At 36.6% G+C, this 57,671-nt stretch carries 62 protein-coding genes (1 of these 62 running past the window's edge); 49 read left to right on the top strand and 13 right to left on the bottom strand.

What is annotated here, in order from left to right; translation table 11 throughout:
* The 8 genes from guaB to IKS50_RS08365 all read left to right on the top strand — a co-directional run.
* Positions 1–590 carry the end of an IMP dehydrogenase gene (gene guaB / locus IKS50_RS08400; RefSeq protein WP_292848325.1) on the top strand. Its footprint begins 895 nt before the window's first position, so 590 of the gene's 1,485 nt are visible here — the last part of the coding sequence; its start codon lies off the left edge, out of view; the stop codon is at positions 588–590.
* A gap of 221 nt (positions 591–811) precedes the next feature.
* On the top strand, positions 812–1,081 hold the full coding sequence (gene rpl37A, locus IKS50_RS08395) for a 50S ribosomal protein L37Ae (RefSeq protein ID WP_292811270.1): 270 nt from the start codon (positions 812–814) through the stop codon (positions 1,079–1,081).
* A 2-nt stretch (positions 1,082–1,083) separates the two neighbouring features.
* Positions 1,084–1,215, top strand: coding sequence for a DNA-directed RNA polymerase subunit P (locus tag IKS50_RS08390; protein WP_082706360.1), 132 nt, complete (start codon positions 1,084–1,086; stop codon positions 1,213–1,215).
* A 41-nt stretch (positions 1,216–1,256) separates the two neighbouring features.
* Positions 1,257–1,742 (top strand): Brix domain-containing protein, encoded by a 486-nt coding sequence (locus IKS50_RS08385; RefSeq protein WP_292848322.1) that lies wholly within the window; start codon positions 1,257–1,259, stop codon positions 1,740–1,742.
* Positions 1,735–2,001 (top strand): KEOPS complex subunit Pcc1, encoded by a 267-nt coding sequence (locus IKS50_RS08380; protein ID WP_292848319.1) that lies wholly within the window; start codon positions 1,735–1,737, stop codon positions 1,999–2,001. Before IKS50_RS08385 ends, IKS50_RS08380 begins: the two co-directional genes overlap by 8 nt.
* Before the next feature lie 27 nt (positions 2,002–2,028).
* Complete coding sequence (locus tag IKS50_RS08375; RefSeq protein WP_292848316.1) at positions 2,029–2,376, top strand: prefoldin subunit beta; 348 nt, start codon at positions 2,029–2,031, stop codon at positions 2,374–2,376.
* Between the two features lie 34 nt (positions 2,377–2,410).
* Positions 2,411–2,695, top strand: coding sequence for a DUF3194 domain-containing protein (locus tag IKS50_RS08370; RefSeq protein WP_292848313.1), 285 nt, complete (start codon positions 2,411–2,413; stop codon positions 2,693–2,695).
* Between the two features lie 577 nt (positions 2,696–3,272).
* The gene (locus IKS50_RS08365) at positions 3,273–3,962 is read left to right on the top strand and encodes a HisA/HisF family protein (RefSeq protein ID WP_292848310.1); all 690 of its coding nucleotides are present in this window, start codon (positions 3,273–3,275) and stop codon (positions 3,960–3,962) included.
* On the opposite strand, the gene IKS50_RS08360 is transcribed toward IKS50_RS08365, so the two are convergent.
* Positions 3,954–4,133, bottom strand: coding sequence for a hypothetical protein (locus tag IKS50_RS08360; RefSeq protein ID WP_292848307.1), 180 nt, complete (start codon positions 4,131–4,133; stop codon positions 3,954–3,956). The genes IKS50_RS08365 and IKS50_RS08360 overlap by 9 nt on opposite strands.
* 110 nt (positions 4,134–4,243) lie before the next feature.
* Between IKS50_RS08360 and IKS50_RS08355 the strand changes: the two genes are divergently transcribed.
* The 5 genes from IKS50_RS08355 (at position 4,244) to IKS50_RS08335 (ending at position 15,457) form a co-directional block, all read left to right on the top strand.
* Complete coding sequence (locus IKS50_RS08355) at positions 4,244–5,092, top strand: cation diffusion facilitator family transporter (RefSeq protein ID WP_292848304.1); 849 nt, start codon at positions 4,244–4,246, stop codon at positions 5,090–5,092.
* A gap of 34 nt (positions 5,093–5,126) precedes the next feature.
* The gene (locus IKS50_RS08350; RefSeq protein WP_292848301.1) at positions 5,127–5,948 is read left to right on the top strand and encodes a PfkB family carbohydrate kinase; all 822 of its coding nucleotides are present in this window, start codon (positions 5,127–5,129) and stop codon (positions 5,946–5,948) included.
* Between the two features lie 159 nt (positions 5,949–6,107).
* Positions 6,108–13,052, top strand: a complete 6,945-nt coding sequence (locus IKS50_RS08345; protein WP_292848298.1) for a DUF3320 domain-containing protein — start codon at positions 6,108–6,110, stop codon at positions 13,050–13,052.
* A gap of 8 nt (positions 13,053–13,060) precedes the next feature.
* Positions 13,061–14,812, top strand: coding sequence for an excinuclease ABC subunit UvrC (uvrC, locus tag IKS50_RS08340; protein WP_292848295.1), 1,752 nt, complete (start codon positions 13,061–13,063; stop codon positions 14,810–14,812).
* A gap of 300 nt (positions 14,813–15,112) precedes the next feature.
* Positions 15,113–15,457: a hypothetical protein gene (locus IKS50_RS08335; RefSeq protein WP_292848293.1), complete on the top strand. Its 345-nt coding sequence runs from the start codon at positions 15,113–15,115 to the stop codon at positions 15,455–15,457.
* On the opposite strand, the gene IKS50_RS08330 is transcribed toward IKS50_RS08335, so the two are convergent.
* Positions 15,451–15,750, bottom strand: coding sequence for a hypothetical protein (locus IKS50_RS08330; protein ID WP_292848290.1), 300 nt, complete (start codon positions 15,748–15,750; stop codon positions 15,451–15,453). The two genes, IKS50_RS08335 and IKS50_RS08330, sit on opposite strands and share 7 nt — an antisense overlap.
* An 84-nt stretch (positions 15,751–15,834) precedes the next feature.
* Here IKS50_RS08330 and IKS50_RS08325 point away from each other — a divergent pair, with 84 nt between their 5' ends.
* From IKS50_RS08325 to IKS50_RS08270, 12 genes are all read left to right on the top strand, one after another.
* Positions 15,835–17,538 (top strand): ATP-binding cassette domain-containing protein, encoded by a 1,704-nt coding sequence (locus tag IKS50_RS08325; RefSeq protein ID WP_292848287.1) that lies wholly within the window; start codon positions 15,835–15,837, stop codon positions 17,536–17,538.
* A 3-nt stretch (positions 17,539–17,541) separates the two neighbouring features.
* Positions 17,542–17,967, top strand: coding sequence for a universal stress protein (locus tag IKS50_RS08320; RefSeq protein ID WP_292848284.1), 426 nt, complete (start codon positions 17,542–17,544; stop codon positions 17,965–17,967).
* A 123-nt stretch (positions 17,968–18,090) separates the two neighbouring features.
* The gene (locus IKS50_RS08315; RefSeq protein WP_292848280.1) at positions 18,091–18,261 is read left to right on the top strand and encodes a 4Fe-4S binding protein; all 171 of its coding nucleotides are present in this window, start codon (positions 18,091–18,093) and stop codon (positions 18,259–18,261) included.
* A gap of 1 nt (position 18,262) precedes the next feature.
* Complete coding sequence (locus tag IKS50_RS08310) at positions 18,263–19,441, top strand: NAD(P)/FAD-dependent oxidoreductase (protein ID WP_292848277.1); 1,179 nt, start codon at positions 18,263–18,265, stop codon at positions 19,439–19,441.
* Between the two features lie 9 nt (positions 19,442–19,450).
* Positions 19,451–20,419, top strand: a complete 969-nt coding sequence (galE, locus tag IKS50_RS08305; protein ID WP_292848274.1) for a UDP-glucose 4-epimerase GalE — start codon at positions 19,451–19,453, stop codon at positions 20,417–20,419.
* A gap of 9 nt (positions 20,420–20,428) precedes the next feature.
* Entirely contained in the window at positions 20,429–21,322 is an 894-nt protein-coding gene (locus tag IKS50_RS08300; RefSeq protein ID WP_292848271.1) for a hypothetical protein, read from the top strand.
* Positions 21,323–21,384: 62 nt separating this feature from the next.
* Positions 21,385–22,806: an amidophosphoribosyltransferase gene (gene purF / locus IKS50_RS08295; RefSeq protein ID WP_292848268.1), complete on the top strand. Its 1,422-nt coding sequence runs from the start codon at positions 21,385–21,387 to the stop codon at positions 22,804–22,806.
* A 6-nt stretch (positions 22,807–22,812) separates the two neighbouring features.
* Positions 22,813–24,060, top strand: a complete 1,248-nt coding sequence (locus IKS50_RS08290) for a peptidase U32 family protein (protein ID WP_292848265.1) — start codon at positions 22,813–22,815, stop codon at positions 24,058–24,060.
* Positions 24,053–24,850, top strand: a complete 798-nt coding sequence (gene cfbC, locus IKS50_RS08285) for a Ni-sirohydrochlorin a,c-diamide reductive cyclase ATP-dependent reductase subunit (protein ID WP_292848262.1) — start codon at positions 24,053–24,055, stop codon at positions 24,848–24,850. The genes IKS50_RS08290 and cfbC overlap by 8 nt, the downstream gene beginning before the upstream one ends.
* 1 nt (position 24,851) lies before the next feature.
* Positions 24,852–25,343 (top strand): methylated-DNA--[protein]-cysteine S-methyltransferase, encoded by a 492-nt coding sequence (locus tag IKS50_RS08280; RefSeq protein WP_366664958.1) that lies wholly within the window; start codon positions 24,852–24,854, stop codon positions 25,341–25,343.
* Positions 25,336–25,692, top strand: a complete 357-nt coding sequence (locus tag IKS50_RS08275) for a hypothetical protein (protein WP_292848256.1) — start codon at positions 25,336–25,338, stop codon at positions 25,690–25,692. The genes IKS50_RS08280 and IKS50_RS08275 overlap by 8 nt, the downstream gene beginning before the upstream one ends.
* 32 nt (positions 25,693–25,724) lie before the next feature.
* On the top strand, positions 25,725–26,243 hold the full coding sequence (locus tag IKS50_RS08270) for a YgjV family protein (RefSeq protein ID WP_292848253.1): 519 nt from the start codon (positions 25,725–25,727) through the stop codon (positions 26,241–26,243).
* On the opposite strand, the gene IKS50_RS08265 is transcribed toward IKS50_RS08270, so the two are convergent.
* Positions 26,244–26,531 (bottom strand): hypothetical protein, encoded by a 288-nt coding sequence (locus IKS50_RS08265; RefSeq protein WP_292848250.1) that lies wholly within the window; start codon positions 26,529–26,531, stop codon positions 26,244–26,246.
* 60 nt (positions 26,532–26,591) lie between these two features.
* On the opposite strand from IKS50_RS08265, the gene IKS50_RS08260 reads away from it, so the two are divergent.
* From IKS50_RS08260 to IKS50_RS08230, 7 genes are all read left to right on the top strand, one after another.
* Complete coding sequence (locus tag IKS50_RS08260) at positions 26,592–27,236, top strand: HAD family hydrolase (protein ID WP_292848247.1); 645 nt, start codon at positions 26,592–26,594, stop codon at positions 27,234–27,236.
* 21 nt (positions 27,237–27,257) lie between these two features.
* Positions 27,258–27,608, top strand: coding sequence for an arsenate reductase family protein (locus IKS50_RS08255; protein WP_292848244.1), 351 nt, complete (start codon positions 27,258–27,260; stop codon positions 27,606–27,608).
* A gap of 400 nt (positions 27,609–28,008) precedes the next feature.
* The gene (locus IKS50_RS08250) at positions 28,009–28,380 is read left to right on the top strand and encodes a helix-turn-helix domain-containing protein (protein WP_292848241.1); all 372 of its coding nucleotides are present in this window, start codon (positions 28,009–28,011) and stop codon (positions 28,378–28,380) included.
* 114 nt (positions 28,381–28,494) lie between these two features.
* On the top strand, positions 28,495–29,772 hold the full coding sequence (serS, locus tag IKS50_RS08245) for a serine--tRNA ligase (RefSeq protein WP_292848238.1): 1,278 nt from the start codon (positions 28,495–28,497) through the stop codon (positions 29,770–29,772).
* Positions 29,773–29,793: 21 nt separating this feature from the next.
* Positions 29,794–30,426 carry a flavodoxin family protein gene (locus IKS50_RS08240; protein WP_292848235.1) on the top strand — a complete coding sequence of 211 codons (633 nt, stop codon included), beginning with the start codon at positions 29,794–29,796 and terminating at the stop codon, positions 30,424–30,426.
* On the top strand, positions 30,423–31,028 hold the full coding sequence (locus tag IKS50_RS08235) for a flavodoxin family protein (RefSeq protein WP_292848232.1): 606 nt from the start codon (positions 30,423–30,425) through the stop codon (positions 31,026–31,028). The genes IKS50_RS08240 and IKS50_RS08235 overlap by 4 nt, the downstream gene beginning before the upstream one ends.
* 129 nt (positions 31,029–31,157) lie before the next feature.
* Positions 31,158–31,937 carry a hypothetical protein gene (locus IKS50_RS08230; RefSeq protein WP_292848229.1) on the top strand — a complete coding sequence of 260 codons (780 nt, stop codon included), beginning with the start codon at positions 31,158–31,160 and terminating at the stop codon, positions 31,935–31,937.
* A gap of 87 nt (positions 31,938–32,024) precedes the next feature.
* Here IKS50_RS08230 and IKS50_RS08225 read toward each other — a convergent pair whose 3' ends face one another.
* Complete coding sequence (locus IKS50_RS08225) at positions 32,025–32,513, bottom strand: DUF308 domain-containing protein (RefSeq protein ID WP_292848226.1); 489 nt, start codon at positions 32,511–32,513, stop codon at positions 32,025–32,027.
* 34 nt (positions 32,514–32,547) lie between these two features.
* Between IKS50_RS08225 and IKS50_RS08220 the strand changes: the two genes are divergently transcribed.
* On the top strand, positions 32,548–33,711 hold the full coding sequence (locus IKS50_RS08220; RefSeq protein WP_292848223.1) for a MalY/PatB family protein: 1,164 nt from the start codon (positions 32,548–32,550) through the stop codon (positions 33,709–33,711).
* Here the strand turns inward: IKS50_RS08220 and nudC are convergent.
* Entirely contained in the window at positions 33,708–34,505 is a 798-nt protein-coding gene (gene nudC / locus IKS50_RS08215) for an NAD(+) diphosphatase (protein WP_292848220.1), read from the bottom strand. The two genes, IKS50_RS08220 and nudC, sit on opposite strands and share 4 nt — an antisense overlap.
* 83 nt (positions 34,506–34,588) lie before the next feature.
* On the opposite strand from nudC, the gene IKS50_RS08210 reads away from it, so the two are divergent.
* Positions 34,589–35,089 carry a ferritin gene (locus tag IKS50_RS08210; RefSeq protein ID WP_292848217.1) on the top strand — a complete coding sequence of 167 codons (501 nt, stop codon included), beginning with the start codon at positions 34,589–34,591 and terminating at the stop codon, positions 35,087–35,089.
* A 39-nt stretch (positions 35,090–35,128) separates the two neighbouring features.
* Entirely contained in the window at positions 35,129–35,776 is a 648-nt protein-coding gene (locus IKS50_RS08205) for an adhesin (RefSeq protein ID WP_292848214.1), read from the top strand.
* Between the two features lie 13 nt (positions 35,777–35,789).
* On the opposite strand, the gene IKS50_RS08200 is transcribed toward IKS50_RS08205, so the two are convergent.
* The gene (locus tag IKS50_RS08200) at positions 35,790–36,215 is read right to left on the bottom strand and encodes a hypothetical protein (protein ID WP_292848211.1); all 426 of its coding nucleotides are present in this window, start codon (positions 36,213–36,215) and stop codon (positions 35,790–35,792) included.
* A 1,101-nt stretch (positions 36,216–37,316) separates the two neighbouring features.
* Between IKS50_RS08200 and IKS50_RS08195 the strand changes: the two genes are divergently transcribed.
* Entirely contained in the window at positions 37,317–38,300 is a 984-nt protein-coding gene (locus IKS50_RS08195; protein WP_292848208.1) for a beta-ribofuranosylaminobenzene 5'-phosphate synthase, read from the top strand.
* A 175-nt stretch (positions 38,301–38,475) separates the two neighbouring features.
* Here IKS50_RS08195 and IKS50_RS08190 read toward each other — a convergent pair whose 3' ends face one another.
* Positions 38,476–39,219 (bottom strand): SDR family NAD(P)-dependent oxidoreductase, encoded by a 744-nt coding sequence (locus IKS50_RS08190; protein ID WP_292848205.1) that lies wholly within the window; start codon positions 39,217–39,219, stop codon positions 38,476–38,478.
* Positions 39,220–39,435: 216 nt separating this feature from the next.
* On the opposite strand from IKS50_RS08190, the gene IKS50_RS08185 reads away from it, so the two are divergent.
* Entirely contained in the window at positions 39,436–39,615 is a 180-nt protein-coding gene (locus tag IKS50_RS08185; RefSeq protein ID WP_292848202.1) for a MarR family transcriptional regulator, read from the top strand.
* A gap of 61 nt (positions 39,616–39,676) precedes the next feature.
* Here IKS50_RS08185 and IKS50_RS08180 read toward each other — a convergent pair whose 3' ends face one another.
* On the bottom strand, positions 39,677–40,108 hold the full coding sequence (locus IKS50_RS08180) for an acetolactate synthase (RefSeq protein WP_292848199.1): 432 nt from the start codon (positions 40,106–40,108) through the stop codon (positions 39,677–39,679).
* Positions 40,109–40,116: 8 nt separating this feature from the next.
* Positions 40,117–41,418 (bottom strand): phenylacetate--CoA ligase family protein, encoded by a 1,302-nt coding sequence (locus IKS50_RS08175; protein ID WP_292848196.1) that lies wholly within the window; start codon positions 41,416–41,418, stop codon positions 40,117–40,119.
* A gap of 218 nt (positions 41,419–41,636) precedes the next feature.
* Here IKS50_RS08175 and IKS50_RS08170 point away from each other — a divergent pair, with 218 nt between their 5' ends.
* From IKS50_RS08170 to IKS50_RS08140, 7 genes are all read left to right on the top strand, one after another.
* Complete coding sequence (locus tag IKS50_RS08170; protein ID WP_292848193.1) at positions 41,637–42,347, top strand: DUF2162 domain-containing protein; 711 nt, start codon at positions 41,637–41,639, stop codon at positions 42,345–42,347.
* Positions 42,348–42,358: 11 nt separating this feature from the next.
* Entirely contained in the window at positions 42,359–43,003 is a 645-nt protein-coding gene (locus IKS50_RS08165; RefSeq protein ID WP_292848190.1) for a MotA/TolQ/ExbB proton channel family protein, read from the top strand.
* An 8-nt stretch (positions 43,004–43,011) separates the two neighbouring features.
* Positions 43,012–43,332, top strand: coding sequence for a DUF2149 domain-containing protein (locus IKS50_RS08160; RefSeq protein WP_292848188.1), 321 nt, complete (start codon positions 43,012–43,014; stop codon positions 43,330–43,332).
* A 105-nt stretch (positions 43,333–43,437) separates the two neighbouring features.
* Entirely contained in the window at positions 43,438–43,755 is a 318-nt protein-coding gene (locus IKS50_RS08155; protein ID WP_292848186.1) for a transcription factor S, read from the top strand.
* A 356-nt stretch (positions 43,756–44,111) separates the two neighbouring features.
* Positions 44,112–47,213, top strand: coding sequence for a right-handed parallel beta-helix repeat-containing protein (locus IKS50_RS08150; protein ID WP_292848183.1), 3,102 nt, complete (start codon positions 44,112–44,114; stop codon positions 47,211–47,213).
* A 291-nt stretch (positions 47,214–47,504) separates the two neighbouring features.
* Positions 47,505–48,134 (top strand): hypothetical protein, encoded by a 630-nt coding sequence (locus tag IKS50_RS08145; protein ID WP_292848180.1) that lies wholly within the window; start codon positions 47,505–47,507, stop codon positions 48,132–48,134.
* Between the two features lie 37 nt (positions 48,135–48,171).
* Complete coding sequence (locus tag IKS50_RS08140) at positions 48,172–49,989, top strand: Ig-like domain repeat protein (protein WP_292848177.1); 1,818 nt, start codon at positions 48,172–48,174, stop codon at positions 49,987–49,989.
* Between the two features lie 45 nt (positions 49,990–50,034).
* On the opposite strand, the gene IKS50_RS08135 is transcribed toward IKS50_RS08140, so the two are convergent.
* The 4 genes from IKS50_RS08135 to IKS50_RS08120 all read right to left on the bottom strand — a co-directional run bounded on the left by IKS50_RS08135 (position 50,035) and on the right by IKS50_RS08120 (position 53,932).
* Complete coding sequence (locus IKS50_RS08135; protein WP_292848174.1) at positions 50,035–50,883, bottom strand: toll/interleukin-1 receptor domain-containing protein; 849 nt, start codon at positions 50,881–50,883, stop codon at positions 50,035–50,037.
* A 9-nt stretch (positions 50,884–50,892) separates the two neighbouring features.
* Complete coding sequence (locus IKS50_RS08130; protein WP_292848171.1) at positions 50,893–51,702, bottom strand: toll/interleukin-1 receptor domain-containing protein; 810 nt, start codon at positions 51,700–51,702, stop codon at positions 50,893–50,895.
* Positions 51,699–52,184, bottom strand: a complete 486-nt coding sequence (locus IKS50_RS08125; protein WP_292848168.1) for a hypothetical protein — start codon at positions 52,182–52,184, stop codon at positions 51,699–51,701. Before IKS50_RS08125 ends, IKS50_RS08130 begins: the two co-directional genes overlap by 4 nt.
* Before the next feature lie 335 nt (positions 52,185–52,519).
* A complete protein-coding gene (locus IKS50_RS08120; protein ID WP_292848165.1) occupies positions 52,520–53,932 on the bottom strand; it encodes a sodium:alanine symporter family protein in 1,413 nt (470 codons plus the stop codon).
* Positions 53,933–54,112: 180 nt separating this feature from the next.
* On the opposite strand from IKS50_RS08120, the gene IKS50_RS08115 reads away from it, so the two are divergent.
* The 5 genes from IKS50_RS08115 (at position 54,113) to IKS50_RS08095 (ending at position 57,669) form a co-directional block, all read left to right on the top strand.
* Entirely contained in the window at positions 54,113–54,703 is a 591-nt protein-coding gene (locus IKS50_RS08115; RefSeq protein WP_292848161.1) for an Ig-like domain-containing protein, read from the top strand.
* A 24-nt stretch (positions 54,704–54,727) separates the two neighbouring features.
* Entirely contained in the window at positions 54,728–55,156 is a 429-nt protein-coding gene (locus tag IKS50_RS08110) for a hypothetical protein (RefSeq protein WP_292848158.1), read from the top strand.
* A gap of 328 nt (positions 55,157–55,484) precedes the next feature.
* Positions 55,485–55,895, top strand: a complete 411-nt coding sequence (locus IKS50_RS08105) for a hypothetical protein (RefSeq protein ID WP_292848155.1) — start codon at positions 55,485–55,487, stop codon at positions 55,893–55,895.
* Positions 55,892–56,281, top strand: coding sequence for a hypothetical protein (locus IKS50_RS08100; protein WP_292848152.1), 390 nt, complete (start codon positions 55,892–55,894; stop codon positions 56,279–56,281). The genes IKS50_RS08105 and IKS50_RS08100 overlap by 4 nt, the downstream gene beginning before the upstream one ends.
* Before the next feature lie 131 nt (positions 56,282–56,412).
* A complete protein-coding gene (locus IKS50_RS08095; RefSeq protein WP_292848149.1) occupies positions 56,413–57,669 on the top strand; it encodes an NADAR family protein in 1,257 nt (418 codons plus the stop codon).
* The last annotated feature ends 2 nt before the right edge of the window (positions 57,670–57,671 follow it).

The raw sequence follows: 57,671 nt of genomic DNA, 5'->3' as shown, positions 1-57,671 counted from the left end.
TCGGTCCGGGTTCAATGTGTACCACCCGTATTGTAGCTGGTGTCGGTGTACCGCAATTGACTGCAATTTCTGATGTTGCTGATGCAGCAGCCGATTATGACATCCCTGTTATTGCTGATGGGGGTATTAGATATTCAGGAGATGTTGCAAAGGCTATTGGTGCAGGAGCTGATGCAGTAATGCTCGGTAACTTGCTTGCGGCATCCCTGGAAGCGCCTGGTGAAATTGTTATCATGCATGGTAAACAATACAAAAAATACCGTGGAATGGGATCAATGGGTGCAATGACCAGCGAATATGATGGAGGAGCAGACAGATACTTCCAAGGCCAAAAAAGTAAAATGAACCACACAAAATATGTTCCAGAAGGAATTGAAGGTGCAGTACCATATAAAGGAACAATTGCTGAAATCCTATTCCAGCTGGTCGGTGGTTTAAAATCCTCTATGGGTTATTGTGGTGCTAAAGATATTAAAACAATGCAAGAAAAAGCAAACTTTGTTAGAATTACAAGTAGTGGAATTAAAGAATCTCACCCTCATGACTTGTTAATCACTAATGAAAGTCCTAATTATCCAACACTTGATTAGTTGGATATCATTTTAAATTTTTTTGATGAGAAGTTTGAAATTGACAAAAATGATTTATAGGCAAAAATTTTTCTCATCAAAAAGTCATTTTTTGCTTAAAATACTATTTTTAAGCAAACCTTTAAATATTAGTTAGTCTAATATTATCATATTAGATTATTTTATGATTATTTTAGATAATCAATTTATTTTAAATTTTAATTATTACGGAGAGAATATAAATGGCAAGAACTAAAAAAGTGGGTATTACAGGAAGGTTCGGTGCAAGATACGGAAGAAAAGCAAAAAGATCTGTTAAAATCATTGAAGAAAACATGAAAAAAAATCATGTTTGCCCTAAATGTGATAGACCTTACGTAAAAAGACAAGCTGCTGGAATTTGGAAATGCAGAAAATGCGGTGCAGTTTTCACTGGAGGAGCATACATACCTCAAACTCCTATGGCAAAATCTGCAGCACGCAGTATCAGAGACATTAAAGTGGAGGAATAGCCTTGTACAGGTGTCCACGTTGTGGAGCAGAAGTAGACCATAAAAGCTACATGGAAAATAAATGTCCTAAATGCAGATATAGGATTTTATTTAAAAATGTTCCAGAAACCACTAGAATTATAAAAGCAAGATAATACCTTTGCTTTTACTAAATTTTTTACTATTTTTGATTTAAATGTTAATCTCAACTTCTAGAAAACCTTCTCAAAAAACTAGAAAGTTCTGTAAAAATTTGGCTCGCGTAACAGGTTCAACCTCAGTCAATAGGGGCAAAATGAATATGCGCGAGTTGCTGCTGAAGGCATTAGAAGTTGATGAATATAATTTAGCTATTGTTAATGAAATCAAAGGAAATCCTAGTAGAATTTCTTTCTTTTCAAATAAAGGGGAATTATTGCTCACAATACTTATAGGAGTAACTCTTGATAATGAGAAAACCAATATTGCCCCTTCACAATTGAAAATAGTGTCTGAAGTAAAGCAACTTGACGTGTTAAGTGATATTTTAGACTTGGATTTAGTATATGAAGCTGAGGAAAACTATATTCTAGTTTCTGAAAGTGAAGATTCAGTGGCTAGAATCCATTTCATTAATAAATTTGGAGATAAGTTGAATTTCCAGATTAATGTTAAAAAGGTTTTAGAGGTCTCAAATGATTGATGAAAGTCCTCTGGAACGAGTTAAAAGCAATATAACTGTTGAATTTGAAAGTAGTGGTCAGGCTAAAATTGTCTATGATGCAATAATTTTAGAATTTGAAACTGCTCCTGATTTTAGGTCATCCATGACTATCAGGTTAGATGGGCCTAATATCATTATTGATATTGATGCGGAAGATTCTACATCATTTAGAGCTTCTGTCAATTCTGCAATAAAGTGGATTAAATTAGCATTAGAAATAAATAATTTAACAAATTAAACTTATATAATAATTAAAGGTGATAATATGGAGATTCCTGAAAACATTCAAGAACAATTAAATCAGTTTCAACAATTACAACAACAAGCTCAAGCTGTAAGCATGCAAGTTCAAAATGTTGAAGTACAAATTCAAGAAACTGAAAAAGCGTTAGAAGAACTCAAGAAAACCGATGAAAATACTGAAGTATTTAAACAAGCAGGTACTTTACTTATTAAAGTGGACTACAATGATGCTTTAGCTGATATGGAAGATAAATTAGAAACTCTCGAGTTAAGAAAACAGACCATGGCTCGTCAAGAAGAAAGGGTTATGAAAAAACTCGAAGAAATGCAAGCTACTATCCAGGCAGCTATGCAAGGTATGGGCCAATAGGCTTAAACCTTCATTTTTCTTTTTTTAGATTTTTATGTCAAAACTGAAAGTATTAACCCAAGATGATCTTGCAACCATTTCCGATGATTTCGGCGAAATCTTAGAAAGCGAAGTTTCAAAAGCTTTGCCAGCTAAGGAAATTGAGGATTTGGATTTGGACATTCTTTTAAACTACGAAAACAATCAATTAGATGTTGATGTTGATGTTGGAGTTAGTTTTGATGAGCTATCTGAAATTACTCAAGAACAAATTGCCCAAGCTATTGATGAAGCCTATATAAAATTTGATTCCTATATTGACGAGAATTTCAGAGTTTAATTATTTTTTTTCAAAACTCTATTATTACTTTTTTTATCTTTTTTATTATAATAAGTATTACTTTTTTACAAAAAAGTATTTATACTATAAAGTATAATTTTTATATAGAGTTTGGAGTAATCTCAATAGCTTAGCAAATTAAGGACAAACACGTAATACTATCTTTCAAATTCCCTCTTTCAATTACTTCAAACTTCATTCACTCTTACTTTTTTCAAATTAACTTTATCAAGCAAATTTTATAATATTTTACATATTTTCAGGCTTTCAAAATTTAGTGTTTTATGATTTTTAGATATTTTGACATTCATGTAAATATTTTTGACATTAAATTGACGTATTGTTTATTATTTTTGAGAAATATTATAAATTATTTATTCAAGTTTACTTTAATTTTTCTAAATTATAGTAACATTTATATACTATGCAAATTAATTTAATAAATAAGGGGTTCATAGCATATTGTTATAACCTTAAATTGATCATTATTTTTTATATACTCGAGAGTTGCTGAAAAACATTTCAGTTTCTCTCACCTCCTTAAGTTTTTAATACTAGTTTTTCCTAATTTTATATTATGATTAAGAAAATTCCAGTCATAGATTTAAAACAACACCAGGCCGTAAGCGGCAAATCAGGAATGAGAGACACTTACCAACCATTGAATACCGTTTTTGCCCCATCAGCCAATCCAGTCGATATTGCTCAGGGTTTAAGACTGAACGGTGCGGATGAAATGTACATTGCGGATCTGGATTTAATCGAATCTAAGGGACATAACATCAATGATATTAAAATGGTCAATACAATCATCCCTGTCATGTTTGATGGAGGTGTTAAAAATTGCGAATCTTTTGAATTTTTCTTAAATTATGCTTATAAGGTAATAATTCCCACTGAAACTCTTGAAAGTATTGAAGAGATGGAAAAAATATTTGAAAAATATCCAAAAGAGAGAATTGTTGTAAGCATTGACACTAAAAATAATGAACTGCTTGCAAATCACTTGGACTTAAGCTTATCCGATTTGAAAGAGATCTTATTAAGATTGAATCCAAATGAAATCATCCTTTTGGACATTACTGGTGTCGGTACGGAAAAGGGATATAACAAAAAATTACTTGAAGAATTCAGCGAGCTTAAAGATAAATTAATAATTGCAGGTGGGTTAAATAGGGATTCTTTAGGTGAATTAGAATCATTAGGCATAAAAAAAGTGTTGATCGGAACTAGTCTTCATTCAGGCGAAGTTAAACTTCTAGACTAGGACACTTAAAATCACATATGGGAATACGCATGCTATAATGAATAATGTAACGCCTAAAGCTAATTTAGCTTTATCCTCTTCCAGGGATCCGGAAATAATTAATATAAATGAGAAAAATCCGAAAATTACCGGAAGAATATGTGAAAATATTGTAGTTCCAACTATTGCCATTTTAAATCACTACTATAATTTTAGGTGTTTAGTTATATAAACTTAACTTTAAGTTTTTTTCTTTAGAGATTAAATAACCTTTTTATATTATTTTTTTTAAATATTAGGTCATGAGATTGGATACGCATCATCATCACAAGAAAGCGGGAGAGAATCTGGCTTTTGTCTTTTTCATGAACTTGACGTTCAACATCATTGTCATAATAGGAGGTCTTGCAACCAACAGTATGGCAATTCTAAGCGATTGCATTCATGATTTGGCAGATACCATTTCCATTGCTCTAGCTTGGTTTTTGGAGCATATCGCCCAAAAGGATTCATCAGACAAATATTCCTATGGCTATCAGAGGTTTTCAATTCTTGGAGCCGTAATAATATCCATTTTTGTAATCATAATGGCATTCATAATATTGAATGAGGCAATTCCCAGGCTGTTTGCACCTGAAGAGGTCGATGCCGGGGGAATGCTTGTTGTTGCACTCATTGGAATAGTGTTCAAGTCACTTTCTGTCTACAGGCTTCATCATGGAGAGACATTCAATGAGAAGGCGATTCTGCTACATCAGCTTGGTGATGTGTTTGAATGGATAGCGATTCTGGTTTTAAGCCTGATTATGATGTTTTGGGATGGCGCACCATATTTGGATCCATTCGTTTCAATTGGGATTGCATTGTGGCTGATATTTAATCTTGGACGAAATCTGATAAAGTCAATTCAGGTTTTGCTTCAAAAAACACCTGATAATTTTGATGTTGATGAATTCAGAAGTTCAATCAATGCAATTGATGGAGTAAATGCAATCGATGATTTTCACGTGTGGTCACTTGACGGAATCGATTCTGTTCTTACTGTAAAGGTTTCGATTAACAATTGGGAAATGCAGGAGGAAATCAAAGGGGAGATTTATGCAATTGCCTCCAGATACCACATTGTTGACATCACAATCGAATTCGATTAATTATAAATAACTTAAAGGATAAACCCGTGGTTATATGACATTGGTAGTTATTGGTCCGGTAACACATGACAAGGTTGTAATCGGAGATGAAAGCTCACATAAGATAGGTGGTGCGACTTACTTTCAGTCTTTCGTTTTTGAGGAATTCTACAGCGACTATTTGGCCATTATTAACTGCGGCGATGAAAGTCTGTCTCGGGAGTTTCCTTCAGCCGATAAGGTAAGGGTGATTCTGAAAGACAACACTCATTTTTTTGTAAACAGCTATCCGTCAAAGGATGATTTGAACGTCAGAAACCAGTTGAGCAACTTTGCAGACATTCCCATATTGAAAAGTGACTTGGAAAGCGTCCTGCCTGAAGACATTGATGCATTTGTTTTGAATCCGCTCAACAGGTATGATTTTCCTTGTGAAACAATAGAGTATTTGAAAAGCTTCAATGTTCCGATTTTCATTTCAGTGCAAGGTTTTCTGAGAGTCCAGGACAGGCAAGTAAACGATAATTATACTATAAAATTAGACAACTTCAACGAGCTGACCACCATTTTATCAGGTGTAAATGCAATATTTTTGGATGAGGCTGAAGAAAACCTCATTGGTCTGGACTATGATGTGGATGAGATTGTCATAACTGATGGAAGTAACGGATCCAGAATAGTTTCCGATGGTGAAATCAGAATTGATGCGGTGGAATGTGACAATCTTGTGGATACCACCGGCTGCGGGGATACATATATGGCGGCATATGTTTCACAGAAATTAATGTTTAAATCCTCACAAATTGCAGGAAATTTCGCATCAAAAATCGCCAGTCAAAAAATAGAAAATTTTGGTCCTTATAAGTTTTATAAATAATTAGATTTTTTAAATTTTATATATAATTTTTTAAAATGTATTATTTTTTATTTTTAAAAGATTTTATCTGAATTTACTTAATTTAGAAAACTTTATTAATTAATATAATTATAATTATATATGCATTTTTAAATTTTTTTACACTAATAAAGGGTCATCATGTTAAACAAATCAGAGAATATAATCGAAAAGGAATTTAGGAATTTACGTAAGGAGTTATTAGACTTAACTTTAAGAAATCAACTTCTTAACTTTAAATCAAGAGCCAAAACCATTACTATCGTAAATCAATCCCCTACAAATCTTTATCAAACATTGGTCCTGCAAGAAAACAAGATGTATTTTGTAGCCAATAAGAAGGATAAGAAGGAAGACAAATCATCCGTTTGGGACCACATTCCCTTTGATTTTTCCAAATTCAGTGAAGGGGATAAGAAACTGGCCACTGATTTAACCCCTAAGGAACTCCAAAAAAGATTATATTACATCAATAACCAAGCAAAAACAATGCTTCAGGAACAGGGTTATAACATTTTATATTTGGCTATTGGCTTTTTAGAGTGGAAAGACAAATCTAAACCAAGGCAAAAGAACAAGGCGCCTCTAGTTCTTATTCCGGTTTCCATGGAGAGGAAAAAAGTAGGCGAATCATTTAATCTTGAATGGACCGGAGAAGATATTCAGACCAACATCTCACTTAAGGCAAAACTTCTTGAAGCGGGAATTGAGCTTCCCGATTTTGAATTTAAAAAATATGGTGAAGTCATCGACCATTATCTTGCCAATGTCAGACGTTCAGTATCCCGCATGGAGGGATGGGAAGTCAACAACAATGTCGCTTTGGGATTCTTCAGTTTTACAAAATTTGTAATGTACAATGATTTGAACCCGGAAGCATGGGCCGAAAATGTTGATTTGACTAAAAACGAATTGATTCAAGCCATTTTCAATCCGGCTAAAAACGATCAAGAGGCATTCCGTGAAGAGGACATTGATTCAAGGCTGGAATACAGAAGCATGTATCAGGTTTTGGATGCGGATTCATCACAGATTGCGGCCATTCAGGATGTAAAGGCAGGCCGCAACCTTGTTGTGGAAGGGCCTCCTGGAACAGGCAAATCACAGACAATCGTAAACCTGATAGCCGAATTATTGGCTGAAGGCAAATCAGTTTTATTTGTTTCAGAAAAAATGGCCGCATTGGATGTTGTAAAAGACCGTTTGACTGCAGTAGGTTTGGGCAAATTTGTTCTGGAATTGCATTCACACAAAACCAGACGTAAAAAATTCCTGAAGGATTTGCAGAAGGCCACCAATGTGAGGGCTCATGAACCTTTAAACATTGACCAGACCATCCGCAAATTGGAAACCCTGCGCCGCCAATTGGATGATTATTCTCAGATTATTCACATGCCTGCATTTGCAGTTAATTTATCCCCATTCCAATTGTATGGAATGAAAGAGGCTGCTGATGATCATTTTGCAAGAAAAGGCACAATAATGCCGTTAGTCAGGTTTGAAAATCCTGAAAATGTATCCTTAAAAGATTTGGATGACATGAAAATAGCTTTGGAAAACCTGGCCGAGTTATATCAAACAATTTCTAAGGAAAATCCATGGAGCAAATGCGCACCAAAAAGTTTGCTTCCCGCCGATTTGAGAGAAATTGAAATGCTTATCAATGACACTCTGCATGCATTGGACAATTTCCTGGTGGAGCGTGGAAGAGTCTATGACATTTATGGAATTAAACAGCCGGATACTTTAAACGAGTTCCAGAATTCATTGTCCGCTTTTGAAATCATCAAATCTCAAAATGCCGAATTGATTGATGGAAGCATAATTAAATCCGGGGCATGGAATAACAACAATGATGATGCTTTCAGATTAATACAGGAACTGGAAAAGTATCAAAAATATTCCTCATCATTAACCAAATTCAATCAGAGCATTTTCCAGGCAGACATTGACAGACTGATTTACCAGTTACGCGCATTGTCAACTAAAAAGTTCAGATTCTTCAACAACAAACAGCACATTGAACTTGTTGAAAGATATTATGCCGTACCTGTCCCCGACAGTATTGATGAAATTATTCAAGATTTGCAGCAAGCAAAAGCAGTGATTAAAATTAGAAAAACTCTCGAAGCAAATAATGCTTTAGGTCAAAAATATTATGGAGGATACTGGCATTTAAACGCTAATCCTAATGATTTAAAAGCTATTGCTCGTTGGATGAATGAATTCACCTCTTTAGTCAGGCAAGGAACATTTTCCCAAAATACCATTGAACTGATGAGTAAGGACCTGTTTGACATTAATCCCGAAAGGGACCTGGCCGAATACATAGACTCAGGCGAAGAGTTTGTAAGGGTCTTGTCTAGACTGAAAGATAAGTTGAATCCAAGAAGCAAGTTAATATTTAAAAGGGAAACCGGCGATGTGCCATTTGAAGCATGGAAAGAACAGTTGTATAATTGGAGAGGACAGCTATCAAGCCTTCATTTATGGTCCCAATACTTGAATACCAAAAATGCACTCAAGACTTCTAATGCAAAAATGTTTGTAGATTCAATTGAGAAAAGAAACATTAAAAAATATGATATTGAAGCATTGGTAGATGGAAACTTTGCAGATTCATTATTAAATATTTTATTTATAGAAAATCAGGAATTGGCAACATTCGTTGGTGAGTTACACGAAAACCGCATTCGCGAATTTAAGGATTTGGACAAAAAGATTCTAACCCTGAATCGTAAAAGGATTTACCACAAGCTAAACAGCAATATCCCAAAAATTTTCGGAGGAACAGAAAATCCTCAGGCAAAAATACTGGCAGGAGAGTTTACAAGAAAAAGCGGGCACATGCCTGTCAGAAAACTCTTGGAAAAAGCAGGCGGAATGATAAAGCAAATCAAACCTTGTTTTATGATGTCCCCATTGTCCATTGCCCAATACTTGGATCCGACAAATGAGGAATTGCAATTTGATGTAGTTATTTTTGACGAAGCAAGTCAGGTTAAACCTGAAGATGCGCTAGGCGCATTTATGAGAGGAAAAACTGCAGTGGTTATGGGAGACACCCAGCAATTGCCTCCAACATCATTTTTCGATCAGATGTCTGATGCAGAAAGTGATGAGGAAGAAGCAACCTCTCTTGATATGGAAAGCATATTGCATTTGTGTAAATTGTCATTCCCGGTTAAAATGCTTAAATGGCACTACCGTTCACGCCATGAATCATTAATTACAGTATCCAACAGGGAATTCTATGATGATGACTTGTTGGTTTATCCTTCACCTTCACATTCAGACCCTGAATTAGGTTTAAAATTCCACTACAATCCGAACACCGAATATTTAAGGGGAGCTTCCTCTGCAAATCCTCTTGAAGCACAGGATGTTGTGGAAGAGATTTTCAATCACTTTGAAAAATACGGTGATTCAAAAAGCTTAGGTGTCGGAACATTTTCCGTTGCACAAAAGAATGCCATACTCGAGGCATTGGAAGTAAAACGTAAGGAGCATCCGGAATACGAACCATTATTCTCAGATAATAAGGAAGAACGTTTCTTCGTTAAAAACCTTGAGACAATACAGGGAGATGAAAGGGATGTTATTCTGATTAGTGTGGGATACGGTTATGACCAGGACAGAAAAATGTCACTTAACTTCGGTCCTCTAAATCAGGATGGTGGTGAGAGGAGATTAAACGTATTGATTACTCGTGCAAGGGAAAAATGTGTAGTATTTTCAAACTTTAAGGCTTATGACATGAATTTAACCGCCAATCCACCATATGGTGTAAAGTCATTAAAAGAATTCCTGGAATATGCCGAAAACTTAACATTGGGAACCCATAGTGTTGAAGAATCCTCACATGAACCATTTGAAGATGCAATTGCAAGCTTTTTGGAGGAAAATGGTTATATAGTTCATAAGCACATTGGCTGTGCAGGATTTAGAGTGGATTTAGCTATTGTTGATGATGAAAATCCTGGAAAATACATTTTAGGAATCACTACTGATGGAAAAATGTATGCCTCAAGTAAGGTAGCCCGTGACAGGGACAGGCTTCGTGAGCAAGTCCTGACAGGATTGGGCTGGAAATTATATCACTTATGGTCCACTGATTGGTATAGAAATAGAGATTTGGGACGTAAAAAATTATTGGATTATGTTGAAAAATCAATTAGGGAATCCCGTGAAGAAGAAAAACGCAAATCTGAAGAAGAAAAAAGATTAGCTGAAAAAAGAAAATTGGAAGCTGAGAAAAAAGCTGAAGAGTTACGCATAGCTCGTGAAAGGGAAGAAGCAGAAAGAAAAGCAAAAGAGGAATCAGAAGCTAATGAAATTGATATGGATGATATCGGCCCTAGTGATTTTGTTGAAGTTGAAAAGGTAGATGATGGAGACATATTGGAAGAACCGATTGACGTGAGCAAATTAGACCCTTCAGACTTATTCGACGATTCAGATGAAAATATGGAAGCGCCTTATGAATCAGTCAATGAAGATAACAAAACTGAAATCAAAGAGAAATCCGAATTCGTCACAGTTGAAACCCCTGAAAAAGAAGAGTTTAAGATTGATGAATCCGAATTCGTCACAGTTGAAACTCCTGAAAAAGAAGAGTTTAAGATTGATGAATCTGAATTCGTCGCTGCTGAAACTCCTGAAAATGAGGATTATCAGGATACTGAATCTTCAAAAATTGATGAGGATGCTGAAATTTGGGAATCAGATGAAGGCGTATCTCCGGAAGACAATGCTGAAGTGTGGGAAGATGAAAAGGATTATGCAGATGATACTCAGGAAGATGAACAATCACAATCAGTTAAAGACAGAATAAAATCATTCATTAACCCTATGCATGATTCCAGTGAGGATAATAAAAAAGACTCATTATTCGAATCCCTTAAGTTCCAAAAGGATTTGAGTGAAAATCCCGATTTGGGAAATGATTTAAAGGAAACTAAAGAAGAACCTATAGCTGATGAGGAAATCGATTTGGGTTCTGATGACGATTATATTTATGTTGACCACGGCAATGATGAAATAGCTGAGGAACCTGCAACAGAGGAAGTTCCAAAAGTGAAATTTGATAAAACTATTGAAAAAGAGGTTCAAGATGAACCGATTGTTGAGGACAATGTTGATTTGGCCCCTGAAAAAGATTTAAAATCAACTGTTAAAAGGGGCTCAGATAAAAAAACAGAATCTAGAAAAGAATCAGAAAATACAATTCACGATGAGGAATTCAAATCTAGGAACTTTGAGGATGAAAAAGTCGATTTGGGTTCAGATGACGATTATATTTATGTTGACCACAGTAATGATGAGGAATCTGAACCGCAAGAAAGTTTAAAAGATGAAAAAGTTGATTTGGGTTCTGATGAGGATTATATTTATGTTGACCACAGCAATGATGAGGAATCTGAATCTGATGCCTTAGATGAGGATAATCCTAGAGATGATGGTCATGCTGATGAAAAAGCAAGCACTGATAATGGAAAATATGAAACTTCTGAAATTGCTGATGAAAAAGCAGCAAATCACAAACATAAACGAGGCAATTATGCAAAATCCATCATTTCTGATTTTGTAAGTGGGGAAAGTAAACTACAGCCTAAGGAAGTCAAAACAGTTAAAGGTGAATTTATGGAAGATGAGGAATTGCCGTTACATAAACCTTCTCCTAAAGATGATTTCGTTGTTGAAGCCGAAATTGTTAATGATGATTTCAAAGATTGGGATGATGAGGAATTGAATATATTCAATGATAATCTGCCTGATTGGGATAACGATGATGATGTCTTAAATATTGTGGATGAAGCTAAAAACAATTATATTGATGAGGCATTTGAAGATATTGAGATTGATGTGGATGAGAAAGGCTCTGATTTGGGAGAAGATGAGATTATAGAAGAATCCGGTCGGGATGTTGAAAATGAAGCTCCTGAAGCTGAAGATAATGAAACTTCAGATGTTGTTGAGGAGCAAGCTAAAGCCGAGCCTGAAGATGATGGAGTTACATATTATCAGGGTTCCAATGATGTCACAAGCATGCTGAGAAAGAACAATTTCTATTATGAGGATGAAAAACCTAGATCCGTTAAAGAATCCCTTAGGGGAATCAAGAAGGATATGAGATACATCAATAAATCCTTAAAGGAAATTGAAAATCCAACTCAAATAGACTATGTTTCAGTAGTGGATAGAACAGAAGAATACAATCCTGCCGATTACTTGAATATGCCAAGTGACGATGATTCTGATAAAATCCTCAAAAGGGAACAGGAAGGATTAACTTTCGCTGAAAAAGAAGAGCTGAGAATAGAAGAAGAAATGAAAATGGAAGCTCTTAGAAAAGAGATTGAAAGTGATGAAAATGTTATTGTCACCGTTCACGAACAATCTAGAAGAGAGGAACTGAAAGATCAAGCGCTTGAAGATATCATATTTTCAGCAAATGAAGATTATAAGGAAATTGAAAAAGAAAGGCGCAGACAAGACAATCAGTTAAAGGCTTTCGACAATCACAGATTGCCCGGCAAAAGGAAACTTGAAGATAATATAATCGATTATGTCGAATCATCAGACATCGGTTTGTATTCAGCAGATGATTTGTATAAAAAACCGATTGATACTGTAGCGGATTCCGTCAAAGAAATTGTTGATATTGAAGGTCCGATTCATGTAAGCGAAGTTACAAAAAGAATTAGGGACAGTTGCCATATCAATCGTGCGGGAGCAAATTTGAAGAAAACAGTCAATAACGCTATTGAAACTGCTGAAAGCTCAGGAAGCATTATTAGAATCGGCGACTTTTTATATGATGCGGCAAACAATAATGTAGTAATCAGAAGAAGAAACAAACCAAATATTGAACTGATTTCTGATGAGGAAATAGCCAAAAGCATTGAGCTTGTATTAACTTATTATCCGGATATTACCACAGACCAAATCCCAAAAGAGACTTCACGTACTTTTGGATTCAGGTCAACATCCAAAAAGACTGCAGCGAGAATCAATAGTGTTTTAGATTTAATGATCGCCAACAACAAGGTCAAAATTGATAACAACCATGTTGAACTTAATTAGTGTGTTTTATGTCGACTAAAGTCAAATCGCCTGATAATTTGCCGAACAAGCCTGGTGTTTATATAATGCGTGACTCAACAGACACCATTATATACATAGGCAAAGCAAAGAATCTTATCAAACGGGTTAAATCTTATTTTAGAGAAAAACTTGACAGGCCAAAAACTCAAATATTAATGAGTCATTTTGATAGTCTGGAATATATTGTAACCAATTCTGAAAAGGAAGCTTTAATTTTAGAGGCTACCTTAATCAAAAAGCATCGTCCAAGATACAATGTTCAGCTTAAAGACGATAAACGTTATCCATATGTCAAAATCACAAATGAGGAGTTCCCAAGACTGGTCATTACAAGAAACGTTACAAAAAACGGCATTTATTATGGGCCTTTCACTGATGTGGGCTCCGTTAAGCAAACTGTTAAATTTTTAAAATCATTATTTAAGATTAGAACCTGCCGCAATATGAACGGGCCTTGCTTAAATGCTCAAATTGATTTATGCAACGCTCCATGTGATGGAAAAATATCCAGAGAGGAATATTCCGAAATCATTAATAAAATAGACCTGTTTTTCCAGGGCAAATATTCAACAATCGTTAAGAATCTTAAGCTTGAAATGATGGAGGCTGCAAGTAATGAGGAATTTGAAAAGGCGGCGGTCATCAGAGATCAAATCGCATCGATAGAAGAGATTATGGAAAAGCAGTTTGTCGATTTGGTGGATGATGATCTGGACCAGGACGTAATAGCTATTGCTCCTGGCGAAAATGAGGTGGTAGTCATTATCATGCCTATTAGAAATGGCAAAATCGTTGGGCGCGATGACTTTTTAATGAGTGCATCCCAGTATGATTCATCATCGGAAATCATGTTTGCCTTTATTCAGCAGTATTATGGTTATAATCGCCACATTCCAAAACAGATTCTTTTGGATGAGGATATTGATGATAAGGAACTGCTTGAAGATTGGTTAAGTGATTTGAGAGGAAATAAGGTTAAGATTAAAGTTCCTCAAAAGGGAATTAAATTAAGGCTTGTAAAGATGGCGAAGAAGAATGCTGAAATTATTCAACATCAAAAGAAAAAGATGGAATCAGCATTGATAGAACTTAAAAAATACCTTAAACTTGAAAAATTGCCACGTGTGATTGAGGGATACGATATCAGTAATATTTCAGGAAAGTTTGCAGTAGGTTCAAAAGTATCCTTTAAAGACGGAAAACCCAACAAAAAAATGTATAAACATTTTAAAATGGAAACTCCCGGACCAAACGATTTTGCAATGATGGAGGAATTATTGACTCGAAGATTGAAAATGGTCGATCGTGACCCTGAACCGGACCTGATAGTCATTGATGGGGGCAAGGGACAGCTGGGTATGGCTTGCGGTGTTTTAGAGAAATTAAATCTCACACATATTCCAATCATTGGCCTTGCAAAAGAGTTTGAAGAGGTATTCACTCCAAATTCTAAACGTCCAATCATTATTCCTAAAAATAACAAGGCATTATACTTGCTTCAACAGGTGCGTGATGAATCGCATCGTTTTGCGATAACTTATCATAGACAACTTCGTAGTAAAAATATTTCGGCCTCTTCGCTTGACGATATCGTTGGCGTTGGCAAAAAAAGGAAGGTTGCTCTTCTAAAAGAATTTGGAAGTATAGATAACATTAAGAAAGCATCAGTGGACCAGTTAGCCAAAACTAAGGGCATGAATCAAAAAACGGCTGAAAATGTCTATAATTATTATCACTAACTTCTAATTATTTTTTAGTAAAAAAGACTAATTTTCCATTAACTTTAAATATAAGTATTTTTAAACCTTTTCATAACGGAAAAATTTAAAGGTTATATTGGTATGGTAAAATGTCCGCGGTGCGGTTATGAGAATTCATCTTCTGCCGCATATTGTGATAATTGTTCCTTCTTACTTTATGACGCAGATGGGAAAAAAGTTCATTATTCCAAGCGGGAAAGTAGTTGGAATATGGGAATAGCTAAAAAAATTGTAATCGTGATTGGGATTATTATTATAGCGTTTCTTTTATTTTCTTTTGTGTATAATAATACTCAGCCAACACCCCAGGAATCATTAAATATTGTAGGTGATGACGGAAGCCATCATCAAACTTCTTCTTATCCTTACGTTGTAGTAATCAAATACGAAGGTAGCTGGTATGCTGAAATGGGCGATCCGAATTACCTTGTAAAAGAAGCTAATTACGGTTCGAAATATTATAGGTTGGATTGTGCTGCATGGGAAAGAATTTCTGTTGATGTGCAGAAGCAAGATTACGGTGAAGGGGAACTGAAAGTTCAGTTGTTAAAAAATGGTGGGGTTGTAGTTGAAAATACAACCGCTGAGCCTCTTGGAAAAATCGTAATAAATTACAATTATTGAAGCTGGCCGATTTTTTGTTCCAGAAGTTCAACCAGTTCATCAGTCTTGTAAAGCCTGATTTCCTGGGAATCCTTGTCTTTGAATATTTTGATAAATTTAATAAGGTCATTGCATAGTTGGTCATATTGGATACTTAGTGTGTTGAAGTTATTCAGTAATCCAAATGCCTTTTGCTGGTCCAATTTGGGATTGTCTCTTAAAATCCTTTCCATATTGGCAAAATGTGTTTCAATCATGATTTTTTCTTGTTCTAAACTATCCATGTATTCTTGAATTTTATCGTCGCTAGCCATGTTTATCACTTGTTTTAATATTAAATTATTAACATATAAATAGTTTCAAGAATATACTTTTATAAATAGTAAGGGGCATTTATAATGATAAAAGTTGAAAATGTAAGTAAAGATTATGAATTAGCTGACGGAACTAAAGTCACTGCACTCAAAAATGTTAGTTTTGAAGTTAAAGAAGGAGAAATACTTGGAATCATGGGGAAAAGTGGTTCCGGTAAAACAACACTCTTAAGAGCACTAAGAGGTGTTGAACATATTGATGAAGGAAGCATTGAAGTGGGTAAAGTAAAAGTCACTTCCGAATCTTCTCAATTTTATTATAATGAACTTAAAAAAGAAACAGCAATTCACCTTCAAAGGTCTTTTGGCGTATGGCCGGATACCGTGCGTGAAAATGTGCTGCGTAAATTGTATGCTAGAAGATACTTCGATGAGGGGGACACCAATTTTGAAGTGGCTGACAGCGAATTTGGTGATGAGGCCGATGAATTGTTGGAGCTTGTTTCCTTAACCCATAAAAAGGACCACTATGCGTCTGTTTTAAGTGGCGGTGAAAAGCAAAGACTTATCATGGCAAGACAGCTTGCAAAACAGCCTACAGCTTTACTTCTTGATGAACCTGCAACAATGGCATGCCCTAAAACAAAACAAGAAATATTGGATGCAGTTAAAAAAATCAACAAGGAATTAAACATTACTATTATCATTGTATCTCACCTTCCTGATATTCAGAAATACCTGGCGGACAGGGTAATTCTGCTTGAAGACGGCGAAATTGTTGATGAGGGAGACCCTCATGAAATCTGCGACAAGTTCATGGAAGGCATGGATGATATTGTGGACATCGAAAATGTCGCAACTGATGAAGACCTGATTGACGTTAAGGATGTTTATAAAAGATTCTACCTATTGACCGGTGGTGAAGTCCTTCAAATTGAAGATATCAACTTCAAAGTTCAGGACAGGAATATCCTAAGCATCATTGGCCCTAGTGGTGCCGGCAAAACCGTACTTTTAAGGATGCTTGGAGGATTGGATGACCCTGATAAGGGGGAAGTGTTGTATAAGGTGGAAGATAAGTGGGCTGACATCGACATTCCGGGAATGGACCGTATGAAGATACGCTCAAAATTAGGTTTTATGCATCAGGAATTCGCTTTGACTCATTATGCAACTGTGTTAAGCCAGCTGTCCACAAGATTAGGTTATAAGAATCAGGATATTGTAAATGAAGCGAAAGCAAGAGCTGAAAAATTAGGTTTAAGCGAAGAATTGTTGGATTCATTTTATTTATTAACTGATCTGCCTGAAACTGAGGCTAAAGAACGTTTAAGACAAGTCGGCCTTGATGGAGAAATACTCAATGATTTATTCCCGAGATTTCCTGAAACCGCTACAAAAGAAGCGGTGGCTGATATTTTTGAAAGTCTTGATTTGGACATGGATATTCTGCACAGAAAATCATATGAGTTATCCGGCGGTCAAAAAGTGCGTGTAATGCTTTCATTAATCTTGGTTTCAAGACCTAAATTCTTACTTTTAGATGAACCTTTCGGTGATTTGGATCCTGTCACTCTTAGGGATGTTACAAATGCCTTAAAAACAATCTCAAAGGATTACGGAATCACCATTGTAATGATTTCACACAACACAGACTTCATTAAGGAGCTGTCCAATAGGGCAATATTCATGGATGACGGAAAAATCATTGACGATAGTGAAAATATTGATGAAATCGTTGACAATTTCATTGATTTCTGTCATGCGGATTACCTTAAAGGAGATTAATTGATGTTTGATATAATAACTGTTCCTGTTGACGGATCCGAATACGGATACAAGGCTGCGGATGTAGCTATTGAAATCGCTCAGAAGTTCAACTCCAAAATAGCGGCTGTGCATGTTTTAGAGGAATTTTCATTCAACAGCTATGATTCCGAAGAGGATTCGGGTAATGAGATTCTAGCAAAAATCAGCGAAAAAGCTTCAAAGGTCGGAGTTGAGGTAACCGAACATCTGCTCACAGCTGACCCTTTAAGGGATATGAAGTTCATTGTAGACCAGACTCATGGAGATCTGGTTGTTATTCACGCTCATGGAGCAAACAACAACAGATTCGTATCATTTGATGAAAACAATGTTTCCGATACTCAGATAGGTTCAGTTTCAGAAAGGCTTTTAAGAACTTCAAATGTCCCAGTATTATTAGTCAAATAATACTTTAAAACTTATTTTTTTCTTTTTTACTCATTTAGATAGTTATTTTTTTACTAAAGTTTTAAATAATATAAAAAAGAAAGTATTTTTAACATAAATGTTTATATTAAAGGAGATATTTTTATGATTGTAAAAGATTGGTGCTCATTCTGCGGAGAATGTGCCGGAGTTTGTCCAAGAAATTTAATTCAAGTAAGGGAATACCGTTTGGTATTCAATGAAGAAGGATGTAAAGAATGCTCAATATGTATTGATGCATGCCCTATTGACGCTTTAGAAAGGGAGGCTGAATAGTATGATTGAAACTGATGTAATTGTAGTAGGTTCAGGACCTGCAGGTTCAAGCGCAGCAAAACACGCTGCATTAGGTGGAGCAAAAGTAATTCTAATGGATAAAAAATCCGAAATCGGATCACCAAAAAGATGTGCTGAAGGAGTTTCAATTCAAGGACTGGAAAAATTAGGCATTGAACCTTCCCCTCGCTGGGTAACCCAAGAAGTCGAAGGTGTCAGAATCCAGACTCCAGACGGAACTGACGTATGGCTGACAAAAGATGAAGTAAAATTGCCTGAAGCAGGTTACATCCTCGAAAGGAAAGTCTTCGACAAGCATATGGCAATGGATGCAGCAAGAGCAGGTGCAGAAATCAGAATCAAAACTTTAGTAACTGGCATTGAAAAAATCGAAAACGGCTACATTGTTGAAACCGAATGCATGGGCGAAAAGATTGATTACAAATGTAAAATCTTAATTGCAGCTGACGGTCCTGAAGGCCACGTTGCAAGATGGGCAGGTTTGAAACCGGCTGCAAAACCTAAAGAAATGGAATCCGGTGTACAGTACGAGATGTGTAATGTTGAATTCGAAAAGCCGGGCGTCATTGAATTTTACTTAGGATCATGTGCTCCTGGAGGATACGTATGGATTTTCCCTAAAGGGGATGACATTGCAAATGTCGGTTTGGCAATATTGCCTCACAAAGCTGATAAGACAGCTAAAGAATACTTGGATGATTTTGTCGCTACTTGTCCGTACTTGAAGAATGCGCAAGCTGTAGAGATGAATGTAGGCGGAGACCCTGTCGGCGGAATGACCAAAAAACTTTATGACGACAATATTATGGTAGTGGGTGACGCTGCAGGTCAAGTAAACCCATTGACCGGTGGAGGAATCATCTCCGGTATGACCGGTGGAATGTGCGCAGGCCAAGTGGCTGCTCAAGCTATCAAAGAAGACTGCTCTAAAAAATTCCTGAAACTTTATGATGAAATGGCACACGAAGCATTAGACCATGAAATCAAAAGGTATAAGAAAGTACAGGAATACTTGCTCACATTATCAGATGACGAATTGGACAGCATTGGACATGCATTCCAAGGAGAAAGCTTTGAAAAGATTTCCACTACTGAAATTGTTCAAAAATTAATTAAAGTTTCTCCAAAGGCTTTACTAAAATTAGGCAAATTTATCTAGGTGTTTAAATTGATTCTGGTTACTGGAGGAGCAGGTTATATTGGTTCCCACACCAATAAAGCCTTACATAATGCAGGCTATGACACCGTCGTTTTAGACAATCTCTCAAAAGGCTATGAAAATTTTGTAAAATGGGGAAACTTGGAAAACTACGATTTCGGAAGTAGTGACGTAAGCGAGGTTTTCGAGAAATATGATATTGACGGAGTCATTCACTTTGCAGGATTTATTTCAGTAGCGGAATCTGTCGAAATGCCTCAAAAATATTTGAAAAACAATTATAAAAATACTTTAAATCTCCTTAAAGTAATGCGCGAATATGATGTGGACAAATTTATATTTTCATCAACCGCGGCCGTTTATGGAAATCCGGAGGAAATCCCGATTACCGAGGATTCAAACCTAAAGCCGATCAATCCTTATGGACATTCCAAATGGCTCGTTGAAAAGGCGCTCGAAAGGGAAGCCAAAAAAGGCGACTTCAACTATGTCGCATTAAGGTATTTCAATGCGGCAGGATGTGACTTTGACGGCGAGATAGGAGAATTCCACGACCCTGAAACACATCTGATACCTTTGATATTGGATGCGGCAAGCGGAAAACGCGACTGCATATACATTTATGGGGACGATTATGACACTCCCGATGGAACCTGTATTCGCGATTATATCCATGTCAATGACCTTGCGGACGCACATATTAAGGCATATGAATATCTGTGCAGGGAAAACAAGTCAAATGTCTTTAACTTGGGAAACGGCCTTGGATTTTCCGTTCGTGAAGTTATTGAAATGTGCAAGAAAGTCACCAAGTGTGATTTTGAAGTCAAGGTCGATGAACGCCGTGAAGGGGACCCTGCAATATTGGTTGCGGATTCCTCAAAAATTCAAAACGAACTAGGGTGGACTCCGCAATATGATTTGGAACAGATTGTCGAGTCTGCATGGAACTGGCATCAGAAAATCAATAAAATTTAGGTAATTTTCATGGAATCAGAAACTCATGAATCAAAAATCGATGTACGTATTATCGTAGGCGGATTGGATATTGCGCAGCTTGTATCAAAAGCCGTAAACAATATTCAGCTTGAAAATGACTATAACATTATTGTCTCTTCAATCATACCGACCGTGGAGCTGGACATCGTCAAGAAGGTGGCAAGCGGTGCCGATATCTTATTAATTGGAGGATATGGGCATGATGAAACATATAATATTCTTTTCAATGAGCTGAAGACTGATTTTAACCATATCGGATTATTCGATTATAACAGCGTCATCATTGAAGACGGATCCATTGATTTTAAGCTGGCCGAAAAGGAAATCCTGAATTCCATCATCAAGTCAACATTATCTTATTCTTTAAATCTAATCAACATCCACACTTTGGAAAACAAACTGATGAAAGTGACTCATAACTATAACAATCTTCTGGACGACTATAATCAGGTCAACAAGGAACAGGAAGTTCTGGCCCGCGAAAACAAGGAATTGCGCGAAGACCTTGATGAAGTCAGAACCGATTTTTCTGCATTCAAGCAGCGTTATGAGGACGTATATTCAAAAGACATTCTGGAGATTTTCAATCTCTATGATTTGTGGCAGGACACTTTCTACCAGGATCTGGTCGATGAGGAAAGGATTGTGATAGCCACAAATAAATTCAAACCCGACAATATCATCGTTGGACAAGGTTATATTGCAGCAGAAACCAGGGATAAGGCTGTAGAATGGTTAAACATTGTCAGAACCGCATTGATATTTGTAGATGATAATGAAGATAATTTAAGAAGGGAATTGAATCCTGAGAGTGAAACCAGACCTCCTGAAGTAAGAGATGATTATGACATTCCCAACACCTTTGAGAATTTTTGGGAGTAAAACATTAATTATTTTATACTAGTTAAACAAATCTAATAATATACTATTTCGGGAGTTATCAAATGCAAGGTGAAATGGAAGACAAATGTGGTATTGTTGGATTTCAGTGTGAAGATGAATCCAAGGATGTCGCATCATTAGTTTATTATAGTTTGTATGCTTTACAGCACAGAGGTCAGGAATCAGCAGGAATTGCTACTTTTAATTCAGAAACAGGTTTAAGTTTTCATTGTGGAATGGGCTTAATCACTGATGTCTTTAAGGATGAGGTTATTCAAAACTTATCAGGACACAATGCAATCGGCCATGTAAGATATTCAACCACTGGCCAGTCAAAAATAGAAAACTCACAACCTTTCGTGATTGATTTTGGTGACGGATTTATTGCAATGGCTCACAATGGGGACATCGTTAACTCCGCTGAGTTAAAGCAGGAATTAATCGATGAAGGATTCTATTTCAGATCAGATTCCGATTCTGAAGTAATCTGTTATATGCTTAAAAAAGAGCATTATGACAACAATAAGAATGTTATCGCAGCCATTGAGGCTGTATGCAGAAAGCTTGTAGGGTCATATGCATTGACAATATTGGTCGATGGTGAATTATATGGTGTAAGGGACCCTATGGGAATCAAACCTCTTGCAGTTGCAAAAAAAGATGATGAATTTATTTTAGCTTCTGAAACCGTTGCTTTTGATGTGATAAATGCCAAATATGTCAGGGATATTGTACCCGGAGAAGTTGTCTACTTTAAAAACAATGAAATTAACTCCCACATGTTGGAAAGTGCAGGAAAATGCAAGCTTTCACATTGCATGTTTGAATATGTTTACTTTGCAAGACCGGACAGTACAATTGACGGAATCAACGTTTATGAAACCAGAATGAACATCGGCAAACAGTTGCGCGAATTGTATCCTATTGATGCGGATGTTGTAATTCCAGTTCCCGACTCTTCAATTCCGGCTGCAATCGGATACTCAAGAGCTTCCGGAATTCCTTATGGTGAAGGTCTGATTAAAAACAGGTATGTCGGAAGGACATTCATCATGCCGACTCAGGAAGAAAGGGAACTTGCAGTAAGGCTTAAGCTAAATCCGATTAAGGAAGCCATCAAAGGCAAAAAGATTATTTTGATAGATGACAGTATTGTTCGCGGAACCACTTCAAAACAATTGCTTGATTTAGTAAAAGAAGCAGAACCGGCTGAAATTCACTTTTTAGTAGGTTGTGCTCCGGTTATTTCACCATGTTACTATGGTGTTGCAATGGCAACCAAACAGGAACTGATTGCCGCTAACTACTCAACCGAAGAAATCAGAGAGCAGTTAGGTGTCGATTCATTAGGATACATCACATTGCCAGCTTTAGTCAAAGCTATTGGAATGCCTGAGGAAAATCTGTGTTTAGGTTGTCTAAACGAAGATTACCCTACTGAAATTCCAGAGGGTCTTGAAGCTGAAACTTATTATAAGCCTTAGATATTTATGGTTGAATTGTTAGCTCCTGCGGGAAATTTTATTTCACTTCGTGCAGTTTTAGAAAATGGTGCTGATGCGGTTTACTTTGGCCTTGAAGATTATAATATGAGGGCCAATGCCAAGAATTTTTCTTTGGATGATTTAAGTGAAGTGGCAGGCATCGCTAAGGAGTATGGGGCTAAAACCTATTTGGGCACTAACATTATTTTAAATGAAAAGCTAGCCTGCGAACTAAAAGCTAACTTGGAGGCCATCTCATCATCGGAAATTGACGGACTTATTTTGTCAGACATCGGATTAATTGAAGATACCGTTTCACATGGTCTTGAGGCTCACATTAGCGTTCAGGAAAATGTCACTAATTCTTTTACGCTCAAAACCCTTAAGAAATTAGGAGCCAAGCGGGCTATTTTGTCTCGGGAATTGTCTTTAGTCGAAATTACAGAAATTGCTAAAAAATCCCCAATAGAAACAGAAATTTTCATCCATGGGGCAATATGCATGGCGATTTCAGGAAGATGCTTTTTAAGCTATGGTTTATATGGTAGAAGCGCCAATTGCGGGGATTGCCTGCAGCCATGCCGCAAGAACTGGACACTGACCTATGAGGAAGGCGAGGATAATGTCATTAACTTTTCAGATGTTGAAGATGAGAGTTTCATCATCACAGGAAGTGATGACGGAAGCTACAGGACCAATTTCTTTTCGCCGAAGGACATGTGCATGATAGAATACATTCCGGAGTTGATGGAGAGCGGTGTTGCATCATTCAAAATCGAAGGAAGGGCCAGAAGCGCCGATTATGGTGCTATGGTAACCGGAATTTATCGTGAAGCTATTGACAGTTATATTGAAAATCCCGATGATTATGAAGTCAGGCCCCAATGGATGGATGAGCTTACAAGCGTATTCAATCGTGGATTTGACACTAACTTTTACTTCAACACTCCATTTGAGAAAAGTGAGGATAATCAGTCAAAATATATTAAAAGAGATATTGGGCAGGTTGTAAACTACTACAATAAGGTTAAGGCCGCCGAAATCAGGATATGGGATGATTTGAAAATAGGCGATAAGATCATAATACAGGGCCAGACTACAGGATCAGTTACCCATACGATAGAATCGATGCAGATTGAAGGAAAACCTGTTGAAAATGTTGAAAAGGGTTCAAATGTTGCAATAGCAATACCAATTAAAGTACGTGAAAATGATTTTGTCTATAAATTAGTCGAGAGGAAGGATAATGATTAAAAAAATAGCCATTTATGGAAAAGGTGGAATTGGAAAAAGTACTACAGTAGCTAATCTGTCTGCTGTATGGGCCAGCGAGGATTTAAACTGCCTTGTTATTGGATGTGACCCTAAAGCGGATACTACTCGTACTTTATATGGGAAAAGGATTCCGACCGTTGTCCATACATTGAAGGATAACAGAAAACCTCAAAAGGAAGATCTGGTTTTCACAGGATTCAATGGCATTCAATGCGTTGAAAGCGGAGGTCCGGAACCGGGTGTCGGATGTGCCGGACGGGGGGTGATTGTTGCTATGAAAAGGCTTGAACAGCTGGACATTTTCAATGATGATTTGGATGTTGTCGTGTATGACGTTTTGGGTGACGTTGTCTGCGGAGGTTTTTCAGTGCCTTTGCGTGAAAAATATGCTGATGAGGTTTTAATCGTTACTTCCGGAGAGTATATGGCATTGTATGCCGCGAATAATATCGTAAAAGGTGTCAAGAAGCTCAAGGGCAACCTGAGCGGTATAGTCTGCAACTGCAGAAATGTTGAAAGGGAAGAGGAAATTGTCAACGACTTTGCAGAAAAGATAGGAACACATGTTATTGGAACCATTCATAGAAGCAATTTAATACAGGATGCTGAATTAGATGCAAAAACCGTTGTAGAAAAATACCCTGAAAGTGATGAAGCACAAGAATACCGGGACCTTGCTTCAAGCATTATGGCGAATGAAAACATATCCACTCCGGAGCCTATGGAAGATGAGGAATTCGAGGAATTCTTCAAATCATACCTGGATTAGCATGTACTACTCGACCGATTACATGTCACCGTTAGGAAAAATGCTTATAGCAAGCGACGGCGAAGCAATTTGCGGCGCATGGTTCTACGGCCAGAAACATTTCAGCTCAACAATTGATGATTACATCGTTAAAGATGATTTAGCTATTTTTAAAAAGGTTACTCGATGGTTTGATGATTATTTCAATGGATTGGATCCTGAAATTGATTTTCAACTAAAACCTCGGGGATCTGAGTTCAGACAAAAAGTATGGAAGATATTATGCAATATTCCATATGGCAAAACGTTAACATACGGGGAAATTGCTTCAATGATATCTCCCGCAATGTCGGCTCAGGCGGTAGGCGGCGCGGTTGGACATAATCCGATATCCGTTATTATTCCCTGCCACAGGGTACTGGGAGCAAATGGGAAACTGACTGGCTATGCCGCAGGAATAGATAAAAAAATGGAATTGCTGAAATTGGAAAAAATAGGTGATTATGATGGCTGATTCTCACTTACGCCTGATAACGTCCATAGCACTGCTTTTGATTATTTTCATTTTCAAGTTCTTCACCAATGTAGGCTGGAATGCGATAGTCTCTATTGTATTGATAATGCTTTTTTTAATATTGTTCACATTGATTTTTAAAAAAGAAGGCCATCCTGCATTAAATCTTTTTGTAATTATATTCTCATTCATTTGCCTTCCGCTGTTCGTCTTGTGGTATCTGGGTATTTTCAATTCTCTTTCATGGCCTTGGGGATGTATTTGTCTGGCTGTTGGAATTATAATTCTTGGAATAATTTCAATCGTCACCATGGTCAGGCTCAACTATGTTGAGCTCAGATTAGATTAATTATAAGTAGAAATTTCAATAAATAGGATATTATGAATTTGCCGTTAAACATTGTCATAGGAAACATCATTTCATTAATCGCAGGGATTTTCATCATAATGAGCATGTGGGTTAATGATGAGAAGAAAGCATATTTCTATCAGTTCCTTAATGCTTTCATCCTGATGATTTCATCTGTTTTTTTCTTTTCCTGGACAGGCGTGACAACAATGGCAATTGCGGCTTCCAGAAACCTGATGGTGTATAAGAACAGGTTAACCAGAAACTGGACAATATTTTTCATAATCATTTCAATAGTTTTGGGATTGCTGGTAAACACTTTGGGCTTTGTCGGGCTTTTGCCGATCATTGCAATCGTTCAAATAACATTGTGCAATTACTATCTGAAATCGATAAAGACAATCAAGACAAGTTTCATTGTCAACAGTGCAATCTACATCGTTTACTTTCTGGCGATTCTCGATTTTTCATCAGCAGTCATCGAATCTATTACTGCACTGGTCGGATTGGTTTCATTATACAGGTTAATCACTCATGATTCCGGAACTTGATCATTTCTTGTCATTGGGATCGTCAAACCACGGGTCCTGGCCGGTCTTTTCAAACCATGCATCGTCCCAGCTTGAATCGTAATCGCTGTAGTCGGGATAGTCGTTACTGAAGCCATAATTCCTATTGCTTTTCTGTGGTCTGTATGTGTTTTTGGTTTTAGGTTTGGTGTCATCGCCCAGACAGCAGCTGGCAATCATTAAAATGAAAATCAGAATGATTGGTATGTCAAATAGGGGATTGTCGAACTGCGGCATGATTGATAATGATGTGGTTAGTATGGTAATCATATTTTATACATAGAGTTTTTTACTATATGAATATATGCTAAAATCTACAGATTACTAATTATGAAGAGATTCGCAATTTTTGATTTTGACGGAACGTTGTTCGATTCGATAGATGATGTCAGAATCTGTCTGAATGAGGCATTGTCAAGGCATGGCTTTCCCACCCTTACCCATGATGAATATGTTAAAAGGCTGGGAGGAAACATTGATGAGATAGTTTCATTGGTCCTGAAAGATAAAAACACTGCCGAAAACATCGAGATGGTAAAAGAGACTTATTGGGAAATATATGGCGCCTCCCCCAAGGAAAACACTCTGCCTTTCGACGGCGTTAAGGATGTTCTTCTCGAACTTCAAAGCAGAAACATATCATTGGCCATTCATTCCAACAGGGGAACTGATTCAATCAGGCATTTCATTGATAAGCATTGGCCGGACATTGATTTTGCAGCAATTGAAGGCCACAATCCGGCTTATCCGTCAAAGCCAAGTCCATGTGCCGTAAAAAGGATGGGCAGGAAATTCAAGGTTACAAAGGATGAGCAGATATACATTGGGGATTCCTCAACTGATATTGAAACGGCCAAAAACGCTGAAATAGATTGTCTTATCGTTAAATGGGGATACGGATTTCAGGAGGATTATGAAAATGAATATCCTTTGGAAATCATTGAGGATGCCTCCCAGATACTAAAGTATTTTTAACTTGAAAATCAATTATTTATTATGTTATTCGTTAATTATCCGAAATGTTCAACCTGCAGGAAAGCAAAAAACTGGCTGGACGAACACAATATTGAATATGAGTCAAGACATATTATCGAGGACAATCCGACCGCAGAGGAATTGCGCGAATGGTGGCGGATTTCTGATTTGCCCCTTAAAAGGTTTTTCAATACAAGCGGCATGAAATATCGTGAATTGAAATTAAAAGACAAGTTGCCTGACATGTCTGAAGATGAACAGCTTGATCTCCTTGCCACTGATGGAATGCTTGTCAAAAGGCCGATTTTGGTTGATGGCGATATTGTTCTGGTGGGTTTCAAACTCAAGGAATGGGAAGAAAAATTAATTTAAAAAGATAGTTTTTGATTTTTTGATTTTAACCCGTTTTAGGAAAATGGGAACAATTTTTGATTGGAGGATGGGTGATAGCTCAACGCTATCTCAAAAAATCCTTTTTTTTGGAAATCCAATGATTATTGGGTAATTAATTATTTTTTTATAGGCTGACAAATTGATTTGATAATACTGATTTTTGTCAAAAATTTGCATATTTGTGGATTCATCGCATTTTCATTCCAATTTCTCTTTTACTATCTTTTTAATCTTGAAAGCCGGAAATTCAGCTTTCATTACAGACTTGTAATCACTCCATATAAATGCTTTTTGTAACCGATTAGTTACCTCATACCGAAAGGTTTATATACTTCAAAAACAAGTCAATATAAAGACTAATTTTTTGGAGGTAACCATCATGAACATCACAAAACATGTAAAATCATGCCCTATAGAATTAGTTGTAGAATTAATTAATAAAAAATGGGTAATTCAGATAATCCGCGATTTATTCTATGGAAAATCCAGATTTCATGAATTCAAAGAAGACAAACCAAACCTTTCAAATAAGGTTTTGAGCAACTGTCTCAAAGAGATGGAGAAAAACGGATTAATCCAGAGAATTGTCGACAAATGCGATAAGAAGAATATAAGATATAAATTAACTGAAAAAGGCAAATCATTAAACAAGGTTTTATATGAGATTGCTATGGTAACTGTTGAGAGTGAAAACTACTCAGATAAACTTAAAAACGACTTAAAGGCAAGTTTTGAAGAAAACTTGTTATAAATAATAGGGGTTTGGTGTGAACCCTAAAAACTACTTTTTTTTAATTTAACATTAACTTTAAAAAACAAAAGAAACTAAATTATTATTGAATAAAATATTTTAGGGGACAAAATATTGTTAGATATAAAGTTATTCAGAGACAATCCGGAAATAATCATAGACTCTGAAAAGAAGAGATTTAGAGACACAGAAAACGTAGAAAAAGTAATTGAATACGACACCTTATGGAGAGAAGGTGAAAGAAAACTAAATTCATTAAGATCTGAAAAAAATAAATTATCCAAATCATTCAAAAAAGCAAAAGAGGAAGGTAATTTAGAAGAAGTAATCGCAAGATCCAAAGAAGTGGCAGCTGAAATCAAACAGCTCACTGCAAAAAATGCCGATTACCTCAAACTCAGAGACGATTACAGATACAAAGTAGGAAACGTCATTGATGAGGACGTTCCAATTTCAGACACTGAAGATGATAATGTAGTAGTCAGAACTTATGGCGAAAAACCGGAATTTGATTTTGAAGCTTTAAACCATGTGGATTTGATTAATAAAATCGACGGAGCGGACCTTGAAACCGCCGCCGAAATAGCCGGGGCAAGATTCTACTACCTGAAAAGAGACATACTGCACTTGAATCTGGCTTTGATTCAATTTGCCCTATCAGAACTGGAAGCCGAAGGCTACATTCCAATGCAGACACCATTCTTCGTTAAAGGTGAAGTTGCAGCAGAGACTTCCGAATTGGGTGAATTCGAAGAAACCCTATACAAAATCGAAAACGAGGACATGTATCTGATTGCAACTGCAGAGCAGACTTTGGCCGCTCTTCACAGGGATGAAATTATAAATCCCGATGATTTGCCTTTAAGATACTGTGCACTTTCAACCTGTTTTAGAAAAGAAGCAGGATCACACGGAAAGGATACATTAGGAATATTCAGGGTTCACCAATTTGAAAAAATCGAACTGTTCATTTTCTCAACACCTGACGATTCTAAAAATCAGCATGAAAAGTTAATGGAAGTCACCGAAGGAATCTATCAGAAACTGGGTCTTCCATATCAGATCATAGCTATCGTATCATCAGCTTTAAATGACAATGCAGCCATCAAATATGACTTGGAAGCATGGTTCCCTGGCTCTGAAACCTACCGTGAACTGGTTTCATGTACCAATTGTAAGGATTATCAGGCACGCAAGACCAAGACACGTGTCGGAAGGGCAGGTTCAGGTGATGCTCAAATATTGCACACCTTAAACAGTACAGCCATTGCAACCGAAAGGACCATGTGCTGTATTCTTGAAAACTATCAGCAGGCTGACGGCAGTGTTAAAGTTCCTGAAGTGTTAGTCCCTTACATGAATGGAAAAACCTTCATTGAAGCTCAAAAATAATTTTTGGAGTAAATTAATTTCATGAAAACAATAGTAGTTAATGCAAGTCCCAGAAAAAAATGGAACACTGCAGAGATCTTGCAATCCGCTCAGAAAGGTGCCGAATCTGTCGGTGCTGAAACGGAATATATCAATTTATATGATTTAATATTTACAGGCTGCAGAAGCTGCCTTGTCTGCAAGCTTAAGGACAAAACCAAAGGCAAGTGCTACTGGAAGGATGACCTCCAACCGGTGATTGAAAAAATTTTGGATGCAGACTGCCTTTTGATCGGCTCACCGATTTACTTTGGACAGCCTACAAGCGAATTCAGGGCATTAATCGAAAGATTAATCTTTTGTGTAATGTCTTATGATGACGGGTCAAGCTATTATGCAGGTAAGGTCAATGTCGGAATATTCTACACTATGAATGCTCCGCTTGAGTTTTATGAGAAGTCAATGAAGGATAGCTTGGCGTCCACCGAATTCTTATTTTCATTCCTGAATGGGGAAATAGTCTCCTATCCTGTCTGCGATACCATGCAGGTAAGCGATTATTCCAAATATAACATGAATGGATTTTCTCAGGAGGCAAAGGAAAGGCAGTGGATAATGCAGTTTCCGAATGATTTGGAGAAGGCATTTGAAATCGGTGCGGAGTTATCCAAATGAAGGCAATTGTTATTAATGCTGATCCTAAAAGGAAAGGCATCAATGCACAATTTGCAAAATCCGCTTTAAAGGGAGCGGAATCTGTTGGCGCTGAAGTCGAATACATAGATTTGTATAAACTTGAGTTATCCGGTTGCAGAGTCTGTCTGATATGCAAAAGGGATGATGAAGTCTGCAAATGCTACTGGAGAGATGAGCTTTCACCATTGATTGAAGATATTTTTAATGCCGATGCCCTTCTGGTTGCGGCTCCTATATTTTTCTCCCATCCGTCCAGCCATTACATGGCTTTGCTTGAAAGGATGATATATTCAATGGTTTCCTACAAAACAGGAAACAAGTTCAAGGGCAAGGTCAATGTAGGTCTTTTTTATACCATCAATTATCCGAAGGATTATTTTGAAAAATCAATCAGGCCTCATCTGAAGCAGTCTGAGGATCTGCTTAAAATGTTGAATGGAAAAGTGGTAATTGAGTCTTTTTCCAATATTTCCAAAAATGATTATTCAACCAAGTCCGAAGAAGAGGTTAAATTAAAGGAAGAGCAACTATCTTTGGATTTGGATAAGGTTTTCGAGATTGGTGCCGAATTAAGCAAGTAACTGCCATTATTTTTTTTAAAATTTTTCGCGTATACATTTTTAAAAAATGAATACATTTATATACTACTTCCTATCAATATTTAATTGTATACAAAAATACATTTTGTAATACAAAATGGAAGTGATACAATGACAAACCAAAAAAGAACTAAAAAATTTGAATGGGGAAATGAAAGATTCGGAGGATCATATACTCCTGGAGATTTTGAAATAAATTTCCCCGAAGACATGTCCCGTGAAGAGTTCGGAAGACTGTTTCACGAAAGAATGTTGGCATTGCACAAAAAATATGATGATAACTTTGAAGAGGATGAATTCCACCATCATAAACCCAAAAAGGAAAAACTGAAACCGCTAAGCATACGCGTAAAGCCTCACACCAAGGAGTTCTTCAAAAACCATTCAATACTCTCACCAAGAGATGTGCTTGAAATGTATGAGGAATTCAACAATGGAAGCGAAGCATTCATAAATTCATTGATTGAAGATGAAAAACAGCTTGAAAAGGAATTGGCTGAAATCCAGGAGAAGCTGCACAATGCAAAGCTCTTCAAGGAAAAGCTGGTTGAAATGGAACCTGAAGGTGAAGTCTCAACCGATTATGACAAGCTGGCTAAGTTGCAGAATATGTATGGAAATACCGAAATCAAGACAATCGGAAACGAAACCCCGGTTGAAAAAGCCAAAAGCGACATCATAAAAGACATTCAAATCTACAATACTTTGGACGTGTGTGTCTACGGCAACGAGTATGTGATAATTACAGTATATACCAATGCTCAGCCTATTGCATACTATTTCAAGAATGAATATTCAGACGATGATATCTCTGAAATCATATCCCGCATTGAAGAGTATTGCGGCGAAAACAAAATAGGGTTTAGGAAATTCGAAGACTCAGAGTTATAGTTTTGAAGTGTGAAAATAATATTTCCACTTCGCTTTTTCTATTTTTAATTAAAAAAATTTTAAATGATGATGGTAGGTTGTTTTGATTTAATTTGAAATTAGCAATGCTGCACCTTCAATAATCAGGACAATACCAATTAATATTGCGATATATACCGGTTGGTTAATTGCAAATATGGCTAAAGCGATTGCTAAGATTCCCATTAACAATACCAAAACGGAACTGAATGTGGATACACGGGTCATATTTGAGAAAAGCCCTCCAATACCAAATACAATCATTATGAAACCCACAATATAGAATTGGAATCCGATTAAGAATGATAATGCATCAATGTAGAATATGAATAGGAATCCAAAAATAACTGCAATTATTCCAATTGCCAATATGATATTTGGGAAAGCGTTGTCCACTTCATTACGCATGTTCCAGCCCATAAATATTGCTGAAATACCGAAGAAGAGCAAACTTAAACCAACAATCACTGAAACAAGTCCCGCTGAAAACATTGGGAATATGATGAATACCAAACCGAGAATTATTGAAAGATATCCTGCCATTTTGTTTATTTCCATAAGGTCACCTCCATTTAACTTATATATATTGAAAATGTTATTTATTATTATGGATTTTAAAAGCGTAATTGACAGGCACGGCACAAACTCGCTGAAATGGGATTTGTTCGATGATGACTTGCCGATGTGGGTGGCGGACATGGACTTCAGGGTAGCTCCGAAAATCCAGGAAGCCATCTTAAAAAGGGCAGCTCATCCTGTCTACGGATATACTGTAGTTCCCGATGAGCTTTTCGAATCATACATCAGCTGGTGGGACAGGAGATATGATTTTAAGATGTCCCGTGAGGATATGGCTTATGCAATTGGAGTAATGCCGTCAATATCCTCAATGATTAGATGCCTGACTGATGAGGATGATGAAATCTTAATTCAAACGCCGGTATATCACGTATTCTTCTATGTCATTGAAGACAATAACCGCAAAGTCCTTGAAAATGAACTGATTTATGAAAATGAGGTGTACAGGATTGACTTCGATGATTTGGATGAAAAACTGTCAAAAGCCAAAATGATGATTCTGTGCAATCCCCACAATCCGATCGGCAAAATCTGGTCACGTGAGGAGCTGGATAAAATCGAGGAGCTGTGCAAAAAGCATGACGTGATTCTGATTTCCGATGAAATCCACTGCGATTTGACCGATCCGGGAGTCAAATATAATCCGTGCGATTCTTCAGATAATGTCATAACCTGTCTATCTCCCTCAAAATCATTCAACATTGCAGGATTTCAGAGTTCCGTTGTTCACACAAGAAATAGGGAACTGCTTGAAAAAATCAAAAATCAGATGCATGTTGACAATTCGGATTCATGCAATGTTTTTGCAACGGCTGCAGTCATTGCTGCATACAAAGAATCTGAAGACTGGTTGGAAGAGTTAAAAGAAGCAATATATGAAAATAAACAAATAGTTAGGGAATTCATAGCTAACGAATTGCCGATAATCAGTCTTGTTGAATGTGATGCGACATATCTTTTATGGCTTGACTGTTCACGTTTAAATGTTTCCTCAAAGGTCTTGTCCGAATTCTTAAGGCAGAATCAGGGACTGTTCCTGTCTGCAGGAGTTGATTTTGGCCAGTGTGGAGATAATTTCCTGAGAATGAATATCGCCTGTCCTGAAGAATTGCTGAAAGAGGGATTATTGAAGCTTAAAGCCGGAATCATCGCTTTGAATAACATCAGAAATTTTTAAGGTGTTGTGTCGATGAAATTTTGGACCAGCCAGTCTGAAATGCTGATGTCGGATGCATACCTTATTATCTCATCTTTTTTAAACCATTTAGCCCTGACGATTTCATCGCCGTCAACCTTAATGTCGCCTGAGTCATACTCGGCCGTAAAGCCCAGCATCAGGGAATTCGGAAACGGCCAGGACTGGCTTTTCATGTATTTCAGGTTTTTGATTTTAACCCCTACCTCTTCAAGGACTTCCCTGTGAACGGCTTCTTCAATTGACTCGCCGGGTTCCACAAAACCTGCTATTAATGCATATCTGATGGTGTCATGATAGCTGTGCTGTGCCATAAGCAATTCGTCGCCCTTTCTGATGGCCACAATAATTGCAGGAGCGATGCGAGGATAATGGTTTTGCCCGCACTCAGGGCATTTTAACATCATGTCCTTTTCATCTAATCGGGTTGGTGTTCCGCATCTTCCGCAAAACCTGTGTGATATATACCAATCGTTTACCAAAACGGCTTTTCCTGCAATATGGTACAGGTCATGGTCAAGTTCATAGACTTCATGCAGAGTGTGGAATGATTCATCACTTTCAACGTTAACTACAAATGCCTTTTTGCCCATATACTCTCCAATATACCAGCAAAAGTTAATATTGAAGCTGTCCAGTGATGTAGGCAGGGCCTTGTTCTCGTTTAAATACAATTCCCTGTTTTCATTAAAGACAAATAGATAATCATCACTGTCGGGGGCAATTTTTTCATCGAAACCGATTCTGTAGTTTTCATAAAGTGATTTTTCTATCATGGTATAGAATTTATTTTTAGGATTATATAATTTTAGTAGGTTTTATATTCAATTAAAGTTAAATGTTATATTGGTGATATTTGATGGTATCAGAAAATATGGAAAAAGCATTAAATGGACAATTAAACGCTGAAGTTTACTCAGGATATTTGTATTTATCCATGGCAGCTTACTTTGAAGATGAAGATTTAGCAGGATTTGCTAACTGGATGAGAGTACAGGCAGCAGAAGAACTGGAGCACGGAATGAAATTCTATGACTACATCATAAGAAGAGGAGCTTCCGTAACCTTGGCTGCAATCGAAGGACCTCAAACAGAATGGGATTCTCCAGTAGCTGCATTCGAACATGTTTTGGAACATGAAAAAATGGTGACCGGCCTCATCAACGATTTGGTTGACTTGGCTATCGAAGAAAAAGACCACGCAACCAACAACTTCCTTCAATGGTTTGTCGAAGAGCAAGTTGAAGAGGAAGAAAACGCAATGGAATTGGTCGCTAAAATAAAACTCGCCGAAGGCGATAACAGATTAATTTACGAATTGAACAAAGAGTTAGGTGCACGCGCACCTTCCGAAGACTAGATTAATTTCTAGTCCCTACTTATTTTTTTTGGTGATTATTTGTACCCTGAAGGCCCTACTGACATTGCTCAAGTTGACTCAAAGGATTATGACTCCATATTAATTGGCGAAAATGATTTGGGAAGCGTGCATTTGCACGGTCCGTTTGGAGACAGCTCTTCACCAGTCAGAATCGCTTATGTAATAGGAATGCATCCCCTTGAAAGCAAATCCCACAGAGCACTTTTCGATGAACTGACTGCAAAAGACGATTTGAAATACTGCTATTGCCTGTATAACATCAATGTAAATGATAAGGCTTCACAAACCGAGGGGCGATTGGAGGGACAGCTTCTCGCTCAGGAGTTCATCAGGGATGACATAATCAGCAAGGGATATGATCTGTTTTTGGACATTCATTCAAACAGGGGATCCAATGGTCCTGGGGATTATCAGATTACAAATTTTGTTTTTGCACCTGGCTTTGATGAGAAATCCTCAAGATTCATGAATGCAATCATCGATTCCGTCGATGAAGTTGTCTATTACGCACCGGAATTCAGGTCAAGTCCGCCGTTCATTACAGAACCGACAGCAAAGGCAGGAATACCGACACTGGTCTATGAATGCTATTCTTACGAATTGTTCGATTATACCTGCAGGTTGGCATCCAAGTTGATTGATGCTGTTGATGATTTGGAGTTCTGATTGCGGGAATTTTCTAATCGATCAGATTATCTATTCTGTCGAAAAGTTCCTTGTGGTTTTCAAAAAGAGTTCTGTTTTCATCATTATTTCTAGACATTAAAACCATCTTCAGCTGGCTGTCGTCTTCAGTGATTTCTACAAGGTTGGATTCATAATCGCTGCCAGTAATCAGTGATTTGATGTCATTATATGTATCTTCAGTCAGATTATGTCTCCTGGTATGGTTGATTATGTCCATTGCATGGATAACTCCATTTTCCGGCCTGTCAATACAGGAAGTCATTCTGATTTTGGTAATCATATAATAGGGAGCTTCTATCTTGTCTCGGCGAAGAACGATTATGATTTTTGCCATCACATGCTCATCACTGCAATTTTTGTTCATGAATTCTATCAGTTGGAACTGTTTTATATTTGCATCATTGTTCATGAAAGTCATGGTAATATATTCTTTTTAAAAATATTTAAGTTTACTGTGGCAATATTCATTTAGATAGAAATTAATTAAGGTAATGGTTTTAAGAAAAACAATGGCATCTATAAAAGATAAAATTAGGAAATTCAATTAATGAGTTAAAATTAGTAAAAGTTAAAAATTCAATGTCTACAACATGTTTAATACATGTTCGAACAAGTAGACACCGAATAATTTCATCTATCAAAATTTTAGAATTTAAGTACCAGAAGTGTGGATTTTAAACTCTAATAGAATATTATGAGTTAAATTATATATAAAGTTTATTGTTTTTTAATTTATAAACTATAGGAAGTGTCAATTAAATCTAACAAACCCAAACATAACTCTTAAGAGCTATCGATAAACAATGATTCTAATATTTGATGATTCCTACAGTTTAAAGGAGAAATCAATTATGGCATAGGACTAATTATAGATAATCCATATGATGACAAATGCCGAACACCACGTTATGATGGCGTATATGAGCATTGTAATCCAAAATTTCTTTCGGATACCCATAAGGATTCCTCCATTTTGATAGATAAATTTGCCAAGAGGAGAGTTCATTAAAACAATTGTTCTAAATTCCCTCGCAGGCAATATTATTTTGTTCGCAATAATATCACCCCCAATTGGATCAAGAGTTTGATTAGTTATAACATTTAATTTAATTATATAAATAGTTTTTATTTAGCTAATACTCAAGTAAAAATTGCTTTTAGCACGTAATTAGAATAATTATTAATTTTAAGAAAAAATTTCTCAATGTTTTTTTAACATAAACACTTACCATTTAGATACATGGCCTATGCAGATAACTTAAAATATCAATAATTGAAATGTTTACTCCTCTTTTAGCAAAATTCCTGAAAATAATTTTTGTCCTGATACTCTCTCTTTAAAATTAAAAATCAATAAAAAAAAGACTAAAACGAGTATTTTAATACTCATTTTGAATTTAAATCTCTTTTTTTTATCTTCGCTTTGAATTCAACTAACTTTTTGCAGGCATATAAAGAAAACTTTATTACTATTTATAAACATATATTAATAAGAAATTATTTTAACGGAAGTGAAAAAATGATAATTAGAGCACCTTCAAGAATACATATGTCCCTCATTGACTTGAACGGGTCATATAGAAGAGTTGATGGTGGAATCGGTCTAGCATTGGCTGACCCACAATTTGTATTGGAATCTGAGCAAATAGAAAGTGGAATTGAACTTGTATTTGCAGATACCGTAACTGACGAGGAAGCTATTTTGGAATGTAAGGAAAAAATTCCTGCCGCTGCTCAAAAGACCATTGAGCACTTTGACATTGATTCAGGATTTAAATTTACAGTTCATCAGACTTATCCTCCGCATTCCGGTTTTGGAAGCGGAACTCAAATTGCAGTTTCCACTGCTCATTTGATTACAGAAACAATGGGCATTGAAGTGGAAAGCAGAATCTTAAGCAGCATTGTCGGAAGAGGCGGAACCTCCGGAATCGGAACATACACTCACGATTTGGGTGGTTTCATCGTAGACGGCGGACACAGTAAGGAGGAAAAACCTTTATTTTTACCGTCCGGTGCATCAAAGGCAAAGCCTGCTACATTGATTGCAAGATATGAGTTTCCGGAAGAATGGAAAATCCTGATTGTCATTCCTGAAATCGAAAAGCACATGGAGGGTGATGACGAAGTTGATGTATTCCAGACATATTGTCCTATTCCAAAAGAGGAAGTGGAACAGGTGTCCCACCTGATTTTAATGAACCTTCTTCCGTTCATGCTTGAAAAGGACATTAAAAACTTTGGATGGGCTGTAAGCGAGCTTCAAAAAGTAGGTTTCAACAAGCTGGAACACTCCCTTGACGCAAGTTACCTGCCGACCATGAAAGCAATGGAAGATGCAGGGGCTTACGGTGCCGGAATCAGTTCATTCGGTCCGGTATTGTACACAGTATTCGATGAGTCAAACGAATTCATCGTTGAAAAAATCAAGGATATGATTGGAGACAAGGGAACAGTCTTTGTCACCAAAGCGCAAAATCACGGATATGTTATTGAAAAATAACATTTCCAATACTTTTTTTTTAAAATAAGCTTTTTTTGTGGCGTTAAAAAGGAAAAGTTAGGGATGAGTCTAACTTCCAAAAAATTTTCAGGCAAAATATAATTAGACTAAAAAACGCTCAATATTGAAAAATTAAAATAGGAGTAGTGGATTAAATCCAACTACTTTAAAAAACTTAACACTCAAATCCGCCGTCACATCTGATGATTTGACCGTCTACGAATTCAGATTCGTCAGAAGCAAGGAATAATGCTAATGCAGCAATATCTTCTCCTTGACCTACTCTTTTCATAGGTGCTCCGTCAACCATCATTTGTAATGCTTCTACTCCACCAATACTGTCTACCATAGCGGTGTGGATAGCACCAGGAGCAATACCGTTACATCTTATTTCAGGACCAAGTTCGAATGCCATGGATTTGGTAAGACCTGCAATAGCGTGTTTTGATGAGATGTAACCTACAAATCCAAAGTGTGCAGCGTAGGATGCAACTGAACAGGTGTTAATTACAACACCTTTTCCTTTTTCTTTCATTACAGGAGCTACCAATTGGGTTAAGTATAATGGAGCGTATACGTCAACTGCAAATACTTTGTCCCATTCCTCTTTGGTAATTTCTAAAAGAGGGGTTATGCTTAAAAGTCCTGCATTGTTGAATAAGATGTCGACAGTTCCATATTCTTCAATGGTTGCATCAAAGATTTTTTTAATGTCGTCAACATCAGCCATATCTGCGATGACTGCGAATGCTTCTCCACCAGCTGCTTTAATGTCATCAACTACGGCGTTTGCTCTTTCTTCGTTTCTTCCGGTTACAACAACTTTTGCACCTTCTTCAGCAAATAATTTAGCTGTAGAACGGCCCATACCGGAGGTTGATCCGGTTACGATTGCTACTTTTCCGTCTAGTTTTCCCATTTTAATCACCTAATCTTTTAAAACTATCATGTAGAATCATGATGTTTTATGTTTAAATGTTTAGTGTAAAATATATTTAAATATTTTCAAATGATTTCGGCTTTTCGGTAAATGATTTTTAGCATATTAACTGAAAAGGTATTAACTTTTAATCGTATTTGACGGAAGGGTAATTTTCATATAATATTACGACAAAAATAATATCAGGTGATAATAATGGATGATAAGGAAAAAGTAATCGAAGCATTCAAAAATTCGGATGAACCTTTAAATGCAAAAAAAGTCAGTGAAATATCCGGTGTGGATAAGAAAGAAGTTGACAAAATCATGAAAGAATTGAAAAAGGATGAAACAATTGTTTCTCCGAAAAGGTGTTACTGGACTTTAGCCGAATAATGCCTTTAAAAAATTGGAAATATCTAAAAAAGAATTTTTTTTCTTTTTTAGACTTTTTTTATTATAAATTGTAAACTTCGCTGGCAGGAACCATAGTTATATTGTTTCCTGTTAGGATATCTATCAGCCTGTCGATATCGTCTGCATGCAGCAGCAGTATTGCTTTTCCTTCTTTTTCATGGCTGAATGCATAGAGATATTCCAGATCAATCAGGTTTTCTTTAATAACTCTTAAAACAGTGGTCAGACCGCCCGGTGAGTCGTTCATTTCGACAGCGATAATTTCGGTAATCTTGACAAGGAAATTATTTTCCTCAAGCGCTTCTTTTCCCTTAATCGGATCATCAACCACAAGTCTCAGAATCCCGAATTCGGATGTGTCCGCCATGCACATTGCCTTGATGTTTACGTTGGCAACTGTCAGCACTTCCAATGGTTTGGACAGGCTTCCCATTCTGTTTTGTAAAAATATTGATAATTGTTTGATTTTCATGATTTCACCTAATGCAAGTCTCTTTCGTCTATAACCCTTTTTGCTTTTCCTTCAAATCTTGGAAGGGTTTTAGGTTCAACAAGAGTTACTTTAACTCTTATGCCTGTTTCGTTTTCAATTGATTTTTCGATTTTGTTTTGGATTGCCATCATTTCCTTTATGCCGTCAAAGAAAATGTCCTGTGATGCTTCGACCTTGACTTCGATTTCATCCAATGTGCCCGGCCTTGTGACTATAATCATGTAATGAGGCTCTACATCACCGATTCTAAGCAATGCCTTTTCGATTTGTGACGGGAATATGGCCACGCCTTTGACTTTAATCATGTCATCGGATCTGCCGGTAATTCTGCTCATTCTGGCATGTGTTCTTCCGCATTCACATTTTTCATATGTGAGCTTGGTGAGATCCTTTGTTCTGAATCTTATCACAGGCATTCCTTCCCTTTCAAGGTTTGTCAATACCAGTTCTCCGGGGGTGTTTTCGCCCAATACCCTTTCAGTATTCGGGTCTATGATTTCCGGGTAGAATATGTCTTCTGCAATGTGAAGACCTTTTTGCGCACTGCATTCTATTCCCACACCGGGTCCCATGAGTTCTGTCAGGCCGTAAATGTTGTATGCTTTGGTTCCAAAGATTTCTTCCACCCTGCGCCTTATTTCTTCAGTCCATCCTTCGGCTCCGAATCCGATTGCCTTGATGCCGAATTCCTTCGGGTCGATTCCGTCTTCGAGGGCGACTTCCCCCAAGTGGATTCCGTAGGACGGGGTGAATATTACGCATGTCGCTCCAAAGTCGCTCATGATTTCGATTTGCCTTCTGGTCTGGCCGGTTGAAATCGGGATGATTGTTGCTCCGATTTTATGGGATCCGTAGTGGACTCCGAATCCTCCTGTAAACATTCCGTATCCGTGGGTATTTTGGATTATGTCTGTTTCATCCAAGCCCATCATTTTCAAACCGCGTGCAATGCATTCCGCCCATGTGTCGATGTCTTTTTTGGTATATCCGGACACTACCGGTTTTCCTGTGGTTCCGGATGATGAGTGCAGTTCCTTAATTTCATCGATGTCGACAGCAAACAGTCCGAAGGGATAGCTTTCTCTTAGGTCATCTTTTGTGATGAACGGGAGTTTTTCAATATCTTTTAAAGTTTCTATATCTTCCGGGAAAACTTCAGCTTCGCTATACTTTTTGTTGTAGTAAGGAATCTTGTCAAAAGCTCGTTTGACGGTTTTTTGAAGTTTCTTCAACTGCAGTTCTTCAAGGTCTTGCCTTGGCATTGTTTCAATTTCTTCGTTCCAAAACATTTTTTGCCTCATTAATTTTATATGTTACATATATTACTTTTTCATTGATTTTAAGTTTTTAGATTTAAATCAAAAATCTTTTTAGATAGTGCATATAAACATTAGATATGATAATGTCTGTGTTGCACAACGGGCATTGATAAAATTTTATATATTTAATATGACTAATATGTAATTGTAATAAATTAATTTTAATTTGATTATGGAGAATTTTTACTATGGATATGATGAGTGTATTGTGGCAAGTTGGAATCTTCGCATCCGTTATGGTATTCGGTATCAAAATCGGACTTGCGTCAGGATTGGCCAATTTGTCAAAAAAATTATTTGCAGCAATTTGCATAGCTTATGGAGGAGGCGTTGTTCTTATTTCTGCTATTGCTTCACTGTATTCAGAACAATTGGTTCAGGCAATCTACAGTTATAATACAATATTCTACATTATCATGGCCTCAATCATGATCATTGCGGGCCTGTTCACAATAAGGGAATGGAAAATACATGATAAGAATACGTCAACTGCAACTTCCCTGGCGATTATTGCTCCCTGTCCATGCTGTTTCGGTTCGATTATTGCAAGCGTCCTTATTGTTGCGCCGACCATTGGAGTCAGTTCACTTGACTTGAGCTGGTATGCCGCCGCTGCGCTTGTAGGCGTTATGATTGTAACTTATTTTGCATCAAACACTATCGTTAAGGTAATCAACAGGCCTTATCCGATTGTTTTAGGCAATTTCATGCTTTTGCTTGGTGCATATTTCTTGCTTTCAGCCATTATCATACCGAACATTGCGGGGGTATTGTCTAAAACTCAAAGTCCTATTACTATGGGTTCTCCTCAGGATGTCCTCATGGTGATTTTAGCGTTTGCTATTTTGCTTGTTGGAGGCATCGTTTTGAATAAAAGAGGCAGAAGTATTTTAAGATAAGGTGAAAAGATATGGTTTTAAATATTCCCGGCGGAGAGTTCTTAACAGGGTCCCTTGATGTGATTTCACAGAGCTTGACAGTTCCTGTACTGGTGATTCTGCTGATCATCGTGATTATTTCAATCATTACACTGGGCGGAGTCATTGCAGAGTATACATCAAGGCGAAAGGTTCCTGTCGGAACAATCAGAGATTTGATTTATGACATTAACAGAGCCGAATCAGTCGAAGCATTGAAAAGCGTCATCGGCAGCGCAAAGATTCCGAAATCACAGAAAAAGGTACTGACAGAAATAGCTTCCTCACAGGAATTGGGAAATTCCTCAAGGGAAGCGCTTGCACGTAAGTTATATGAATTCGAAGAGGAAAAAACAATGGATAACTTACAGAAAACCGACATCATTACCCGTATCGGGCCTACATTAGGATTGATGGGTACACTGATTCCTATGGGTCCGGGTCTTGCAGCACTGGGTGCGGGCGACATCAATACGCTGGCATCTTCCCTTACCGTTGCATTCAACACAACCATTGTAGGTATCGGTTCAGGTGCATTATGTTATGTGATCGGTAAAGTCCGCTCAGGATGGTATGACAGATACCTGTCAGATTTGGACGCTTTGATTGATGCGGTACTTGACAAAATGAACAGTTAGTGGTGCTTATGGTAAGAAAAGGCGGAAGACGCAGATCCAAACGTGTAGAGGAAGACCCGATGGCGGGAACATCCAACCTTGTGGATGCGATGCTTGTCATTGCCGTTGGTTTTTTGGTTTTCGTTATCATAAGCTGGAACATGCAGGCCATGATTGACCCTAGCCAGAATGTGCATGAGCAGATGCAGCAGAAGATGACTGAAGTGGATCAGGGCCAACAGTTGAACGAGACTCCGGATACTTCAAATTCATCCGGCCAAGGCTATACCGAGATGGGTAAGGTTTACAAGGACCCTGCTACGGGCAAGCTGATAATGGTGGAAGGTTGACCCTTCCATATCCAATCTTTTTTTTCTAATTTTTTTTCAACCGATTATTTTATAAACCTGTTTGATTATATTAATACTTACGAATTTTTAATGGTGTTTAGTGATATGGAATTCTGTCCTGATTGCGGTGCAATGTTACTTCCTAAGAAAGGAAAGATTGAATGTAGATGTGGCTATGTAAAATCATTGTCTGAAGAGGATATTGAGGAGCAATACCACATGGAAGGCGAGACAAAACCTCCGATGGAAGTCATCGTAAAAAGAAACAACCTTGCGGCTCTTCCGACAACCACAATAACATGCTATAAGTGCGGTGGGACAAAAGGTTACTGGTGGACAGTGCAGACAAGATCAGCCGATGAGGCGCCTACTAATTTTATAAGATGTGCAAAGTGCGGTAACACCTGGCGAAGCTCCAATTAGAACATGGTTTTCCCAAAAAAATAATATTTAACTGAAGTTTATATTACTAAAAATGAATAGTATAATTAATTTTTATATTATTTTTAATCGAATTATATTATTATAGTTGTTTATTAATGTTTTAAACATGATTTAATAGAGAAATATTTTTTTAGTAAAAATTGATATAAATATCAAATTTTTCATTTTAATTTGATGTTTTTTTTGATTTAATTCATGCAGGGAGCCTGCAGGCTCACTTTATGTTGGCTGCAAGATTAGAGGTATACTTGACATATGGTCAAATAAATCCAATATATATACTTATGTTAATAAATAATTAATTAACAATGAAAATGAGGCGGGGAAAAATGAACATGAAAAAGATAATGTTACTGACTTTTTTACTACTGGCGGTAGTATCAATAAGTGCTGTCAGTGCAAATGACAATATAACAGATAGTAATATCGAAGTATTGCAGGATACCTCTTCAGAAGAAATTGAATTAAATGAGGATACAACTGATGAAGCGATATCATCATCCGAAGATGTAATACTTGAAACAGATGCCGGAACATTTACTGCATTACAAACAAAAATTAATAATGCTGCTGCAGATGCGACAATAACATTAGAAAATAACTATGCTTATAATAACGGATTCAATGGTAACGGAATAACCATTTCTAAATCATTAACAATTGATGGAAAAGGCCATACAATAGATGCAAATTCACAATCAAAAATATTCTATATAACTGGTAATAATGTTGTTCTTAAAAATATAACATTCACAAACGGTTATTCAAGTCCTTCCGTGAGATATGATGGTGGAGCTATTTATAATACGGGTTCTGATTTTAATGTAGTTTCATGTAATTTCGATAATTGTTCTGCTAGATATGCTGGTGGAGCTATTTATAATAAGGGTTCTGATTTTAATGTAAATTCATGTATTTTTACTAACTGTTCTGCTACTATTGGTCATGGTGGAGCTATTTATAATAATGGTTCTGATTTTAATGTAAAATCCTGTAATTTTAATAATTGTTCTGCTAGTAGTGATGGTGGAGCTATTTATAATGAGGGTTCTGATTTTAATGTAGTTTCATGTGCTCTTAATAACTGTAAAGGTGGATGGGGCGGAACTATCAGAAATAAGGCAAATAATTTTAATATAAACTCATGTAATTTTACTAACTGTTCTGCTTGGGCTAGTGGTGGGGCAATCCATAATTTGGGTGTTACTTGTACTGTAAAGTTATGTATTTTTACTAACTGTTCTAGGGTTATCCAAAATAATGCAAATAATTGTAATATAACCTCATGTACTTTTAATAACTGTTCAGCCACATCCTTTTCACCTACTATAAATAATAATGGCGCTAATTGTACTGTAGATTCATGTAATTTCAATAATTGTTCTGGTGGCTTTGAGGGCGGAGCTATTTATAATAAGGGTTCTGATTTTAAAGTAGTTTCATGTAATTTCTCTGACTGTTCTTCTAGTCTTGGTGGTGGAGCTATTTATAATGAGGGTTCTGATTTTAATGTAAAATCCTGTAATTTCAATAATTGTTCTGCTATGGCAGATGGTGGAGCTATCGGTAATAATGCTAATAATTGTAATTTAAACTCATGCACTTTCACTAACTGCTCTACTAGTGCTTATGATGGTGGAGTTATTTTTAATAAGGGTTCTGATTTTAATGTAGTTTCATGTAATTTCTCTGACTGTTCTTCTAGTAGGGATGGTGGAGTTATTTATAATGAGGGTTCTGATTTTAATGTAGTTTCATGTTATTTCTCTGACTGTTCTGCTAGTAGAGATGGTGGAGCTATCTATATTACTGGTGCTAATTTTACTATAAATTCATGTAATTTCAATAATTGTTCTGCTAGTAGTGGTGGAGTTATTTATAATAATGTTCCTGATTTTAATGTAGTTTCATGTTATTTCTCTGACTGTTCTGCTAGTAGTGATGGTGGAGCTATTTATAATAATGGTTCTGATTTTAATGTAAAATCCTGTAATTTTAATAATTGTTCTGTTAGGGGAGATGGTGGTGCTATCTATAATTTGGGTTCTGATTTTACTGCAGATTTATGTATTGTTACTAAGTGTTCTGCTAGTAGTGGTGGAGCTATCTATGATAATGGCATTAACTGTACTATAAAATCTTCTACATTCACAATCTGTTCTGCTAGTTATTCTGATTATTACGGTGGTGGAGTCATCTATGCTACTGGTGCTAATTTTACTATAGATTCATGTAATTTCACAGAATGTTCTGTTAGCGGCAGTGGTGGAGCTATTTATAATACAGGTTCTGATTTTACTGTAAATTTCTGTCGATTCAATAAATGTAGTGTTAGTGGGTATGGTGGAGCTATCCGTAATTCAGGTATTAATTTTACTGCAAATTTCTGTAAATTCAATGACTGTTCTGCTAGTATTAGTGGTGGAGCTGTCTATAATTTTGAGGGCACTAATTTTACTATAAATTCATGTACTTTCATTGGTAGTGATATCTCTAATATTCGTGCCACTAATTTTACTGTAAATTCATGTAATTTCTCTGACTGTTCTGGTAGATCTAGTGGTGGAGCTATCTATAATTATGATGGTGATGTTTATACTGTAAATTCATGTAATTTCAATACTTGTTCTGCTAGGTATGGTGGAGCTATCTATAATTATGGAGGCACTAATTTTACTATAAACTTCTGTAAATTCGATGATTGTTCTGCTATGTATGGTGGAGCTATTTATAATTATGATGGGGATAATTGTACAGCGATAAATTCAAATTTTACAAATTGTAAAGCAACATCTGAAGAAGCTGCGATTTATGGGGGTTCATACGTAAACTGTAATTTTACCAACTGCAAAATTGTTAATGATACTGTAACTAAAATTTCAACAACTCTAACAGCATCCAAAGTTACTTCAACTTTTGGAGTTTCCAAAAAACTTACAGTCACATTGAAAGATGCGGACGGGAAGGTGTTATCATCCCAAAAAGTTACAATTAATGTGGGTTCAATATCCAAAACACTCTATACAAATTCTAAAGGACAGGTAAGTGTTGATATATCAGATTTAGTTCCAAAAACATACACTGCAACAATTAAATTCATCGGGGATGACAGTTATGCTACATCAAGTAAATCAGTAAGAGTTGTAGTATATAAAGCAACTCCAAAAATAACTGCTAAAAAGAAAACCTTCAAAAAATCCAAAAAAGTCAAAAAATACACAATAAATTTAAAAAATAACTTAAAAATTATGAAAAATACTAAAGTTACAATTAAAGTAAACAAAAAAACTTACACAGCAAAAACCAACACTAAAGGTAAAGCAACTTTCAAAATAACCAAACTGAAAAAGAAAGGAACATTTAAAGCAACAATAACCTACAAAGGAAACAGCTACTACAACAAAGTAACCAAAAAAGTTAAAATCAAAGTTAAGTAGATGTTGCACTGGCATCTACTAATTTTATTTATCCCTTCTGAGGTTATGATGAAAAGCATTTGAGACCTTTATTTGACTGTAGATGTGCGGATATATTTATCAAAAGACAACTAGTGAAAATATGATGAATGCGGATGGGTTTTTCATATGAATATCATAAAAATTTGAAGAAATTCTTAAGTTTTTAGCAAATGCATATATAAAAGTATTTATAAAACGATTTTTAAAAATTTTATCATGAAATCTAAAGTAAGTTTCTTAATAGTTTTACTTTTTTTAGTATTGATTTCAATGATAACTGTTTGTGCTGATGAAAACATAAATCAAACATCTGCAGATAATGGTCTGATAACTCTTTGTGCCGATGAAAACACAACCCCTATACTTGAAGAGGGCAATAGTAATCAAGATATTGTTGATTTGGAGGTAACAATTTTACCAAATGATCATGAAGATACAGTTGATGTATCTTGGACAGTGACAGTTACAAGTTTCAGTGGAACTTCTAAAAATGTTAATCTTTTTAACTACATTCCAAGTAACTTAAGAATTGTTGGATATTCTAAAGATTGTGGCACTTTTGATCCGAAAACTAATGTCTGGACTGTTGGAGATATAGCTCCTAACACCGCCAAATCAATACAGGTTTTTGGAGTATTAAACAAACATGATACCAGAGGTAAATTTACTATTGATGTCAATGCTACTGCAACTACAGAGAGTAGGGATATTGACTTAACAAACAATATGGAAGACTTTAAATTTGAAATGGGTGTGGGTCCGACTTCATCTCTAAGTGGGAAGAAAATTCGATTAAATATTGCATCTTATTCGCCTACATACAAGTACAAAAGTTATAGGGCCCCAGCAAAAAAAGTAGTAGCAAAAAAAGTATCAACAAAAAAGAAAAAGAAAAGATAACAAATAAATTATCATATAATTAATTTGGAGGAAAAATTTGCCAAACAAAAAGATAATTCTATTATTGATAGTTCTTATTAGCATATTATCAATATCCTCAGTTAATGCATCTGAAAATGTTACAGATAATATTGATAATGTTGTTGCAACTGAGGAAGTTGTTAATATTGATGATTCTGCGAATGATGTTGTTAGTGTGGAAAATCAAGATAATGATCTACTAAATGCTAATCCTAAAACATTCAGACAATTGAATACTGCAATAAATGGTAATGATGATATTGACGTTTATTTAGATGGAAATTACACTTTCACCCCCGGCACTGATGATGAATTTAAAGAAGGCATTGTCATTAATCGCCAAATGACTATTTATGGTAATGGGTTTACTTTAGACGGTGCGCATTCTGCAAGGATTTTTTCAGTTAGTGAAAAAGATATTTATAATGAAGAAATTAGTGTGTTTTTCCATGATATTGTATTTATCAATGCGAACAATAGTGCTATAAAAAATGGAAATGTTATAAATTGTACTTTCATTAACAATACAGCATCACAAAATCCCGGCGGTGCGATATTTAGGGGTTATGCCGTAAATTGTACTTTTATAAACAATATAGCATCACAAGGTCCCGGCGGTGCGATATATGAGAGTGATGCCCTAAACTGTACTTTCATAAACAACAAAGCAAACAATTATGGTGGTGCGATGTATCGTGGCGATGCCGTGAACTGTACTTTCATAAATAACTCAGCAAACGAGGAGGGAGGTGCGATATGTGGAGGTAACGCGGAAAATTGCACTTTCATAAACAACACTGCACAAATCGGCGGTGCAATATGCGCTCGTCAGGATGCTCTTGCCATAAATTGTACTTTCATAAATAATTCTGCAACAGAAAACGGCGGAGCAATATATGGTGTAATTAATGGCCTTGTGGGGAATTGTACTTTCATAAATAACGCTGCTAAGAATGGAGGGGCAATATACCGTTGTGATGTCTATGATTGCATTTTCATTGATAATGATGCAACAGAAAAGGGTGGAGCAATATATGGTGATGAAATTCATTATCTAAACACTGCTTCAGACTGTATCTTTGAGGGCAACTCTGCAAAGAATGGTGGAGCAGTCTATATGACTGTTGCATATTATTCTGATTTTATCAGCAATACTGCCGCAGAAAAGGGCGGAGCATTGTATAACGGTTCAAGTTATTATTGTTATTTTGAAGGCAATAAAGCAAATATTGGAGACAATGATGCTTATGCATCCACACTTGTTAAATTCTCTACAAAATTAACATCCCCTGCAAAAGTAAATACTGTTTATAATGATCAGGATTATTTGGTCATTACCTTAAGGGACCAATTCAATAATCCTTTTATAGGATATATTATTTTCGTTAATATTGACGGCAAAACAACAAAATATTATACCTATGAAAAGGGTCAAGCTGAAATACCTACAGAAGGTTTAGCTCCGGGCACACATAATGTGAAAATTACCTTTAATGGAGATTCTAACTTTGGTAAGTCAACAGCAACTTCAAAAATTGTTGTTAAAAAAGCAACACCATATTTAATTGCTAAAAAAGCAACTTTTAAAGCTAAAAAGAAAACCAAAAAATACAGCATTGTTTTAATAGATGACTATGGAGATGCAATTAAAAATGTTAAAGTTACATTAAAAGTCAAAGGTAAAACCTTCAAGGCTACAACCAATTCCAAAGGTAAAGCCACTTTCAAAATCAAAAAATTAACCAAAAAAGGTAAACACAAAGCTACAGTTATATTTGCAGGAAACAAATACTACAATACTAAATCTGTAAAAACAAAAATAAAAATTAAATAGATGAATATTTTTCATCTATAATCTCTTTTTTTATGGATTTCGCCATCATAGCCGATATTCATCTTCACATATCAGGTTATCATTTATATCAACCAGTTTAAATGAGACATGAGTGATATTTTTTTGCGGAACGTCAAATGAGGCGATTACTCCAAATCTAAACTCATCTGCCGATGTATTGATTTCATACACCATATTGTTTTCGCTGTCAAAATACTGTGTTTTCATAAAGTATAGTGTTGAATTCTGAGGTAAGTTGTTTGATTCTCCATGAACGGTGTAGAAATACTTTCCATCCGCGTCTTTCACATCAACAGTTGTAATGTTCATTGAAAAAATGCCATCATCCGTTGTATGCTGGCCCATCGGAATAATGACAAAATAAACCACCAAAGCTAAAATAACTATGATTGGTATGGCAATTTTTGCATATTTCAATAGCTTGCTCTTGCGTTCGAATAATTTATAGATATTTGATGGGATTTCAACATCCTCACAAGGATTATCTATAATTTCTGAGGTATCTTTGACAAGTAATGCTAATTGATCTCGGGTGTTAGGAAAAGCGTTTATGAATTTCTTGTTTTTCAGGAAAAATTCAAGGTCTCCCTTTTTGTTGGTGCCGTCAATATTGAATGCAAGAATTGGAATTCCGCTTGAAAATGCAATATCCACTTCCGTTACAACAGGATTGGACACTTTGGAGTTTTTTGAATAAAGTATAACCATACATTTGGAATTTCGAATAGCATGAGATATTTTATCAACGGAATCCCCTGAATAGTAGTCCCTTGACTTAATCCAACATTTTATTTTGTGCTGTTCAAATAAGTGGCAAATTGAATCTGCCTTTATCTTATCTTCCTCATCGTAACAAATGTATACATCATGCATATTATTACCTTAAATTTGTGAATATTCCTCTAAAAGAGATTCGAACATTTTATCATCTGCAGACATTACCCTTAAAACTGATTTCCTTGTTAAAAATTCGTTTCTTATTACAAATCCGTGGATTATGGCCAGAATCCAAAATGCAATGAATACATATAAGAATACTTTGAAAACAGGATAGAATATGAACAACACTCCCCATATCTCAAAATAGAATATGGCGCATATGATTGATGGAATGAGATACAGCAATCCTGCAAGTTTCCACAGATTATTGTTGCCTACAATGCCCATATAAATAAAAGAAGCCCAATATAGTGGAGTAAACAATAATATAAGTGAAGTATAATCCTTTTTTAGTTTTGACATGTCAGTTGGAGCAAAATCCTTCAAACTAAACCAGATAGGTTTGTCATACTCCTCATCGCATAATTTCAGTGCATCCCCAATTAATTTCTCAAAGTGGTTTTCAGGTTCGGGATATGCCTCCAGCCAATGCTTGTTTTTTAAGAAGTATTCCATTTCATCCTCAGGCATTGTTTCATCAATTTTAAATGAAATGATCGGTTTTTCATTGGAAAATGCAATGTCGATTTCGTTTTTAACAAAATCGGATGCCTGTGAATATTTTGAAAATACCAAAACCACAATTTTCGCTGATGTTATGCCGTTAATTATTTCATTACTATAATTTTTACCGGAGGTGATGTTTCTAGGCGCAATCCAGCATTTGAGGCTGTTCTGCTCTAAAACATGACAAATTGCATCAGCGGTGTTTTTGTTTTTTGTAGAATAACTAATAAAAACATCATGACTCATAAAACCACCTCACTATTGAGTGCTGAATCAACTACAAATTTAAAATCATTGCTGTCAAACAGCCAGACCGGTGTGTTTTTGGAAAATGTTAAAGTGTCCTTGTCAAATGAATCAACAGGAATGATTATTGCATGATCATTATAGTTTCCATTATCATATTCTACAACTACAAGGTAGCAACTTTCATTATAGTAGGTTATGTCTCCCGTATTGAAATTTGAAAGCGCATTCAATAAGCTTTTTACCTTTGCATCATCGGAGTTTGTTTTTGTGACGTCCATATTATAGAAACTATCGGGATTTCTGAATTCAATTGCATCACCAACTATTTCATAATTGGATGATTCCGGTGCTAGCATGGTAATTGAATCGAATTCAATCTCATTTGCGTGATATTGATAATTAATAAAAAAATAAGAAGCATAAATCAATAAGACGACAGCAATAATAATAATTATATACTCAATTGTTTTTCTATTCATGAGAAAACACCACAATGTTTAATAATATACTTTATATCTAATCTGATATTTAATTATGGTGCTCAACAATGATGACTCTATTATTGTGAGCGTTAATGGTGACCCTAATGCAGCTTTCTAATTTGGTAGTTTTAGATGATATGTAAAAATCCAATTTAATTTTACAATCAAGTAGGTGAAACTTCACCTACACTTCTTTTATTTTAAAGACAATACTGATATTTGATATTTTCTTCAAACATTATTTGGCATCTTTTTTCAGTATTAATTGACCTTTAGTTTGGAATTACCTGGCGAAGCTCCAACTGAATAAAAAAATGAATATTCTGGAAAATTCATTTCCAGAAATCCAGTTCTCCTTCATCAAAACCGATGGAGTTCGCTTTAAAAACAGGATTTTTTCCCAGCTTCCTTTGGGTTTCGTAATCCCTCAGACAGGATATGGCTATGGTTCCCAGAAGCGCACAAACAGGCAGGTTGATCAGGGTCATGCCTCCCATACAGATATCCGCCATTGCCCAGGCGGCATCCATTGGAATTATGGCTCCTATGAAAACGACCACAGCACACAGGAGATGGAATATCCTCATGAATTTCTGTGAAGGCTTTTTCTTTTTGTTCATGAAGATTAATGCGTTGTCCACATAATACAGGTTTCCTATCAGTGTTGTGAATGCGAATAGAACCATTGCAATTGTGATGAATACCGGGCCGGCAGTGCCGAAAACGGTTGAAATTGCATTCTGCACATATGGGGCACCAGAAACGCTTGCATCACGTGCAACTCCGGTGCAAAGACACATCAATGCTGTGGCTGTACACAAAAGCAGTGTGTCGATGTAAACTGATAATGTCTGGACAAGCCCCTGTTTTGCAGGATGTGACACGTTTGCGGAAGCTGAGGCGTTCGGCGCCGAACCGACTCCTGCCTCGTTTGAAAACAGTCCCCTTTTGATTCCGTATACCATACATGAACCGGCTACGCCTCCAAAGATGGACTGGAAATCAAAAGCGTTTTGAAAGATTAGGGCAAACATTGACGGTATGTTCTGGTAGTTTATCAGGATTATGATCAATGCGACGCCGACATAAGCAAATCCCATGAACGGGACAACAGTGCCGGTGATTTTGACGATTCTTTTTCCTCCTCCAAGCAGGCAGTATCCGGTCAGGATGGCCAGCACAGCACCGATGATGTATGGTGTGGTGGAGTTGTAGAACGGATAGTCCATGAATGTGGACTGGAGGTTGTATGAACACAGCAGATTAAATCCGACGGCATAGGTTGCAATCAGGAATATGCAGAAAAGCAGTGCCAGTTTCGGTTTGTCCAAGCCCTGTTCAATATAATATGCCGGACCTCCGTATGAGTGGCCTTCATGGTCCTTCTGCTTGAAAATCTGGGCAAGAGTACTTTCAATGAATGCTGAAGACGCGCCGATAAGGCACATGAGCCACATCCAGAAACAGGCTCCCGGACCTCCAAGGCAGATTGCTGTGGAAACCCCTATGATGTTTCCTGTCCCTACCCTTGAGGCGGTGGACACCAGCATTGCCTGCAGGGATGATACGGAGTTTTCATCATCGCTCGGTTCCATCAGAAGTCTCAAGGACTCGCCAAATAACCTGATCTGCACTCCTCTTGTTCTTAATGTAAAGTACAATCCCGCTATCGCCATGACGATAATCAGGATGGGAAAATACATCACGTCGTCGATTTGATTCAATAAGCTTATAACGTTAATCATAAAACACATCCTTTAGTTCATTGAACTGTTTTTTTAGTCATATTATATTTATTCATTTAAATCTATTAATAAATTATTGAATTTGGCGCGTTTTTTCCATATTGAATTTCCAGTATAAGTTGTGCAGAAATTGTTATATACATATGATTAACACAATATTAACTATATTTAGGTGGTACTATGGATCAGAACAAAATCATAATCATAGCATTGATTGCAATCATCGCCATTCTCCTGGTGGGGATAGCTGCGGTGATGCCGAATCTCAACAAGAAAGATACAAATCTTGATTTTAAAAGCAAGTCAACCCTGAGCGAAGGGGATTACCTTAAAATCAAGCTGACAGATGTCAACGGAAATGCGATTGTTGGCCAGACCGTCAACGTAACCATAACAGATAAGAATCAGGCAAGCGACTACCATTCAGTAGTCACCAATTCAAACGGTAACGGAAAACTGAAACTGGACAAAAGCAAGGGAAAATATGATGTAACCGTCACTTATGGAGGAAATGACGACTACAATGGATGCAACGCTACCGAGAGTATAAAGATTAAGGAAGCGCAGCAGGAAGAGGCCAGCAGCGCTCAGTCAGGACCTGCCCCATATGCGTACAAGTCAGACGGAACCCCGATGTACAGCCAGTCCGAAGTGGACAACTACATGTACAACAAATACGGTTTTGTTAACTACCATGTGGGAAGCAACGGATACATCGACATGGACGAGCCTGGATACGACGATGCAGGAAACTACATCGGATATTACTGAAGATTTTTTTTAGAGTGGATGCTGATGCATCTACATAACCTTTTTTTAGAAACCCATATTAATTTAAAAAACCTATCTTTAATCATGAAATTCTCAGGATTCATGAACGTCTATCTTATGGATGACAATTCATGGCAATACCAATATTACGACAGGAAGCTCAAGGCCGACAACCTGAAGGATCTGGAGGTTCTTGTAAGCCTCTACGGTCTCAAGTGGCATGTTTTGGATAAGGACTTGGCAGAGGAATCCCTTAGATTTGATGAGGCAAACAGGTCCGGATTTTTGAATGTCTATAGGAACGGTGATTTCTGGTGCTACAGGGGCACTGATTTAAAGTCAAGAAGTCTTCAGACACTCAAAAAGAGGGTTTTGGATGAGAATCTTAAATGGGAAGAAACGGATAAGGATTTGGCCTATAAGAATTGGAAACTGGATTTACGAAAGCATTGAAATTTTTACTTTTATCTTTTTTTTATTTATTTATAGGGATTTTAATCATATTTTTTCAAAAAGCAACTGTTGTTTTCAAGGAAACCGTTTTCAATAAAGTAAGCAAAAAAAGAAAAAATTGCAATTAAGTAGAACGCTTGGCATCTGCTATGATTCTTTTTTTAGGGGTAACTTAAGTCAGGTAAATATTGCATTGACTTCGTTTTTTATTTAAACTTAATATTGATTTTTATTTGTAAAAATAACCTCAAAATAAAGAGATATATTTATATACATGGATGAACATAGGATATTATAGATTTAAGTATTGATATTAAGGTTTAAAATTATGCAAAAAAATTTCTCTTTAACTCAAAAAATGCAGATACCTCAACAGGCATCTTATTCAAATGCCACATTTGACAACAATGAAATCGAAAAGTTATCCAAATCCTATGAGATTCATAATGGCGAGCTTGTTAAGAACTTTTTGAAGAAAAATAAGGGATTGCTTGAATATATTAATGCCATAACTCCTTTAATCAATAATTATTTTCCAAAGTATAAGAAATGCCTGACATTCTGTGAAGACCCGGAATTCCATGAGCTGGATGATATAACCATTTACATCAACAGCTTTAAGTCATCCTTTGAAGAAGATTGGAAAAAGCTGGATGAACTTGAAAGGGAACTTTTCTACATTGCAGGTTTTTCAACAATCATTAAGGGATTGGTCTGTCTGGATTTGTGGTTCAAATGAATGTTTTCGATTGGAAGAAAAATGCAGATGTTGGGGTTCATTTAATGAGTTTCTCAAATAAGGAAGAATATCAAAGGTCTTCAATAAGCCGTTTCTATTATTCCTGTTTTGGACCATCAAAGGAATATTATGAGGAATCTTTTAGAAGAATCCTCTCCAGAAATAATCCTCATGCTACTTTAATCACGGAATTAAAAAATTCTCCTTTCATTGAAGAGCAGCAGTTAGGTAAAAAACTGAAGAAGTTAAGATCACAAAGGAATCGAGCGGATTATAGTGAAAAATCACAGGATTTTCCAGTTGCTGAATCAAAAAGAATTGTTGAGGACATTTTCAAACTATTGGATGAATTAAAGAGTCATCCTCTTAGAATCATGAAACGATGATGTTTTGATTTACTGTTTTTTTACCTATTTTACACACAAACTATTAACAAAGTTTATATACAAGTTGTTAACAATATAATATTGTAGATGATAATGTCAGTCTGCAACCATCAACCAAAAGGAGTGATAAAATGGTAAAGAAATACTGTGACAAAGGAAAATATGCAGCCCCAAGATGGCTCGTATACCCTGAACTATCCGCAATAACCATAGGATGGAGAATGGGCTACGGAGAGGACTACAGGATGAATGAACCACCACGCACAGAGGAATTCTACAAACTCTTCCCGCAGCCACAGAACTGGCTTTTCGAAGATAAAAAATTCGCATCCGACAGGGAAGTCCTTTCAGGATTTTTGTGGAGGGACTACGGCAGGCCAAAATACTCACAAATCGGCGAGGACAGGATAGTCGTCAATGATTTCATAACCATGGGCGACGAAAAGGAATTCCGCCAGAACGGCCAGTGGTTCAGGTCAATCGAGCACATGGTTCTCTATTCAAGATACGGCTCATGTACCGGAGACCACAACCTTGAAATACCTATTAGGATTCTAAGGGACTATGAGGTTCCCGAAAGCGAAAGGGCGAGATGGGAGGAATTCAAATACACAGTATGCCTGAACGCCTGCTATTACAAGATCATGAACGATGAAGACCTTAAGAAGTGGTTGCTCTCAACCGGCGACAAGTCACTGGTCTACATTTCAGATGACGAATGGGGAGGCCAGAGCAATCTTTTCGGCTTTGCCCTTATGGAGCTGAGGGATGAAATCAGAAGGCTCTATAAAAATGAGCATCTGATTGACTGGGAATACACTGAATATTTAAAGGATGCGTATCCATACGTCAACCACAACGACCATCCGGAGGAGGATCCTCAGTCACCTGAATATCAAATCATAAGGCAGATTCTTCAGGGTGGCTCAAGGTATGTCCGTGACGTCGACCTCGACGATGCCCTGGCGGGAAAATACGAAGCCGGACAGATCCTTACTGAAAAGGCCTTCGTGGATGCGACCCCGAAAATCGGAGGAATGCTTACAAGCCATAGGTATCTTATAATATCACAGTACATGGCCGATTTATCCCAATTCGAGCATGGAACCGGATGGGGGCTTCACACAGCAGCAAGAAACTCCAGATTCAAGGTACTGGATGTTTATACCTTCAATGGAAAGACCCAGATTGTCCTGGCACAGCTTCCTGACGGCTTCGAGGAGGTCTTTGAAACCACAAGCTCCCTTGAAAGGAAAATCGTTGTAAAGATAAGGAAGGAATTCAAAGAGACTTTGAAATTTGATCCGATTGATGAGGTCAACACTCCTGAATGGAGGCAGAGGGTTTCATTTCCAATTGGAATGAGCGACGAAGGGGAATTCTTCTAATT

It is taken from the genome of Methanobrevibacter sp. (assembly GCF_017539065.1).
Lineage (GTDB): Archaea > Methanobacteriota > Methanobacteria > Methanobacteriales > Methanobacteriaceae > Methanocatella.
The sequence above is the reverse complement of the archived record's forward strand: the minus strand, read 5'-3'. Positions and strand labels throughout refer to the sequence as shown.

Coding starts and splice junctions, on each gene's coding strand:
- IKS50_RS08280 (WP_366664958.1), top strand. CDS start 24,852: ATGTACTACTCGACCGATTACATGTCACCGTTAGGAAAAATGCTTATA.
- IKS50_RS08330 (WP_292848290.1), bottom strand. CDS start 15,750: ATGGCTAGCGACGATAAAATTCAAGAATACATGGATAGTTTAGAACAA.
- IKS50_RS08160 (WP_292848188.1), top strand. CDS start 43,012: ATGGTAAGAAAAGGCGGAAGACGCAGATCCAAACGTGTAGAGGAAGAC.
- IKS50_RS08220 (WP_292848223.1), top strand. CDS start 32,548: ATGTTATTTATTATTATGGATTTTAAAAGCGTAATTGACAGGCACGGC.
- IKS50_RS08145 (WP_292848180.1), top strand. CDS start 47,505: ATGATAACTGTTTGTGCTGATGAAAACATAAATCAAACATCTGCAGAT.
- IKS50_RS08255 (WP_292848244.1), top strand. CDS start 27,258: ATGTTATTCGTTAATTATCCGAAATGTTCAACCTGCAGGAAAGCAAAA.
- IKS50_RS08125 (WP_292848168.1), bottom strand. CDS start 52,184: ATGAATAGAAAAACAATTGAGTATATAATTATTATTATTGCTGTCGTC.
- IKS50_RS08350 (WP_292848301.1), top strand. CDS start 5,127: ATGACATTGGTAGTTATTGGTCCGGTAACACATGACAAGGTTGTAATC.
- IKS50_RS08345 (WP_292848298.1), top strand. CDS start 6,108: ATGTTAAACAAATCAGAGAATATAATCGAAAAGGAATTTAGGAATTTA.
- IKS50_RS08210 (WP_292848217.1), top strand. CDS start 34,589: ATGGTATCAGAAAATATGGAAAAAGCATTAAATGGACAATTAAACGCT.
- nudC (WP_292848220.1), bottom strand. CDS start 34,505: ATGATAGAAAAATCACTTTATGAAAACTACAGAATCGGTTTCGATGAA.
- IKS50_RS08375 (WP_292848316.1), top strand. CDS start 2,029: ATGGAGATTCCTGAAAACATTCAAGAACAATTAAATCAGTTTCAACAA.
- IKS50_RS08165 (WP_292848190.1), top strand. CDS start 42,359: ATGGTTTTAAATATTCCCGGCGGAGAGTTCTTAACAGGGTCCCTTGAT.
- IKS50_RS08320 (WP_292848284.1), top strand. CDS start 17,542: ATGTTTGATATAATAACTGTTCCTGTTGACGGATCCGAATACGGATAC.
- IKS50_RS08100 (WP_292848152.1), top strand. CDS start 55,892: ATGAATGTTTTCGATTGGAAGAAAAATGCAGATGTTGGGGTTCATTTA.
- IKS50_RS08130 (WP_292848171.1), bottom strand. CDS start 51,702: ATGAGTCATGATGTTTTTATTAGTTATTCTACAAAAAACAAAAACACC.
- IKS50_RS08240 (WP_292848235.1), top strand. CDS start 29,794: ATGAAAACAATAGTAGTTAATGCAAGTCCCAGAAAAAAATGGAACACT.
- IKS50_RS08325 (WP_292848287.1), top strand. CDS start 15,835: ATGATAAAAGTTGAAAATGTAAGTAAAGATTATGAATTAGCTGACGGA.
- IKS50_RS08355 (WP_292848304.1), top strand. CDS start 4,244: ATGAGATTGGATACGCATCATCATCACAAGAAAGCGGGAGAGAATCTG.
- IKS50_RS08120 (WP_292848165.1), bottom strand. CDS start 53,932: ATGATTAACGTTATAAGCTTATTGAATCAAATCGACGACGTGATGTAT.
- IKS50_RS08135 (WP_292848174.1), bottom strand. CDS start 50,883: ATGCATGATGTATACATTTGTTACGATGAGGAAGATAAGATAAAGGCA.
- IKS50_RS08185 (WP_292848202.1), top strand. CDS start 39,436: ATGGATGATAAGGAAAAAGTAATCGAAGCATTCAAAAATTCGGATGAA.
- IKS50_RS08115 (WP_292848161.1), top strand. CDS start 54,113: ATGGATCAGAACAAAATCATAATCATAGCATTGATTGCAATCATCGCC.
- IKS50_RS08095 (WP_292848149.1), top strand. CDS start 56,413: ATGGTAAAGAAATACTGTGACAAAGGAAAATATGCAGCCCCAAGATGG.
- IKS50_RS08290 (WP_292848265.1), top strand. CDS start 22,813: ATGGTTGAATTGTTAGCTCCTGCGGGAAATTTTATTTCACTTCGTGCA.
- IKS50_RS08260 (WP_292848247.1), top strand. CDS start 26,592: ATGAAGAGATTCGCAATTTTTGATTTTGACGGAACGTTGTTCGATTCG.
- IKS50_RS08105 (WP_292848155.1), top strand. CDS start 55,485: ATGCAAAAAAATTTCTCTTTAACTCAAAAAATGCAGATACCTCAACAG.
- cfbC (WP_292848262.1), top strand. CDS start 24,053: ATGATTAAAAAAATAGCCATTTATGGAAAAGGTGGAATTGGAAAAAGT.
- IKS50_RS08310 (WP_292848277.1), top strand. CDS start 18,263: ATGATTGAAACTGATGTAATTGTAGTAGGTTCAGGACCTGCAGGTTCA.
- IKS50_RS08190 (WP_292848205.1), bottom strand. CDS start 39,219: ATGGGAAAACTAGACGGAAAAGTAGCAATCGTAACCGGATCAACCTCC.
- IKS50_RS08315 (WP_292848280.1), top strand. CDS start 18,091: ATGATTGTAAAAGATTGGTGCTCATTCTGCGGAGAATGTGCCGGAGTT.
- IKS50_RS08225 (WP_292848226.1), bottom strand. CDS start 32,513: ATGGAAATAAACAAAATGGCAGGATATCTTTCAATAATTCTCGGTTTG.
- IKS50_RS08360 (WP_292848307.1), bottom strand. CDS start 4,133: ATGGCAATAGTTGGAACTACAATATTTTCACATATTCTTCCGGTAATT.
- IKS50_RS08110 (WP_292848158.1), top strand. CDS start 54,728: ATGCATCTACATAACCTTTTTTTAGAAACCCATATTAATTTAAAAAAC.
- IKS50_RS08385 (WP_292848322.1), top strand. CDS start 1,257: ATGTTAATCTCAACTTCTAGAAAACCTTCTCAAAAAACTAGAAAGTTC.
- IKS50_RS08300 (WP_292848271.1), top strand. CDS start 20,429: ATGGAATCAGAAACTCATGAATCAAAAATCGATGTACGTATTATCGTA.
- IKS50_RS08270 (WP_292848253.1), top strand. CDS start 25,725: ATGAATTTGCCGTTAAACATTGTCATAGGAAACATCATTTCATTAATC.
- IKS50_RS08230 (WP_292848229.1), top strand. CDS start 31,158: ATGACAAACCAAAAAAGAACTAAAAAATTTGAATGGGGAAATGAAAGA.
- uvrC (WP_292848295.1), top strand. CDS start 13,061: ATGTCGACTAAAGTCAAATCGCCTGATAATTTGCCGAACAAGCCTGGT.
- IKS50_RS08180 (WP_292848199.1), bottom strand. CDS start 40,108: ATGAAAATCAAACAATTATCAATATTTTTACAAAACAGAATGGGAAGC.
- IKS50_RS08380 (WP_292848319.1), top strand. CDS start 1,735: ATGATTGATGAAAGTCCTCTGGAACGAGTTAAAAGCAATATAACTGTT.
- IKS50_RS08175 (WP_292848196.1), bottom strand. CDS start 41,418: ATGTTTTGGAACGAAGAAATTGAAACAATGCCAAGGCAAGACCTTGAA.
- IKS50_RS08195 (WP_292848208.1), top strand. CDS start 37,317: ATGATAATTAGAGCACCTTCAAGAATACATATGTCCCTCATTGACTTG.
- IKS50_RS08170 (WP_292848193.1), top strand. CDS start 41,637: ATGGATATGATGAGTGTATTGTGGCAAGTTGGAATCTTCGCATCCGTT.
- IKS50_RS08250 (WP_292848241.1), top strand. CDS start 28,009: ATGAACATCACAAAACATGTAAAATCATGCCCTATAGAATTAGTTGTA.
- purF (WP_292848268.1), top strand. CDS start 21,385: ATGCAAGGTGAAATGGAAGACAAATGTGGTATTGTTGGATTTCAGTGT.
- IKS50_RS08200 (WP_292848211.1), bottom strand. CDS start 36,215: ATGACTTTCATGAACAATGATGCAAATATAAAACAGTTCCAACTGATA.
- IKS50_RS08265 (WP_292848250.1), bottom strand. CDS start 26,531: ATGATTACCATACTAACCACATCATTATCAATCATGCCGCAGTTCGAC.
- IKS50_RS08365 (WP_292848310.1), top strand. CDS start 3,273: ATGATTAAGAAAATTCCAGTCATAGATTTAAAACAACACCAGGCCGTA.
- IKS50_RS08155 (WP_292848186.1), top strand. CDS start 43,438: ATGGAATTCTGTCCTGATTGCGGTGCAATGTTACTTCCTAAGAAAGGA.
- IKS50_RS08275 (WP_292848256.1), top strand. CDS start 25,336: ATGGCTGATTCTCACTTACGCCTGATAACGTCCATAGCACTGCTTTTG.
- rpl37A (WP_292811270.1), top strand. CDS start 812: ATGGCAAGAACTAAAAAAGTGGGTATTACAGGAAGGTTCGGTGCAAGA.
- IKS50_RS08150 (WP_292848183.1), top strand. CDS start 44,112: ATGAAAAAGATAATGTTACTGACTTTTTTACTACTGGCGGTAGTATCA.
- IKS50_RS08370 (WP_292848313.1), top strand. CDS start 2,411: ATGTCAAAACTGAAAGTATTAACCCAAGATGATCTTGCAACCATTTCC.
- IKS50_RS08235 (WP_292848232.1), top strand. CDS start 30,423: ATGAAGGCAATTGTTATTAATGCTGATCCTAAAAGGAAAGGCATCAAT.